Annotated in this window: 38 protein-coding genes and 1 riboswitch; of the genes, 34 read left to right on the top strand and 4 right to left on the bottom strand. The window is 38.0% G+C overall.

The features are described from left to right. Positions 1–134: 134 nt before the first annotated feature. The 5 genes from ACK4HO_RS09390 to ACK4HO_RS09370 all read left to right on the top strand — a co-directional run bounded on the left by ACK4HO_RS09390 (position 135) and on the right by ACK4HO_RS09370 (position 9,182). A complete protein-coding gene (locus ACK4HO_RS09390) occupies positions 135–2,687 on the top strand; it encodes a sodium-translocating pyrophosphatase (RefSeq protein WP_409665183.1) in 2,553 nt (850 codons plus the stop codon). A 93-nt stretch (positions 2,688–2,780) separates the two neighbouring features. Further along, positions 2,781–5,045, top strand: coding sequence for a beta-N-acetylhexosaminidase (locus ACK4HO_RS09385; RefSeq protein ID WP_409665181.1), 2,265 nt, complete (start codon positions 2,781–2,783; stop codon positions 5,043–5,045). Positions 5,046–5,047: 2 nt separating this feature from the next. Next, positions 5,048–6,040 carry an isoaspartyl peptidase/L-asparaginase family protein gene (locus tag ACK4HO_RS09380; RefSeq protein WP_409665179.1) on the top strand — a complete coding sequence of 331 codons (993 nt, stop codon included), beginning with the start codon at positions 5,048–5,050 and terminating at the stop codon, positions 6,038–6,040. Next, positions 6,040–6,708 carry a copper homeostasis protein CutC gene (locus tag ACK4HO_RS09375; RefSeq protein ID WP_409665177.1) on the top strand — a complete coding sequence of 223 codons (669 nt, stop codon included), beginning with the start codon at positions 6,040–6,042 and terminating at the stop codon, positions 6,706–6,708. The genes ACK4HO_RS09380 and ACK4HO_RS09375 overlap by 1 nt, the downstream gene beginning before the upstream one ends. Next, positions 6,705–9,182, top strand: a complete 2,478-nt coding sequence (locus tag ACK4HO_RS09370) for a beta-mannosidase (protein WP_409665176.1) — start codon at positions 6,705–6,707, stop codon at positions 9,180–9,182. Before ACK4HO_RS09375 ends, ACK4HO_RS09370 begins: the two co-directional genes overlap by 4 nt. Before the next feature lie 105 nt (positions 9,183–9,287). On the opposite strand, the gene ACK4HO_RS09365 is transcribed toward ACK4HO_RS09370, so the two are convergent. Together ACK4HO_RS09365 and ACK4HO_RS09360 are read right to left on the bottom strand one after the other, a co-directional pair. After that, positions 9,288–9,902, bottom strand: a complete 615-nt coding sequence (locus tag ACK4HO_RS09365) for a deoxynucleoside kinase (RefSeq protein WP_409665174.1) — start codon at positions 9,900–9,902, stop codon at positions 9,288–9,290. Beyond that, a complete protein-coding gene (locus tag ACK4HO_RS09360; protein ID WP_409665172.1) occupies positions 9,902–10,696 on the bottom strand; it encodes a hypothetical protein in 795 nt (264 codons plus the stop codon). Before ACK4HO_RS09360 ends, ACK4HO_RS09365 begins: the two co-directional genes overlap by 1 nt. 118 nt (positions 10,697–10,814) lie before the next feature. Here ACK4HO_RS09360 and ACK4HO_RS09355 point away from each other — a divergent pair, with 118 nt between their 5' ends. The 3 genes from ACK4HO_RS09355 to ACK4HO_RS09345 all read left to right on the top strand — a co-directional run bounded on the left by ACK4HO_RS09355 (position 10,815) and on the right by ACK4HO_RS09345 (position 16,975). Next, entirely contained in the window at positions 10,815–11,711 is an 897-nt protein-coding gene (locus ACK4HO_RS09355) for a GLPGLI family protein (protein ID WP_409665170.1), read from the top strand. Between the two features lie 30 nt (positions 11,712–11,741). Then, complete coding sequence (locus ACK4HO_RS09350; RefSeq protein WP_409665168.1) at positions 11,742–14,492, top strand: carboxypeptidase-like regulatory domain-containing protein; 2,751 nt, start codon at positions 11,742–11,744, stop codon at positions 14,490–14,492. 146 nt (positions 14,493–14,638) lie between these two features. Beyond that, a complete protein-coding gene (locus ACK4HO_RS09345; RefSeq protein ID WP_409665166.1) occupies positions 14,639–16,975 on the top strand; it encodes a hypothetical protein in 2,337 nt (778 codons plus the stop codon). A 72-nt stretch (positions 16,976–17,047) separates the two neighbouring features. On the opposite strand, the gene metK is transcribed toward ACK4HO_RS09345, so the two are convergent. Beyond that, on the bottom strand, positions 17,048–18,298 hold the full coding sequence (gene metK, locus ACK4HO_RS09340) for a methionine adenosyltransferase (RefSeq protein ID WP_187659553.1): 1,251 nt from the start codon (positions 18,296–18,298) through the stop codon (positions 17,048–17,050). Positions 18,299–18,991: 693 nt separating this feature from the next. Between metK and ACK4HO_RS09335 the strand changes: the two genes are divergently transcribed. From ACK4HO_RS09335 to ACK4HO_RS09295, 9 genes are all read left to right on the top strand, one after another. Beyond that, positions 18,992–20,284 carry an O-acetylhomoserine aminocarboxypropyltransferase/cysteine synthase family protein gene (locus ACK4HO_RS09335; RefSeq protein ID WP_409665164.1) on the top strand — a complete coding sequence of 431 codons (1,293 nt, stop codon included), beginning with the start codon at positions 18,992–18,994 and terminating at the stop codon, positions 20,282–20,284. Between the two features lies 1 nt (position 20,285). Beyond that, positions 20,286–20,747 carry an OsmC family protein gene (locus tag ACK4HO_RS09330; RefSeq protein ID WP_409665162.1) on the top strand — a complete coding sequence of 154 codons (462 nt, stop codon included), beginning with the start codon at positions 20,286–20,288 and terminating at the stop codon, positions 20,745–20,747. Positions 20,748–20,836: 89 nt separating this feature from the next. Further along, positions 20,837–21,838, top strand: a complete 1,002-nt coding sequence (locus ACK4HO_RS09325; RefSeq protein WP_409665160.1) for an alpha/beta fold hydrolase — start codon at positions 20,837–20,839, stop codon at positions 21,836–21,838. After that, positions 21,825–22,925, top strand: a complete 1,101-nt coding sequence (locus tag ACK4HO_RS09320; protein WP_409665158.1) for an aspartate kinase — start codon at positions 21,825–21,827, stop codon at positions 22,923–22,925. Before ACK4HO_RS09325 ends, ACK4HO_RS09320 begins: the two co-directional genes overlap by 14 nt. 136 nt (positions 22,926–23,061) lie before the next feature. Further along, a riboswitch (SAM riboswitch) is annotated at positions 23,062–23,166 on the top strand. A 179-nt stretch (positions 23,167–23,345) separates the two neighbouring features. Beyond that, the gene (locus tag ACK4HO_RS09315) at positions 23,346–24,338 is read left to right on the top strand and encodes a homocysteine S-methyltransferase family protein (protein ID WP_409665156.1); all 993 of its coding nucleotides are present in this window, start codon (positions 23,346–23,348) and stop codon (positions 24,336–24,338) included. 75 nt (positions 24,339–24,413) lie between these two features. After that, positions 24,414–27,086 (top strand): methionine synthase, encoded by a 2,673-nt coding sequence (gene metH, locus ACK4HO_RS09310; RefSeq protein ID WP_409665154.1) that lies wholly within the window; start codon positions 24,414–24,416, stop codon positions 27,084–27,086. 70 nt (positions 27,087–27,156) lie between these two features. Beyond that, complete coding sequence (gene metF, locus ACK4HO_RS09305; RefSeq protein WP_409665152.1) at positions 27,157–28,113, top strand: methylenetetrahydrofolate reductase [NAD(P)H]; 957 nt, start codon at positions 27,157–27,159, stop codon at positions 28,111–28,113. Positions 28,114–28,323: 210 nt separating this feature from the next. Continuing rightward, positions 28,324–29,412 carry an acyloxyacyl hydrolase gene (locus tag ACK4HO_RS09300; protein ID WP_409665150.1) on the top strand — a complete coding sequence of 363 codons (1,089 nt, stop codon included), beginning with the start codon at positions 28,324–28,326 and terminating at the stop codon, positions 29,410–29,412. Positions 29,413–29,423: 11 nt separating this feature from the next. Continuing rightward, on the top strand, positions 29,424–30,173 hold the full coding sequence (locus ACK4HO_RS09295; protein ID WP_409665149.1) for a head GIN domain-containing protein: 750 nt from the start codon (positions 29,424–29,426) through the stop codon (positions 30,171–30,173). A gap of 32 nt (positions 30,174–30,205) precedes the next feature. On the opposite strand, the gene gldA is transcribed toward ACK4HO_RS09295, so the two are convergent. Beyond that, entirely contained in the window at positions 30,206–31,105 is a 900-nt protein-coding gene (gene gldA / locus ACK4HO_RS09290; RefSeq protein WP_409665147.1) for a gliding motility-associated ABC transporter ATP-binding subunit GldA, read from the bottom strand. Between the two features lie 127 nt (positions 31,106–31,232). Here gldA and ACK4HO_RS09285 point away from each other — a divergent pair, with 127 nt between their 5' ends. The 17 genes from ACK4HO_RS09285 to ACK4HO_RS09205 all read left to right on the top strand — a co-directional run. Further along, positions 31,233–32,165 (top strand): M20/M25/M40 family metallo-hydrolase, encoded by a 933-nt coding sequence (locus ACK4HO_RS09285; RefSeq protein WP_409665145.1) that lies wholly within the window; start codon positions 31,233–31,235, stop codon positions 32,163–32,165. A gap of 233 nt (positions 32,166–32,398) precedes the next feature. Then, a complete protein-coding gene (locus ACK4HO_RS09280; RefSeq protein WP_409665143.1) occupies positions 32,399–33,226 on the top strand; it encodes a prephenate dehydratase in 828 nt (275 codons plus the stop codon). Continuing rightward, a complete protein-coding gene (locus ACK4HO_RS09275) occupies positions 33,223–34,365 on the top strand; it encodes a pyridoxal phosphate-dependent aminotransferase (RefSeq protein WP_409665141.1) in 1,143 nt (380 codons plus the stop codon). Before ACK4HO_RS09280 ends, ACK4HO_RS09275 begins: the two co-directional genes overlap by 4 nt. A gap of 36 nt (positions 34,366–34,401) precedes the next feature. After that, complete coding sequence (locus ACK4HO_RS09270) at positions 34,402–35,484, top strand: chorismate mutase (RefSeq protein ID WP_409665139.1); 1,083 nt, start codon at positions 34,402–34,404, stop codon at positions 35,482–35,484. A gap of 104 nt (positions 35,485–35,588) precedes the next feature. Continuing rightward, positions 35,589–37,244: a hypothetical protein gene (locus ACK4HO_RS09265; RefSeq protein WP_409665137.1), complete on the top strand. Its 1,656-nt coding sequence runs from the start codon at positions 35,589–35,591 to the stop codon at positions 37,242–37,244. A 103-nt stretch (positions 37,245–37,347) separates the two neighbouring features. After that, a complete protein-coding gene (gene rsgA, locus ACK4HO_RS09260; RefSeq protein ID WP_409665135.1) occupies positions 37,348–38,325 on the top strand; it encodes a ribosome small subunit-dependent GTPase A in 978 nt (325 codons plus the stop codon). Between the two features lie 22 nt (positions 38,326–38,347). Beyond that, entirely contained in the window at positions 38,348–38,800 is a 453-nt protein-coding gene (gene dtd / locus ACK4HO_RS09255) for a D-aminoacyl-tRNA deacylase (protein ID WP_409665134.1), read from the top strand. A 50-nt stretch (positions 38,801–38,850) separates the two neighbouring features. Beyond that, a complete protein-coding gene (locus ACK4HO_RS09250; protein ID WP_409665133.1) occupies positions 38,851–40,758 on the top strand; it encodes a DUF3857 domain-containing protein in 1,908 nt (635 codons plus the stop codon). 5 nt (positions 40,759–40,763) lie between these two features. Beyond that, entirely contained in the window at positions 40,764–42,764 is a 2,001-nt protein-coding gene (locus ACK4HO_RS09245) for a DUF3857 domain-containing protein (protein WP_409665131.1), read from the top strand. A gap of 52 nt (positions 42,765–42,816) precedes the next feature. Further along, a complete protein-coding gene (locus ACK4HO_RS09240) occupies positions 42,817–44,757 on the top strand; it encodes a DUF3858 domain-containing protein (RefSeq protein WP_409665129.1) in 1,941 nt (646 codons plus the stop codon). A gap of 1 nt (position 44,758) precedes the next feature. Continuing rightward, positions 44,759–45,085 carry a nucleotide pyrophosphohydrolase gene (locus tag ACK4HO_RS09235; protein WP_409665127.1) on the top strand — a complete coding sequence of 109 codons (327 nt, stop codon included), beginning with the start codon at positions 44,759–44,761 and terminating at the stop codon, positions 45,083–45,085. Positions 45,086–45,163: 78 nt separating this feature from the next. Further along, positions 45,164–46,393: a 3-phosphoshikimate 1-carboxyvinyltransferase gene (locus tag ACK4HO_RS09230; RefSeq protein ID WP_409665125.1), complete on the top strand. Its 1,230-nt coding sequence runs from the start codon at positions 45,164–45,166 to the stop codon at positions 46,391–46,393. Positions 46,394–46,602: 209 nt separating this feature from the next. Beyond that, positions 46,603–47,652, top strand: coding sequence for a tRNA preQ1(34) S-adenosylmethionine ribosyltransferase-isomerase QueA (queA, locus tag ACK4HO_RS09225; RefSeq protein WP_409665124.1), 1,050 nt, complete (start codon positions 46,603–46,605; stop codon positions 47,650–47,652). Positions 47,653–47,889: 237 nt separating this feature from the next. After that, on the top strand, positions 47,890–49,167 hold the full coding sequence (gene kynU / locus ACK4HO_RS09220) for a kynureninase (RefSeq protein ID WP_409665122.1): 1,278 nt from the start codon (positions 47,890–47,892) through the stop codon (positions 49,165–49,167). A 119-nt stretch (positions 49,168–49,286) separates the two neighbouring features. Further along, positions 49,287–50,162 (top strand): carbon-nitrogen hydrolase, encoded by an 876-nt coding sequence (locus ACK4HO_RS09215; RefSeq protein WP_409665121.1) that lies wholly within the window; start codon positions 49,287–49,289, stop codon positions 50,160–50,162. Further along, on the top strand, positions 50,149–51,249 hold the full coding sequence (locus ACK4HO_RS09210) for an agmatine/peptidylarginine deiminase (RefSeq protein WP_409665119.1): 1,101 nt from the start codon (positions 50,149–50,151) through the stop codon (positions 51,247–51,249). Before ACK4HO_RS09215 ends, ACK4HO_RS09210 begins: the two co-directional genes overlap by 14 nt. Before the next feature lie 102 nt (positions 51,250–51,351). Continuing rightward, the coding region (locus ACK4HO_RS09205; RefSeq protein ID WP_409665117.1) for a penicillin acylase family protein at positions 51,352–52,840 on the top strand (1,489 nt) is incomplete at its 3' end.

Below are 52,840 nucleotides of genomic sequence, written 5' to 3'. Positions count from 1 at the left end.
TTTTTTGGTTTAGTAAGCAATAATTTACTTTAAATACATGTATACCAATTGAACTAATATTCACCAATTATATTGTTTTTATTTGTTAAAGTTTTGTTACTTTTGCGACCGATAAAATTTATAATAGAATATTTATGGAATCATACATGATTTATGTGCCGATAGTGATGGCATTGATTGGATTGCTTTTTATGGCAATTAAAAGAAGTTGGGTTTTAAAACAAGACGCCGGTGATGGTAAGATGAAAGAGATTTCAGATTACATCTACGAAGGTGCTTTGGCTTTCTTAAAAGCGGAATACAGATTACTAGCCATCTTTGTTGTATTGGCGAGTGCGGTATTGGCCGGAATTTCTTTTGTTGTTCCTACAACACACATATTAATTGTAGTAGCTTTTATTTTCGGAGCTTTCTTTTCTGCTTTGGCCGGAAACATGGGGATGAAAATTGCTACGAAAACTAACGTTAGAACCACACAAGCAGCTCGTAGCAGTTTGCCACAAGCCTTGAAGGTTTCTTTCGGTGGTGGAACTGTAATGGGATTAGGAGTGGCTGGTTTAGCCGTTTTAGGGTTAACAGGTTTCTTTATTATTTTCTTCAATTACTTCATGAAAGGTGCTTGGACTACTACAGAAGACATGACTATCGTTTTAGAAACGTTAGCTGGTTTCTCTTTAGGAGCTGAGTCTATCGCTTTGTTTGCTCGTGTTGGTGGTGGTATTTATACTAAAGCTGCTGACGTTGGTGCCGACTTAGTAGGTAAAGTTGAAGCAGGAATCCCTGAAGATGATCCAAGAAACCCTGCTACTATTGCAGATAACGTTGGTGACAACGTTGGTGACGTTGCCGGAATGGGTGCCGATTTATTTGGTTCTTATGTAGCTACAGTTTTAGCGGCTATGGTTTTAGGGAATTACGTAATTAAAGATATGGGCGGAAAAATCGATGACGCTTTCGGTGGTATCGGTCCAATTTTATTGCCAATGGCAATTGCCGGTTTCGGAATCTTATTCTCTATCATCGGAACGATGTTAGTAAAAATATCAAGTGATGACGCTAAAGAAAAACAAGTGCAAGGTGCATTAAACGTTGGAAACTGGGTTTCTATTGTTTTAACCGCTATTTCATGTTTCTTCTTAGTACAATATATGTTGCCTGAAGTAATGACTATGGAATTCTTCGGTGAAGGCGCACAACAAATTTCTTCAATGAGAGTATTCTACGCAACTATCGTTGGATTAGTTGTTGGTGGAGTTATCTCTTCGGTTACTGAATACTATACAGGTTTAGGTACAAAACCAGTTTTGGCTATTGTACAAAAATCTTCTACAGGTGCGGGAACTAACGTAATCGCCGGTTTAGCTACGGGTATGATTTCTACTTTCCCAACGGTATTATTATTCGCTGGTGCTATCTGGGCTTCCTATGCTTTTGCAGGTTTCTATGGTGTGGCTTTAGCAGCTTCTGCGATGATGGCTACAACGGCTATGCAGTTAGCAATCGATGCTTTCGGACCAATCTCTGACAACGCCGGTGGTATAGCTGAAATGAGTGAATTACCAAAAGAAGTTCGTACTCGTACAGACATCTTGGATTCAGTGGGTAACACTACTGCTGCAACCGGAAAAGGTTTCGCTATCGCTTCTGCTGCGTTGACTTCATTGGCTTTATTTGCTGCGTATGTAACTTTCACAGGAATTGATGGTATCAACATCTTCAAAGCACCTGTATTAGCCATGTTATTCGTTGGAGGTATGATTCCGGTTGTGTTCTCTGCTTTGGCAATGAATTCTGTTGGAAAAGCGGCAATGGACATGGTTTACGAAGTACGTCGTCAGTTCAAAGAAATTCCGGGTATCATGGAAGGCACAGGAAAACCTGAATATGGTAAATGTGTTGAGATTTCTACAAAAGCTGCTTTAAGAGAAATGATGTTGCCGGGTGTTTTAACTATCGGTTTCCCAATTGCAATCGTACTATTAGGTAAATTAGTTTACGCTGATAACAACCAATTAATCGCTGAAATGTTAGGTGGTTATATGGCTGGAGTTACTGTCTCTGGTGTACTTTGGGCTGTGTTCCAAAACAACGCTGGTGGTGCTTGGGATAATGCTAAAAAATCTTTCGAAGCGGGTGTTGAAATCAACGGCGAAATGACATACAAAGGTTCTGATGCGCACAAAGCAGCCGTAACCGGAGATACTGTTGGTGATCCATTTAAAGACACTTCAGGGCCATCGATGAACATCTTAATCAAATTGACTTGTTTGATTGGATTGGTAATCGCTCCAATTTTAGGAGGTCATGAAGCTGGTGCTGCAGACAATAAAGCCATGAATTGCAATATGGAAATGAAAGGAATGGCAGGCAAATGCGATATGAGCAAATGCAAAGACATGACCAAAGAAGAATGTGCTAAAATGTGCGATTCTTTAGGTTGTACGCCTGAGCAAAAAGAAGCTTGTTTATCACATTACGGTGCTGACGGTAAATTCATCGCCGGTAAAATGGACTGTTGTGCAAAACCTGAAGTGGCTACTGCTACTAAAGACGTAAGAGTTGAAATTACCAACACAAACGGAAAAGCAAAAGCAACGGTAACTACTACAGTAGGCGGAACAGCTACTACTCAAACTTTTGAAGGTACAGAAGCCGAAGTAAAAGCTAAAGTGGACGCTTTGAAATAATCGCAAGATTTTAATATAATAAAGATGCCTCGCAATTGCGGGGCATTTTTTTTTGTCTTTTTTGTGTAAATTAGCCAATGCAAACACAACCCTATGACTTCCAAATTCGCTTACTTTTTATTGCTGTTTTTCAATGTTGCCTTTTCGCAAAATACCTTGCCTTTAATCCCGCAACCCGAATCGATTGAAATTCGAAATGGGCATTTTGTTTTAAATAAAGAAACAGTAATTCAAGCTAATGAAAATTCATTTGAAGCGCATTATCTTCAACAAAATATAAAAGAAAAAACAGGTTTGGATTTAAGAATAAATCCAAATTATAGTAAGAATAGAATACAACTTTTATTAAGTATACCAGATACCATTAATTTTGACAGAAGTCGATATTCATTATATATTTCGAAAAATGAAGTAGGTATTTCTGCTTCTTCCATTCAAGCACAATTCTACGGAATCCAAACACTTCTGCAATTGATTCCTTCCGAAAAAAAGAATGAAATCAAAGTGCCTTGTTTAGAGATAAACGATTATCCTAAATACAAATGGAGAGGCATGCATCTCGATTGCGCCCGACATTTCTTTTCCGTAGATTTTGTCAAAAAGTATATCGATTACCTGGCGATGTACAAGTTCAATACATTTCATTGGCACTTAACCGATGACCAAGGTTGGCGTATCGAAATCAAACAATATCCTAAACTAACAGAAGTCGGAGCCTGGCGAAACGGTTCCATGATTGGCCATTACAACGAACAAAAGTATGATGACAAACGCTACGGCGGATTTTACACCCAAGACCAAATCAAAGAAGTGGTAGCTTATGCTAAACAACGTCACATTACCGTCGTTCCCGAAATCGAAATGCCCGGGCATGCCGTAGCCGCTTTAGCCGCTTATCCTCAATATTCTTGTACTGGCGGACCATTTGAAGTCGAAAAACAATGGGGCGTTTTAGAAGATGTCTTCTGTCCGAAAGACGAAACATTTACCTTCTTGCAAAATATTTTAGCCGAAGTTATAGCCTTATTTCCTTCAGAATATATTCACATTGGCGGTGATGAATGTCCGAAAACGCGCTGGAAAAACTGTCCGCATTGTCAAGCTTTAATAAAGGATAAAGGATTGAAAGACGAACACGAACTTCAAAGTTATTTCATTCAAAGAATCGAAAAGTTTGTCAACTCCAACGGCCGAAAAATTATCGGTTGGGACGAAATCCTCGAAGGTGGTTTGGCGCCCAATGCAGCCGTAATGAGTTGGCGTGGCACCGAAGGCGGAATCGCAGCAGCAAAACAAAAACATTTCGTCGTAATGACTCCCGGTTCGCATTGCTATTTCGACCATTACCAAGGCAATCCAAAAAATGAACCGTTGGCCATTGGCGGTTACACTCCATTGGAAAAGGTGTATGCGTTCAATCCCATTCCAAAAGAACTATCCAACGAAGAATCTAAATACATTTTAGGTGCGCAAGCTAATGTTTGGACTGAATATATCGACACACCAGAACAAGTGGAATACATGATTTTCCCACGAATGTTGGCGCTTTCCGAAGTGCTTTGGGGAACCTCCAACCCGGAAAAGTACACCGATTTTGAAAAGCGAATGATTCAGCAATTCTCGGTTTTACACAAAAAAGGCATCAATTACAGTAAAGCAATTTTTGAAATTACAGCAGAAGTGATGCCCAAACCCGGCGACAATGGCGTGTTGTACTTGTTGAAAACCAATCAACAACCTAACGGAATTCATTATACAACCGATGGAACTAATCCAACAGCGCAATCAAAGGTTTACAACCAACCGCTGGAAATCACTAAATCACAAACGATTAAAGCGGTTTATTTTGAAAATGAACATCCCAAAAGCAATATTGCCGAACAATCATTCTTTATTCACAAAGCCACAAGCCAATTGGTTTCGCTTCAAAATCAACCCAACGGGAATTATGCCAAAGGCGGCGGATTTACTTTGGTGGATGGTATTCAAGGCGACAAGGCTAAATTTGGGCAAAATTGGTTAGGCTTCTCAGGAACCGATTTAAACGCGACCATCAATTTAGGCAATAAACAAAAAATCAGTCGCCTAGGCATCGGACTATTGAGCAGTCCTTCATCATGGATTTATTTCCCCAAAAAAGTAACATTCTGGGTTTCAGAGGACATGATGCAATTTGAAGCAGTGGGGACTTTTTCCGCTGAAGAAATTCAAAAAAGCAAAGGTCAAATCACCTTAGATTGCAATAAAAACATCCAATTTGTAAAAGTCACAGTCGAAAATTTCGGCATTATTCCTGACGGTCAACCCGGCGCCGGAAACAAAGCGTGGCTTTTTGCAGATGAAATAACCGTAGAATAGCTATGTCAAATCGCAGAAATTTTCTCAAAACCGCTGCAGCAGGTTCAGTAGCTTTAGCTTTGCAATCGTTTACTTCCAAAGAAGATAATTCGGCCAAACCAAAAGGTAAAATCAATAAGCCCATTGTGCTTTCCACCTGGAATTTCGGCCTACAAGCCAATGGCGCTGCGTGGGAAATTCTAAAGAAAAACGGACGCGCTCTCGATGCGGTTGAAGCCGGAGTGAAAATTCCGGAAGGTGATCCAAAAGAAAGAAGCGTTGGCTACGGCGGAAGACCTGACCGTGACGGAAGAGTAACACTCGACGCTTGTATCATGGACGAATTTTCTAATATCGGTTCGGTAGCCGCTTTGGAACATATCAAACATCCAATTTCTGTCGCAAGAATGGTAATGGAAAAAACACCACACGTAATGTTGGTTGGCGATGGCGCTCTGCAATTTGCTTTATCACAAGGGTTCAAAAAAGAAAATCTTTTGGTAGAAGATTCCAAAAAAGAATGGAAGGAATGGCTCAAAACCAGTCAGTACAAACCGATAGCCAATATCGAAAACCACGACACCATTGGCATGATTGCTTTGGATGCTCAAGGAAATCTCTCCGGCGCTTGTACGACTAGCGGGATGGCTTTTAAAATGCACGGTAGAGTAGGCGATTCACCTATCATCGGAGCCGGTTTGTATGTCGATAACGAAATCGGAGCTGCCACAGCCACCGGTCATGGAGAAGAAGTCATCCGAATTGCCGGTTGTCATTTGGTTGTAGAATTAATGCGTCAAGGAAAATCGCCGCAGCATGCTTGTGAAGAAGCGGTTTCACGTATTGTAAAGTTGACCAAAAACAGAAACAAAAACCTTAAAGATATCCAAGTAGGTTTTATCGCTTTGGATAAAGAAGGAAACTACGGAGCGTATTGTATCCAAGGTGGATTCAATTATGCGGTAAATGATGCTTCCGGAAATAAATTAATTGATGCAGATTACTTTTTAAAATAATGGCCCAACTCGAAATCGCTTGTTTCAACTTAGAATCGGCTCTTATCGCCCAAGAAAATGGCGCCGATAGAGTTGAACTTTGTGCCGCAATTGAAGTTGGTGGTACAACTCCTGATTTTGAAACCGTCATGCAAGTAAGAGAAAATTTAACCCTCGATTTGTATGTAATGATTCGACCGCGTGGTGGCAATTTTGTTTATTCTGAAGAAGAGTTTCAGCAAATGCAAAAGTATATTTTAGCCTTAAAAGAATTGAATGTTAACGGCTTTGTTTTCGGGATTTTGAAGGAAGACAAGAGTATCAATTTGGCACAAAATAAAGCTTTAGTCGATTTGGCTAAACCATTGCCATGCACGTTTCACCGTGCTTTTGATGAAGTTGAAAACGCTTTTGAGTCATTGGAACAAATCATCAATTGCGGATTCAAAACGATACTAACTTCGGGTCAAGCCCAAAATGTAATGGAAGGCATGAACCGTTTAACCGAATTGGTTTCCAAAGCCAATAACCGAATCATAATCATGCCCGGCGGCGGTTTGCGCTCAACCAATATTGAAGTCATCCAACAAAATACTAAAGCGGTTTTTTATCATTCTTCGGCGATAACTGACGGTAATGAAACTGCAAATCCAAATGAAATTCAAGCTTTAAAATCCAAACTCAAATGAGAAAATTGTGGTTGACACTTGTAATCGTTTTTTTATGGCCAATGGTTCTTTGGGCACAAAATAAAGAACGCAATTTAAGTTTAGAATCATGGACTTTCAGAAAAGTAACCGAAACTAATTGGCTTCCCGCCAAAATACCCGGAACGGTGCACACCGATTTGTTGGCGAACCAATTAATTCCCGATCCTTTTTTTGGTTCCAATGAAAAGCAATTGCAATGGATAGAAAACGAAGATTGGCAGTATCAAACGACTTTTACCATTTCAAAAGAAGAACTGAATCATCAAAACTGCATGCTGCAATTTAACGGTTTAGATACTTTTGCGGAAGTGACTTTAAACGGAACTAAAATTCTTTCCGCCAACAATATGTTCCGAACATGGAAAGTTGAGGTGAAAAAACTATTGAAGATTGGCCAAAACAAACTCGAAATCAAATTTGAATCTGCCGTTAAAAAAGGAAAAGAAGCCGCCAAGAAGCTAACATACACTTTACCCGGAGACGAAAAAATATTCACCCGAAAAGCGCAGTATCATTTTGGTTGGGATTGGGGACCAAGATTTGTTACCGCCGGAATTTATAAGAAAGTAGCGCTGCATTTTTGGGATAATGCAACAATAACTAACCTCAAAACCAATCAGGATTTAACCAATCAGGATGAAGCAAAAGTTCAGTTTGCTATCGAAATAAACAGCACCAATACTTCTCAATACCAATTAAAAATCAACGATAAATCAGATTTAATCCAACTCCAAGAAGGCAAAAATAACTTGTCGTTTACCTACGAAATTGCAAATCCAAAATTGTGGTGGCCCAACGGCTTAGGTGAACCACATTTGTATCCGTTTGAAATTAGCTTAACAAAGGGTAATCAAACCATTGATAGTAAAAAGCTAAACATTGGGTTGCGAACCATTGAATTGGTTCAGGAAAATGATACAATTGGCAAGAGTTTTTATTTCAAAGTGAATGGTTTTCCGGTGTTTATGAAAGGTGCCAATGTCATTCCGCCCGATAGTTTTTTGCCCAGAGCAACGGATTCTGTTTATAAATCGATTGTCAAAAATGCGGTTGACGCCAATATGAATATGCTCCGAGTTTGGGGCGGCGGCGTTTATGTCGATGATGCTTTTTACGAAGAATGCGACAAAAACGGAATCTTAGTTTGGCAGGATTTTATGTTTGCCTGCGCTATGTATCCCGGTGATGAAGCGTTTTTAGAGAATGTAAAACAAGAAGTAATCGATAACGTCACTCGTTTGCAAAACCATCCGAGTTTGGGACTTTGGTGTGGGAATAATGAAAATGATGAAGGCTGGCACAATTGGGGTTGGCAAAAACAATACAATTATTCGGAAGCAGATTCGACTAAAATTTGGAACGATTACCAAAAGCTGTTTCACGAACTGATTCCGCAAACGTTAGACAGTTTATTACCCAAAAATGAAAATCGCTATTGGCCGTCATCGCCATCTATAGGTTGGGGTAGAAAAGAGAGTTTGCTCAGCGGTGATGCCCATTATTGGGGCGTTTGGTGGGGAAATGAACCTTTTGAAATGTACCAAAAAAAGGTTGGACGATTCATGAGCGAATACGGTTTTCAAAGCATGCCCGATATCAAAACGTTTCAGGCTTTCGCCAAAAGTGACGAACTGAACTTCGATTCGGAAACGGTAAAAAACCACCAAAAACATCCAACGGGTTATAAAACCATCAACGATTATATGGCGCGAGATTATCAAGTGCCAACGAATTTTGAAGACTATATTTACGTTTCACAATTACTTCAAGCTGAAGGCATGAAAATGGCTATTGAAGCGCATCGAACCGACCGAAAATGTATGGGAACATTATTTTGGCAAGCCAATGATTGTTGGCCCGTGACTTCCTGGAGTTCGGTAGATTATTATGGAAGATGGAAAGCTTTTCAATACCAGGCGAAGCGGAGTTTTGAGGATGTAATGATTTCGATTAAAGAAGAAGAAAACAGCTATAAAGCTTATATTGTCAATGATAATTTGAATCAGTTTAAAGGTCAGTTTAATGTAGTTTTGCTTGATTTTAATGGCAAAACACTTTGGTTTGCAGAAACTACCGGGGTTATTCCGGGAAGCTCAAATTTGGTTCATTTTGAAATTTCTAAAGATGATTTAGGGCTTTTTGATTTGAAAAAAACAGTACTTTCTGTTTCGTTTAAGTCTGAAAATAAATCAGCGAGTTCTCTTTTCTATTTTGTAAAGCCTAAAGATTTACAATTGAGAAATCCCAATATCCAAATTACAAAGCTTGATGAACTGACTTATGAAATCTTTTCTGATGTTTTGGCCAAAAATGTGTATTTGTCAGCAGCCGAAGAAGTGTTTTTCAGTGACAATTATTTTGACATTTTGCCGGGACCGAAAGTGCAAATCAAATTGTCTAAACCCGTGAAAGAGGTTCGTGTAAAATCGCTTTTTGAAGTTATGAAAAACTAATTTTGCAAAAGACAAAACCCATTTAGCCCCGACAGGAGTGACACCGTGTAAAACGTATGGCGGGAATATGGATGGCAAAAATGCCTGAGAATTTCGCTCCTTATTTTAAAACAATCCGTTTATTTCAGCATTAATTCGGTTGATGATGTTGCCTAAATCCTCCGGATTATTTACGAAATCAATATTGTCTACATCAATAATTAACAACTTCCCTTTGTCGTAAGTCGTAATCCAAGCTTCGTAGCGTTCGTTCAATCGGCTTAAATAGTCAATAGAAATGGTATTCTCGTAGTCGCGACCGCGTTTGTGGATTTGGGAAACCAAATTAGGAATAGAGCTTCTCAAATAAATCAACAAATCCGGAGCACCAACCAAACCTTCCATCAATTCAAAAAGCGAAGTGTAATTTTGGAAATCACGGTTGGTCATTAAACCCATCGCATGTAAATTGGGTGCAAAAATATGCGCATCTTCATAAATCGTACGATCCTGAATAATGTTTTTGCCACTTTCGCGAATTTGTAACACTTGACGAAAACGCGAATTCAAGAAATAAATTTGCAAGTTGAATGACCAACGTTCCATTTGGTGATAGAAATCATCCAAATACGGATTGTCAACCACGTCTTCAAAATGAGGTTCCCATTTAAAATGTTTGGCTAATGAACGCGTTAGTGTGGTCTTTCCTGCTCCTATATTTCCTGCTACTGCTATGTGCATTATGGTAGTTTTATTTTAAAATTTTTAATTTGTTGGTTGGTAAAAATAGCTAAAATTTGGTCTTTGTAATAAAAATTTTGGAACGATTTCTCAACAATTTCGATTTCGAAAACCGTTTTGGATTGATTGTTCAAGCAGTAAAGAGTGTTGTCTCTTGAAAATAGCAATTTTTCATGGTCAACGATTTGGATTTTTTCAAATGGCGGAATATTGGCTAACAAGGTCACCTTGCCGAATATATCAATAGAATACCAGTTGTTGATTTCGTCAATCCAATAAAAATTATTAAAATCGGATTGGATGTACTTGATGTTTTCAGCTATGGGATTACCAACGGTTTTGGAAGTGTTTTTCAAGTAATCAAACAGCATGATTTGCTGGGTTAAAGCATTGTAAATCCAGAATTGATTCTGTGAAGCCATGCCGATTTTTGAGGCAAAAATGGTATTGTCAATTTCAAAAAGATTCAGCTTTTGGATTTCGTTTAATTGATTATCGAGTAAGATTATCGTATTAAAATCTTCATAGAAAACCAATATTTTTAACGGATTTACATAGTCAACCGAAGTGATTTTGCCCAAAGCTACATTTTTGTATTCCCAAGTTTGCGCTTCATTTTGCTTGATAAAAACATTGTTTTTGATGAAATAGTTGTTCCCCAATCCATCAAAACCTACATAAATTTTGTCTTCTAAAGCTTGAGCGTTTAGTTCAGTGGTTTTCAATTTCGGATTTTGACCAAAACCTGAGGTGAAAACGAGTAGGATAATAAAAGAAAGGGCACTTTTCATCATAGTGCTAATTTACAGTAAACCTTACTAATTACCATAAGTCTAACTCAATATTTTAACAAAACATTGGTAACACTTTACGTTTACTTTCGTCATATTTGCTATAACAAAACCAAAAACAATGAAAAAAATTGTATTCGCTTCGTTTTTTGTCTTCTCTTATTTAGTAACTCATGCCCAAAAAGACTTTCAAGGCATGGCCGTTTACGAATCAAAAACCAGTACATCCGATTTCAAATCTCGTTTCGAAGGCAATAAAGAAATAACACCCGAAATGCAGAAAATGATTGAAGAGCGCATGAAAAAGATGTTTGAAAAGACATTTTTTCTAAACTTTGATAAATCAGCCTCCATTTATAAAGAAGAAGAAAAGCTTGACGCTCCGGGTCAAGGCCAAGGCGGTTTCAGAATGATGAGCTCTATGATGGGCGGCGGCGGAACTTACTACAAAAATGTAAAAGACAAGACCTATAAAGTGGATAAAGAATTTATGGGAAAAGAGTTTTTAGTTAAAGATTCTTTGGTCAATTACAACTGGCAAATGACCGGTGAAACCAGAGTGATTGGCGGATACAATTGTTTCAAAGCCACTGCGGTTATTCCGGCGAGCAAGACTGATTTTAGAAACTTCCGACCTAAAAAAGAAGAAGAAAAAAAGGATGACAAAGCTAAAGAGGAAACCAAAGATGGTACCAAAACCAGTTTTATGGACCAAATAGAATTGCCTAAAGAAATCACGATCACCGCTTGGTACACGCCGGAAATTCCGGTAAGTCAAGGTCCGGAAGGTTATTGGGGTTTACCCGGATTGATATTGGAAGTTAATGACGGCAAAACGACGATTCTTTGTTCCAAAATTGTTTTAAATCCAAAAGATAAAGCAGAAATAAAAGCACCAAGTAATGGTAAAGAAGTTTCTCAAAAAGAATACGACGAAATTGTAGTCAAAAAAATGGAAGAAATGCAGGAAATGAATAATGGTCGCGGCGGCGGTTTCCAAATGAGAATGTCCAGATAATATTCAAAAATCCAATTTCAAAAAGACTTCATGAAAAAACTTTCGCTACTATTTTTTTTGGTGACAACCCTAGCCACTGCGCAAACCATCCGATTCGAAGGAATCATACAAGACAATACCAAAGCGCCACTAGAAATGGCCAATATCATGGCGATGAACCAAGGCACCAAAGCTATGGACGCTTATGCCATCACCAACGATAAAGGAAAATTTGTTTTAAACCTGAAACCGAATACCACTTACCTGATTAAGTTGAGTTACCTCGGTATGAAAAATAAAGAGATAACCGTTACGACTTTAACAGAAAATATCACCCAAAACATCACCATGGAAAGTGGAGGTATCGAATTAGATGGAGTCGAAATCGTACGCGAAATGCCGGTTTCCATAAAAGGCGACACCATAGTTTACAATGCCGATTCGTTCAAAACCGGTACCGAAAGAAAACTGGAAGATATTCTTAAAAAATTACCCGGAGTTGAAGTCAATGCCGATGGTGAAGTAGAAGTAGAAGGCAAAAAAGTAACCAAATTAATGGTCGAAGGCAAAGATTTTTTTGATGGCGATACCAAGTTGGGTGTAAAAAACATTCCAGCCGATGCCATTGATAAAGTACAGGTTTTGAGAAACTACAACGAAAATTCCATTCTAAAAGGTGTGGAAAACAACCAAGATAACGTAGCGATGAACATCAAATTGAAATCCGGAAAGAAGAACTTCTGGTTTGGTGATGTCACAGCAGCCGGTGGTTTTCGTCCCGAATCAAAATTTGACCGCTACAATATCAATCCGAAATTGTTTTATTACAGTCCGAAATACAGTGTCAATATCATCACCAACTTTAATAATATAGGCGAATTACCACTGACCATTCAGGATTATTTCAAATTCACCGGCGGTTTTAGAAGTATGATGGCCAAAGGCGGTTCGAGTTTCAACGTGTCTTCGAATGATTTAGGAATTTCACTCCTTAGAAACAATCGAGCCAAAGAAATTGAAACCGATTTCGGGGCAACCAATTTCTCGTACAATCCCACCAAATCTTGGACGATAAGCGGATTCGCCATACTGTCTTCTTCGATAACCGATTTGGAAACCGTATCGTCAACTAATTTCTTAGACCCAACGTCTACAGAAGTGGCCTCCACTGAAAACAGAGCTGAAATAGCGCATCAGAAAAGTAATTTAGGTTTGTTCAAACTAAGCTCAAGTTATAAACCGAATGCCAACTTCCAGTTTGATTATGATATTTTGGCCAAATTTTCCAAACAAGAGGAGAACAATTCCTTGTTGAGAGAAACCATCGATGAAGATGATAATTCAACTATAGAAGATATTTTTACCGGCAAAAAGCAAGATCCGGTTACCGTAAATCAGAACTTAAGTTTTTATTATACTGCGGCAGAAAAACACGTTTTTGCTTTTGAAAGCCAGCATTTGTACCAAGATGAAAATCCTTTTTACAACGCCAATTTACAATCTGATCCGTTTACGTCAGTCTTGCCACCGAGCAATATTTTGGGGTATGACACCGCACAAAACAGAACCGATTTAAACCAAAATCGTTTTGTGAAAACCAACAAATTAGACAGTAAGCTCGATTATTATTACATGCTAACGCCAAAAAGCAATATCAATGTGACTTTGGGGAATACCTATTCTAATCAAAGTTTCAACTCGAGCATGTACCAAGTTTTAGACAACGGAAACGTAAATAATTTAAACAATACAACTAATACTAATGATGTCAATTACCGCTTTAATGACGCATTTTTGGGATTGCATTACAAAGTATTGACCGGTAAATTTACGTTTACACCCGGAGTAAGTTTCCACACTTATGCTTTGAACAATGAGCAATTGGGTACGAGTTACAAGCAAAACTTCACTCGAATTTTGCCTGATTTCTTAGCGTTGTACCAAATTAAAAAAGCAGAAACGCTAACCTATAATTTTTCGTTTACCAATAATTTCACCGACATCAATCGCCAAGCTGAAGGTTTTGTCTTGAATAATTACAGTAGTTTGTCAAGCGGAAACAGGACTTTAGAAAATGCTGTTCAACAATCGCACTCTTTGCGTTATTTTAAATACAACATGTTCAATTTTGAAAATATTTCGGCCGCAGTAAGTTACAATCGTACCGTGGATGCCATTAAAACCAGAGCGTTCTTTGACAATGTAAACCAAGTGTCTTCGCCTTTTAACTCTGCGTTTGCCGATGAGACATTGTCGTTCTTCGGAAGTTATGGTCGCTCTTTCTATAAATACTATAAGGCTTCTTTGAATGTTAATTTAAATTGGAGTAAATTCAATAACATTCAAATTGACAGAGCCACATTCCAAGATATTTTGATAACAAATGAAAGTTTTACCCAAACGTACAATCTAAGAGCATCCACTAATTTTAAAAACTTACCGAATATCGAATTAGGTTACAGTTATACCATCAATGATTATCCGAATGATACTTTTTTCACGGATAGACCAACAGTAAAATTGGATTATTTCTTCCTGAAAAGCTTCTCTTTTGTGAGTGAATATGAGTTTTATCACTATTACAACGAAGACAAATCGGTTGAAAATGAATACGATTTTCTTTCGGCGAGTTTGATTTATCAAAAGACCAAAGACAGCAAATGGGAGTATAAAATTTCGGCGACCAATTTACTCAATACAACGTCTTTGAACGACGACAACTTCTCGCAATTTTCTACACGAACTTCGCAATACAGAGTACAACCGCGTTATGTGATGCTAACGTTGAAATACAATTTATAAGCCTTTTACAACTAGGTTTTTAAGCAAGCTTCCGCTATTTTTTGGTGGAAGTTTTTTTTTAGATAATATTTTCAGCAATTGCTCGTTAGTTGTGTGAAATATATTATTTTTAAAAAGTATTACAGTAGCCAATAAAAGCATCATTCATGAAAAAATTTTCTATTTTATTCTTTTTCTCAGTCATTATATTCGGTTATGCCCAAACGCCAATACTTGAGCCGGGCATTTATAAGTCAACCACAAAAGGACAGAAAATTATGTTGAAAATCCTTGATGACAACCAATTTGAAATGGCTGTCTTGTTTGGAAAGTACACGGTTCAAAACGATACCATTACGTTTAAAAATTCGGAATCCAATGAGTCGGGTTTTAAGATTAAAATCAACAAGGATGCGCCTTTTTCGAGTACGTTTAAATTAAAATTTGACAACCAAAATTTAATTTACGCCGGTTACAACATTTACATTGGAACCCAAAAAGACGACCATACTATTGTTGAATACAAGCCACTCAATGACTATTTTCGTAAAAGTGGTTTAAATGACATGTCCAGAAAAAAAGAAGTCAAAATAGATGTTGAAAAGACAAAATATTTATACTTCGTTGAAAACGACAGAAAACGCGGCGCTGTAGTAACCAAATTTCAAATTGACCCAAGTGTGAATGAAATCGAAGTGCAATACGACTATAATCTGTTTCACACTATTGAGTTAAAAGGAATTGTAGACAAAGAAACCAAAAAACTGTCGGTAAGAGAAGGACGCAGAATGAATCCGGCTTTTGATTTTGAGAAAGAAGGAACAACAATAACGTCGGCAAATGAAATCAATCCCATCGATATTGTTAACGAAAAAGATTGGTTGAAAAATAACGGTTTTGAAAATGAAGATGAATTTGACAGCAGTTATTTGGAAAGACGCCAAACCAACACCTATAATTTCAAACTTCCGGTTTTAAAAACCTATACCGAAGCCCTGAAAAGTCTTGAAAAAACACCCGAAAAGTTTTTGGTGATTTCCTTCGACAACCGTAAAAACAGTAAAACAGAATTCACTGAGTTTGTGACCCAAAAAGAGCAAAGATTATCACGTTTTATGCGAACAAAGTATAACGCAGAAAAAGACAATTTTAATTATTACTTGGCTACCGAAAAAGACCAATCGCTACTGCAAAACTTCAAGATTAAAGACAAAACAGCTTTGGTTTTTGTCGATGCCAATGGGGATTTGCTATACCATACACCGGGTACTTTAGATGATAATGCGAGCTTGTTTGAAATGTATTATTCGGTTTATGACGAAGTCAAAAGAGCCAATGCCCATGTGAAATTGGACAAATTGGTGAAAAGCAAAAAAACCACGTTGGCCGAATTCAAAAAGTCATTTGCCGAAATCATCAAAACCAAAAAGAATTTTAATGAGTTTGCTGAAGGTGTTGTAGATACTGTCGCGGTTGAAGAAATTGATACTGCCGCTGCCGTAGTAGAAGAAGAATATTATGAGGAGACTGTAGCCGATACCACTGCAGTTGAAGCAGTTGTGGATGGAATGGATGATTACCTTCATGTTGACAATCCCGAAAATTTGTACAACATAATAACTCCAAAAGAAATTCTAGCCGAGAAGTGGCAACTAATTGTAGATTTCTACACCCGAAAAGAAACTTACGATGAAGAATTTGGGTTGCTTTGTAAAAGAGAATTGCTCAATACAGGATTTCTTTATAAATTATACGGACAACCCAAGTCAATCACCAACACCGATTTTATGATGTTGAATTACTTATTCAAACATTATAAAGAGTTACAAAAAAGGGAAGAAAGCCCAACTGAAAATGAAGAAAGTTATATTTATGGCTTTAGAAATAACAATGCCAACAGAAGTATAGACTCAGTTTTAAGCTCGTTCTTCCAGAATCCTAATTCAGAGTCCATTCCGGTTTCAAAAGCACACCAATTAAAACTGGTGGAGTATTATAAAACTTTTTTGAAAATTTCAGGATTCAATCAAAGCGACTTTAAAAATTATTTGACCAATGTCAAAGAAGCTTATCCTAACGATTACTCCTTGTATTTCAAAGAATACGCCGAATATTTCCAAACAATAGAATCTAAAAACACCAGTTTGTTTGAAACTTTAGACGAAATCTATACCGCTCAAAAAAGCCATCACCGCTCTTGGCTAGGATTTAAAGAAGAGTTTTGTGATTTGGCCAATACCGTGGCTTGGGAAGTGGTAGAGTACAATAATAAGGATGTGAGTATTATTCAAAATGCCATCAAATGGAGTGAAGCCAGTGTAAAAGTCTTTAAAACGGAACACCGATATTTAGACACTTTGGCCCAATTGTATTACAGGAACAACCAAAAAGAACAAGCCTTACTCACCGAGCAAAAAGCGATTGACAATGTGCCGGTTGATGACAAATCCACTTTAAATGAATACAAAGAAGTTTTAGAGCGAATGCAAAACGGAACTTACTAAAAACAAAAACCCCAACTTATCGAGTTGGGGTTTTTCTTTGCGAACTTCGCGTATAACTTTGCGCCTTTGCGGTTAAATCCCGAAAGCCGTTTTCACTTTGTCAACATAATCCAATTTCTCCCAAGTAAACAACTCTACTGTTACTGTTTTTGGAGCGCCATTCGGCAATTGGAAAGTTTTAGTAACCGTTTCCGGTGTTCTTCCCATGTGACCGTAAGCTGCTGTTTCGCTGTAAATTGGGTTTCTCAATTTCAAACGTTGCTCAATAAAGTACGGACGCATATCAAATACGTTTTCAACTATTTTACTAATTTCTCCGTCTGTCAAATTCACTTTTGAAGTGCCGTAAGTTACTACGTTGATTGAAGTTGGTTTTGCTACTCCAATCGCATAAGAAACTTGAACTAGAACTTCATCACACAATCCTGCAGCCACTAAGTTTTTAGCAATGTGACGCGTCGCATAAGCCGCAGAACGGTCTACTTTTGAAGGATCTTTTCCTGAGAATGCACCACCACCGTGAGCGCCTTTTCCACCATAAGTATCAACGATAATTTTTCTTCCTGTCAAGCCTGTATCACCGTGTGGTCCGCCAATAACGAATTTTCCGGTTGGGTTGATGTGGTAAGTAATATTGTCATTGAATAAATGAGCGTATTGTGGGTATTTTGCTTTAATTCTCGGAATCAAAATCGAAATCAAATCGCTTTTAATTTTAGCCAACATTTCTGCTTCCGGACCGAAATCATCGTGTTGTGTTGAAATTACAATCGCGTCAATTCTAACCGGTTTGTTGTCATCAGAATACTCTAAAGTCACTTGCGATTTAGCGTCAGGACGAAGGTATTTGATTTCGTTATTTTCTCTTCTTAAGTTAGCCAATTCGATTAACAAAGCATGAGACAGATCCAAAGCCAATGGCATATAGTTTTCAGTCTCATTTGTTGCGTAACCAAACATCATTCCTTGGTCACCGGCACCTTGCTCTTCTTTACTAGCTCTGTCTACACCTTGGTTAATATCAGCAGATTGTTCGTGAATGGCCGAAAGAATACCACAAGAATCGGCATCAAACATATACTCACTTTTAGTATATCCGATTTTTTTGATTACTTCTCTTGCAATTTGTTGAACGTCAAGATAAGTGCTTGATTTTACTTCACCAGCCAAAATTACCTGACCTGTAGTAACAAGCGTTTCACAAGCCACTTTTGATTCAGCATCAAATGCTAAAAAGTTGTCGATTAACGCATCACTAATTTGGTCTGCAACTTTGTCCGGATGTCCTTCACTAACCGACTCCGACGTAAATAAATAAGCCATAACTATATTTTAGTTTATATTAATTTTTAGTGAAAAAAGAGAAGATTGCTACGAAAGCTAAAGGAGAGTTTCTGCTTTAGCATTTTTTTACGAGGTTGCAATCAGTTCAAATTTTTCCTCTCATTTTTAGATTGCAAATGTATAAAGACTATTTAGAATACAAAAAACTATTTTGCTTTTTTTATTTTTTTTATGATTATTTCAAAATTCTAAATACGTAGTATTTAAATATATATAAACAAACTCCAAATGTTAAATTTTCAAATTTTGTTTGGTCAATTGAAAAAACATTCAGAAGTTTGCCCCAACAAAAAGAAACAAAAATGAAATTTATTATTTGCAATATGTGTCGCATGATGTGGAAAAATTCCGCAGAGGACGCTATTGCATAATTTTAAATTTTTAAAATATATACAATTAAACCTCTGCCAACCGCAGGGGTTTTTTTATTTAAACAAATCCAGAAAAATAATTTAAAGTAATGATCGCAACAGGAAAAAATATGATAATGAACAACCGTATGATGCACATGATGATGTGTTGTTGTATCGACATACCCTATTACCAAAAGCGGAAGACTTAATCGAAGTTTCAATACTTGTTCTTAAAGTCCTTTTGGTAAGCCATCCAAAAGGACTTTTTTTATTCCCAAAAATTAATAATCTAAATATCTAACAATTAAATTTCAAAATCATGAGCACAAAAAAATTCGCAACAAACGCCTTACACGCAGGACACGACGTTACTAAAAACGCAGGAACCAGAGCGGTTCCGATTTACCAAACGACTTCGTATGTATTCAACAATTCTGACCACGCAGCCAATCTTTTTGGTCTAGCCGAAGCCGGATTCATCTACACTCGATTAAACAATCCGACCAACGACATTTTGGAACAACGCTTAGCCGCACTCGAAGGCGGAATCGGAGCCGTAGTTACCGCTTCTGGAACTGCAGCAATTGCTACGAGTTTATTGGTTTTGCTAAAAGCGGGTGACCATATCGTTGCCTCCAACAGTCTTTACGGCGGAACTTACAACTTGTTGAACGTAACTTTACCAAGATTAGGCATCACAACGACTTTCGTTGATCCGTCAAACCCTGAAAACTTTACAAAAGCCGCCCAAGAAAATACCAGAGCGTTTTTCGCTGAAAGTTTGGGTAACCCAAAATTAGATGTACTCGATTTGAAAGCGATTTCGGTTGCAGCCAAAGGGTTTAAAGTACCTTTCATTGTGGACAATACAGTCGCTACGCCCTATTTGTTAAACCCAATTCAGTTCGGAGCTGACATTGTCATTCACTCGTTAACCAAATACATTACCGGAAACGGAACTTCACTTGGAGGCGTTATCATCGATGCTGGAAACTTTGACTGGAGCAACGGGAAATTCCCTGAATTCACCGAACCATCAGCTGGTTACCACGGTTTGAAATACTATGAAGCTTTGGGCGCAGCGTCATTCATAGCCAAAGTAAGAATCGAAGGATTGCGCGATTTCGGAGCATCTTTAAGTCCATTTAACGCGTTCCAAACGATTCAAGGCTTGGAAACTTTGGAAATCAGAATCAAAAAACACAGCGAAAATGCTTTGGCCTTAGCCCAATGGTTGCAAACCCAAGAAGAAGTAGCATGGGTAAATTATCCTGGATTAGAAACTTCTAAATACAAAGCTCTAGCCGATGAATATTTACCGGAAGGCAAAAGTGGCATCGTAACTTTCGGTCTGAAAGGCGGATTTGAAGCAGCCAAGAAAGTAGCTGATGAAACCAAATTGTTCTCGTTACTAGCCAATATTGGAGACACTAAATCCTTAATCATCCATCCGGCAAGCACGACGCACCAACAATTATCTGATGCCGAACAAGAGTCTACCGGAGTAACCAAAGACTTAATCCGTTTGTCTGTTGGTTTAGAAAATATCGACGACTTGAAAGCCGATTTGAAAGAAGCCTTTGTAAAAATTAAAACCCCACAAACCGTATAACATGAGCACAAAAACCGTAAACGTACTAGGCTATGCCAAAAACAGTAACCAATTCGTAGTCAAAGCCCAAAACTTCGACATCAGAATTAGTAAAAATGATCAATTTTCTGAACTGGAAGGACCGAGTCCGATAGAATACATTTTGGCCGGTTATGCCGGTTGCATCAATGCTGTCGTGAAATTGGTAGCCAAAGAACAAGGTATCGATTTAAAATCACTTCAAGTAGAAATCTCCGGAACCTTAAGTTTAGACAAATACCAAGGAAAAATCAGCGATGAAAGAGCCGGATTTAAATCGATAGAAGTAACAGTAAAACCAACATCTGATGCGACTTTGGACCAATTGAAAGATTGGTTAATTACCGTAGAAAACCGTTGCCCGGTTCAGGACAATTTGATCAATCCAACGCCGGTTTCAGTCGTTTTGGTTAAAGAATATGAACCTACAGAAACGATACTGTAAAGAAAAAACCATTGGTTTGGTTTGTTTGTTAAGACTGTCTTCAAAGTTGAGGTTGAAGGCAGTCTTTTAAAAAACTTTAAAAAAATAACATGAAAAAGTTGGAAAAAATAGATTTGTTCAATTTTAGTTTGGAAAACGGAAAACAACGACCTTACCTTCCGTTATTTTATCAAACTTTTGGTCAAGCCATAGGCACTTCGCCAGTTGTTGTAGTCAATCACGCTTTAACCGGAAACTCCAATGTTACGGGAGAAAATGGATGGTGGAACGATTTAATAGGCGAAGAAAAAGTTATCGACACCAATCATTTTACGGTAATTGCTTTCAATATTCCAGGAAATGGCTATGATGACAACTTCGGCAATTTGATTTCCACTTATAAAGATTTTACTATTCGGGATGTTGCCAGAATTTTTTGGGAAGGTTTAGATTTCCTAAAAGCAGAACAAGTTTTTGCGGTTATCGGAGGAAGTTTAGGCGGAGCAGTAGCCTGGGAAATGGCAGTTTTAAAACCGAATGCCGTTCAAAATCTAATCCCAATAGCCACCGATTGGAAAGCCACCGATTGGGTCATCGCCAATGTCTTAATCCAAGACCAAGTATTGAACAATTCTGATGATCCCATTGCAGACGCGAGATTACACGCCATGTTGTTGTACCGAACACCTCAATCCATTAACCAACGTTTTCAAAGAAGCAAATTCAATGATTCTTCAGTGTTTCAAATCGAGAATTGGTTGGCTAATCACGGCGTAAAACTCAAAAACCGCTTTCGGTTATCAGCTTACAAATTGATGAACCATTTGCTCAAAACCAATGATATCACTCGAGACAGAAATGATTTTTTGGCTGTAGCCAAAGATATTCAAGGCAAAATTCACGTGGTTGCAGTAGACACAGATTACTTTTTTATTCCGGATGAAAATCGGGAAACTGTTGAAAACTTAAAACCGATAAAAGACAATGTCTTCTATCACGAAATAAAATCAATACACGGACACGACGCTTTTTTAATTGAATTCGAACAATTAGCCCAAATTTTATCACCCATTTTTAACAAACAAAAACAAGAAACATATGTCAACGCTTAGAATCAATATAGTCCTTTTCGGTATCGGAAATGTCGGTAGCACTTTGGTCAACCAAGTCATCGAAAGTCAAAAATTCTTTCTCGAAAAAAGAAACATCGATTTGAGATTTCCCATCATCACCAATTCCACTTTAGCCTTCTTCGAAAAAGACGGACTCAAAAACCAATGGGAAGCCAATTTCGCCCAATCCGCCATTCCGTTCAGAATCGAAGACATCATCGAATATGTTCAAGAACAACAGTTGGAAAACCTGATAGCTGTTGATGCAACTGCCAGTCAAGACATCATCAAAAATTACATTCCGTTAATCCAAAACGGTTTCAATATCGTCGCCGCCAATAAAAAAGCCAATACGTTACACTTCGATTTCTACAAAGAACTGAGAAGAAATCTAAAGAAACACGACAAAACCTTTTTATACGAAACCAATGTCGGCGCAGGTTTACCAGTCGTTCAAACGATAAACGATTTACACTTTTCGGGTGAAGAAATCACTAAAATCCGTGGCGTATTCTCAGGTTCGCTAAGCTATATCTTCAACCGTTTTTCTGCGGAAGAATTGCCGTTTTCTAAAATTTTACTCGACGCCGAGAAAAAAGGCTTTACCGAACCCGATTCCCGAGACGACTTATCCGGACACGATGTAGCCAGAAAATTATTGATTCTCGCCCGTGAAATCGAACAAGAATTTGAGTTTACCGATATCAAAATCGAATCCCTTTTGCTTCCCAATCTAAATGAAAAAAGCGCCAAATCTGAGTATGCAATCAACAAACAATTGTTTGACAAACCCTTTCAAATTGCCAAAATCACCCAAGCCGACAGTCATGTGCTGCGCTATGTAGGCAAATTAGATGTCAAGAACAAGCAATTAGAAGTTAAACTGGTTTCGGTTCCCAAAAGTTCTCCATTGGGCCAACTCAAAGGCGCCGACAACCTAATCGAAATTTACACTAAATCTTATGGCGAAATCCCAATCGTCATTCAAGGCGCCGGTGCCGGAAAACAAGTCACGGCTCGTGGCGTTTTGACCGACATTCTCAATGTTGCTGAGAAAATTAAAATCAAAGAAGCGATTTGGTTATAAACCGATTCAAATATAACTAGCCAACCATTCACCCCAAAAACCTACAGCGCGAAAACGTTGTAGGTTTTTATTTTTCCAAAACCCTTGCAAATGTGAATTCTGTGTCATTACTTTGCAACGTTCATAAACTTATTGTTCGTTATCACGAAAGCTGGAGGGAATAGACCCGTTGAAAGCTTAGCAACCCTTTGCCAAAAGAAGGTGCTACATTCTATCTCGATTTATCGAGAGCAGATAACCCCGAGAATTCTTCTCACTTTCACGATAACATATAATTTTTTTAGGAGCGAAAGGCTTGCGCTTTTTTGCAGTCCATATTCCCGCTTTTTGCACTGCATGGCAGTCGCGTCAATCGGGGCTAATTAGTAATCTTTGTGTATCTCTGGGTTTCTTCGTGAAACTTCGTGAAATTTAAAAAATATGTCAAAAATACAACAAGCCATCAAAGAAAGAATCCTTGTCCTTGACGGCGCCATGGGAACCATGCTGCAACGCAATAACTTCTCCGAAGAAGACTTCCGAGGCGAGCGTTTCAAAGATTTTCCACATCCGCTAAAAGGCAACAATGATTTGCTTTCCATCACCCAACCCGAAGCGGTAAAACAGGTTCATCGCTTGTATTTCGAAGCCGGTGCTGATATTGTTGAAACTAATACATTTTCAGGAACCACCATCGGGATGGCCGATTACCACTTAGAAGATTTGGTTTACGAACTCAATTACCAATCCGCCAAAATAGCGAGAGAAGTAGCAGACGAGTTTACTGATAGACCACGTTTCGTAGCGGGATCAATCGGACCAACAAACAGAACGGCTTCAATGTCTCCGGATGTAAATGATCCCGGATTCAGAGCCGTAACTTTTGACGATTTGCGCATCGCCTACAAACAACAAGTAGAAGCTTTAATCGACGGCGGTTGTGATGTGCTTTTGGTGGAAACTATTTTCGACACGCTAAACGCCAAAGCGGCTTTATTCGCCATCGAAGAAGTAAAAGAAGAGCGCAATTTAGATATTCCGGTTATGGTTTCAGGAACAATTACCGATGCGTCAGGAAGAACTTTATCAGGACAAACGGTAGAAGCGTTTTTGATTTCAATCGCGCATATTCCTTTATTGAGTATAGGATTTAATTGTGCCCTCGGCGCTGACCAATTAAAACCTTATTTAAAAAGATTAGCACACAATACGACTTTAAATATTTCCGCACATCCTAACGCAGGCTTACCCAATGCTTTCGGCCAATATGACCAAACGCCAGCGGAGATGCAAGCACTGATTAAAGAATATTTACAAGACAATTTAGTCAACATCATAGGCGGCTGTTGCGGTACGACCCCGGAACACATCAAAGCCATCGCCGAAGTTGCTAAAGAATTTCAAGCACGAAATGTTCTCATCCATGCTAATTAAAATCTGTGAAAATCAGTGTAATCCGTGGCTAAAAAACTTTGTGTCTTTGCGCCTTAGCGAGAAAATATAATAAAAATGTCAGAAACAAAATATTTAAAATTATCCGGTTTAGAACCGCTAATCGTTACACCGGAAAGTAATTTCATCAACGTAGGCGAACGAACTAACGTAACCGGTTCACGTAAATTCCTTCGTTTAATTAAAGAGGAAAATTACAACGAGGCTCTTTCGGTTGCTCGCGACCAAGTAGAAGGCGGTGCGCAAATCATCGACGTCAATATGGACGAAGGAATGCTCGATGGGGTTTACGCTATGACCAAATTCCTAAACCTAATTGCCGCCGAACCTGATATTGCTCGAGTTCCGGTGATGATTGACAGCTCCAAATGGGAAATCATCGAAGCCGGTTTGAAAGTCGTGCAAGGAAAAGGTGTCGTAAATTCTATTTCACTAAAGGAAGGAAAAGATGCTTTCATCCATCATGCCAAATTGATTAAAAGATACGGCGCAGCAGTAATCGTAATGGCTTTCGACGAAGATGGTCAAGCTGATAACTATGAAAGAAGAATAGAAATCTGTAAACGCTCGTATGATATTTTAGTCAATGAGGTTCATTTTCCTGCAGAAGACATCATCTTCGACCCGAATATTTTCCCCGTAGCTACGGGAATGGAAGAACACAAACTAAACGCTTTAGATTTCTTCAGAGCGACCAAATGGATACGTGAAAACTTGCCTTATGCCGGCGTTTCCGGTGGTGTGAGTAACGTTTCGTTTTCGTTTCGAGGAAATGACAAAGTGCGTGAAGCGATGCACTCGGCTTTTTTATATCATGCCATAAAAAACGGGATGACAATGGGAATTGTAAATCCGGAAATGCTCGAGATTTATGATGAAATTGACCCAATTTTATTAGAACATGTAGAAGATGTTTTATTAAACAGAAGAGAAGATGCCACGGAAAGATTATTGGATCTAGCCGAAAGTTTCAAAGGCGATTTCAAAGCCAATGAAAAAGCCATTCAAGAATGGAGAAACGCTTCAGTACAAGAAAGATTAACCCATTCGTTAGTCAAAGGAATAGACGAATTTATAGAAATAGATGTCGAAGAAGCACGCCAATTAGCCGAAAAACCCATCGAAGTAATCGAAGTCAATTTGATGGCAGGAATGAATGTAGTAGGTGATTTATTCGGAAGCGGAAAAATGTTCTTGCCTCAAGTAGTAAAATCAGCGCGTGTGATGAAAAAAGCCGTGGCTTATTTGTTGCCTTACATAGAAGCGTCCAAAGACGGAAAATCTTCCTCGGCAGGAAAAGTCTTGATGGCAACGGTAAAAGGCGATGTACATGACATTGGTAAAAATATAGTAGCGGTAGTTCTAGGTTGCAACAACTTCGAAATTATCGATTTAGGCGTAATGGTGCCGCCGGAAAAAATCATTGAAGCTGCCGTTCGCGAGAATGTTGACATCATTGGGTTGAGCGGATTGATTACACCTTCGCTGGATGAAATGGTGTATTTGGCCAAAGAAATGGACAAACTCAACATCAAAATTCCGGTAATGATTGGTGGTGCAACGACTTCGAGAGCGCATACCGCTGTAAAAATAGCACCGGAATATAAGGAAACCGTAGTGCATGTAAACGATGCGTCACGTGCGGTAACCGTAGCGAGTAATTTGTTGCAAGCGGAAACTAAAGTAGCATATGCCAAAACCGTTCGTGCTGAATATGACAAACTCCGAGAAGGTTATTTGAACCGAAGCCGAGATAAAAATTACCATTCGATTGAAGATGCACGTAAGAACAAATTGCAATTGGATTGGGATAATTTCAGTCCGGTAAAACCGAATTTTATCGGAACAAAAACCATTGAAGTGGAATTGTCGCAACTTGTTGATTTTATTGATTGGACGCCTTTTTTCAGTTCGTGGGAATTGTTTGGAAAATATCCGGCGATTTTGACCGATGAGGTTGTAGGTGAACAAGCCACAGCTTTATTTGCCGATGCCCAAAAAATGTTAAACCAAATCGTTTCTGAAAAGTGGTTGACTGCCAAAGGAATCCTTGGAATATATCCTGCGAACCAAGTGAATGATGACGATATTCAGGTTTTGGATGAAAGCGGAAAAGAATTGGTGAAGTTCCTGACTTTACGCCAACAATCTCAAAAAACTGCCGGCGCACCAAACATCGCATTAGCCGATTTCGTAGCCCCAAAAGACAACGGAATACAAGATTATATAGGGTGTTTTTGTGTGACAACCGGATTTGGTGTAGACGAAAAAGCTGCCGAATTTGAAAAACAATTAGACGATTACAACTCGATTTTAGTGAAAGCACTTGGTGACCGATTGGCCGAAGCTTTCGCGGAATATTTACACTTAAAAGTGCGAAAAGAAATTTGGGGTTACGCTTCAGATGAAAGTTTATCAAACCAAGATTTGATTGACGAAGAGTACAAAGGCATCCGTCCGGCGCCGGGTTATCCTGCTTGTCCTGACCATTTGGAGAAACCAACAATTTGGAAACTTCTAAACGTGGAACAAGAAATAGGTGTGAAACTGACTGAAAGTATGGCGATGTGGCCGGCGTCTTCGGTTTCGGGCTATTATTTTGCGAATCCGGAAAGCAAGTATTTCGGACTCGGAAAAATAAAAGAAGACCAAGTTATAGATTACGCCAAAAGAAGAGGAATTAGTACAGAAGTTGCCACTAAGTGGTTAAGCCCAAATATTGCAGATTAAAAAGTTCTAGGTTGTAAGTTCTAGGTTAGAAACTTACAACATACAACTCACAACATACAACCAAAAAATTATGAAAGTAACCCAACATATCCAAAACGCCAACGGTAAACCGTTATTCTCTTTCGAGATTTTACCGCCATTGAAAGGGCAAAACATCCAGTCGATTTTTGACAGTATTGATCCGTTGATGGAGTTCAATCCGCCGTTTATTGATGTGACTTACCATCGTGAGGAATACGAATACAAAGAACTGCCAAGCGGTTTGTTGCAAAAGAAAGTGGTCAAAAAACGCCCGGGAACGGTTGGAATTTGTGCCGGAATTCAGAACAAATACAATGTCGATGCGATTCCGCATATATTGTGTGGTGGTTTCACCAAAGAAGACACCGAGAACTTGTTGATTGACTTGGATTTTCTCGGAATCGATAACGTTGTCGCACTTCGCGGCGATGCTTTGAAAACCGAAACCTATTTTCATCCTGAGAAAGACGGAAATATGTATGCTACCGAGTTGGTAACCCAAATCAGCAATTTGAACAACGGGATTTATTTGGATGAAGATTTGAAAAATTCGGCGCAGACTAATTTCTGTATTGGTGTTGCGGGTTATCCTGAGAAACACATGGAAGCGCCGAGTTTGGACAGCGATATCCATTTCTTAAAACAAAAAATCAAAAACGGAGCGGAATACATTATTACGCAAATGTTTTTTGACAATAAAAAATTCTTTGATTTTGTGGACAAATGTCGCGCTGCCGGAATCACAGTTCCTATTATTCCGGGTTTGAAACCGATTGCGACTAAGAAGCAATTGAATTTGATTCCGCACCGATTCAGTTTAGAATTGCCAGATGATTTAATCATGGCAGTGGTAAAGGCGAAAGACAACGATGAGGTAAAAGAAATTGGAATTGAATGGTGTACACAGCAAAGTAAGGAACTTGTTGCTGCCGGAATTCCGGTGTTGCATTACTATTCTATGGGGAAAGCAGAGAATATTAAGGCGATAGCGAAACAGGTTTTTTAAACTGATTTTACAAAAGACCAATCCTATTTAGCCCCGATTGCAGTGGAAATAAAAAACCTTCAATTGAAGGTTTTTTTATTGTAACGAAAAGCGGGAATCTAGCCAACAAAAATGTCCAAGCCATTCGCTCCAGATTTCTCCTTTGTCGAAATGACAATTAGGTATTCTATTAATTATATTCCATTATATTTGTGCGTTTTAAATTTTAGGATGAAGAAGATTTACCTGTTTTTATTATTGTTTGCCATTTCGGGTTTTGCTCAAAATGCTAATCCTTTTGCTATTGAAGCGGCTGTTTTAAGGGGAAATATTTTACCACATACGGAAGATATGTACCATTTGGTCAACGGTCATCCGAAAGGTTTTATGGTGTCGTTGGTCAATAGAACGGATGGTTCTAAAGAGTGGCATCGCGCTTACAATTACCCCGATTATGGCGGATATTTTTTGTATCAGGATTTTAAAAGTGAGGCTTTAGGACAAAATTACGCCGTTGGCGCTTTGTACAATTTTTACTTTTGGAAAAGACGTTTGCAACTGAAATTATCCCAAGGAATTGCCTACACCACCAATCCGTATGACAAAGTCGAGAACAGCAGGAACAAGGCATTTGGGAGTAAATTCATGGGCAATACCAATATTGGTTTGGCCTATGACCATCAAAATTTGTTTAAAAACATAGGATTTCAAGCCGGACTTTTATTCACGCATTATTCCAACGGCAGGGTGAAATCGCCTAATAGCGGCATTAATACTTATGTGCTGAATCTTGGGGTAAGTTATAATTTTGCTGATGATTTGAAACGTGAAGTCGATACTACAACGGTTCAGAAAAGTTATAAAGAACCGATACATTATAATTTTGTTCTCCGAACTGGAATTAACGAAAATCCGATTATCAGAAGTGGGCAATTTCCTTTTTACCACATTGGTTTTTATGCCGATAAACGTTTGAATCGAAAGTCGGCTTTGCAGTTGGGTGCCGAATTGTTTTTGACCAATTCTATTCAGGAGTATATCAAATATTATTCGGTAGCTTATCCGGAGGACAATATTGATGCCAATACGGATTACAAAAGAATCGGAATTTTTATTGGGCACGAGTTGCTGATTAATCGCATTTCGCTCGAAGCCCAAATAGGATATTATGCTTACCAACCGTTTAAAAAGGACATTCCGATTTATGATAGGGTTGGGATAAAATATTATTTCACCAAGAAAATCTTTGGCGGATTTACTATCAAAACGCATTTGTTTTTGGCTGAAGCTTTAGAATTTGGCATTGGTTACCGATTATAAAAAGTAGCATCATGAAAAAAATTTCCTTATTGATTGTATTGTTTTGGATACTCAACGCTTGTGAAAAACCAAGTGATTGTGTAGAAAGTACGGGCACTATCATTACCAAAGAAGTGGAAGTGCAAGCTTTCAAAAAAATCAAAGTATATCGAGGCATTGAAGTGGTTATCACACAAGGTTTGGAGCACAAAGTGGAAATTGTAGCCGGAGAGAATTTTATTGGTAATGTACAAGTGATTCAAAACGGAGACCAACTGATTTTTAAAGACGACAGTAGCTGCAATTGGGTTCGTTCTTATGGTACGATTAAGATTTTGGTAACCACGCCAACCTTGGAAGAAGTCTATTCAAAAACCGATAGAAACATCAGCTCGAATGGGGTTTTGACTTTTCCTGTTTTGAGGTTAAAGGCTTTTGATAAAGATGGTGATGGAGAAAGTGGTGCCGGAACGGGAGATTTTCATATCGCCGTTAACAATGGCCAGTTAGTGATAGAAAACAACAATGTATCACGATACTATATTTCAGGACAGACAGAAGAAGGCCTTTTTAATTTCTATTTTGGCGATGGAAGAATTGAAGCCGAGAATTTAATTGCGCAAAATATAAAAGTGTTTCACCGCGGTTCCAATGATATGGTGGTAAATCCAATTCAAAGCATTACAGGAACGATGAACAGCACCGGAAATATTATCTTAAAAAACGTTCCGCCAATTGTTGATGTTGCCGAATTGTACCAAGGGAATGTGATTTATCCTTAATTTGCTGAACACTAGCAACTGAACACTGAACACTATTTCTTAGTCTTCTCCCTAAAAATCTGCTCCAAATTCTTATTTTTCAAGCTGATTTGAAGTGTTTTCAATCCGTTGTCATGAGCAAAGTCGAATACTTTCGGGCGCATGTCTTCTTCGGTGTTGAAGGTTAGTAACCAAAGGTTATCACCACTATTTTTGTAGGTTTTGATGTTGGCTAAATTGGCCAATAAAGCTGCGTCAATGGCTTTGTCAAATTCGACTTCGATGATTTGCTCTTTTTCTTCAGAAACCAGTTTGTCCAGTTTTTTATCGGTTACTATTTTGCCATGGTCAATGATGATTACGCGGTCGCAAATGGCTTCTACTTCTTGCATGATGTGCGTGGAAAGAAAAACCGTTTTGTCTTTCCCTACATTCTTTATCACATTTCTGATTTCAACTAATTGGTTTGGGTCTAATCCGGTGGTTGGTTCATCCAAAATCAAAACATCGGGATTGTGTAAAAGCGCTGTCGCTAAACCTACACGCTGGCGGAAACCTTTAGACAATTGTCCGATTTTTTTATGACTTTCCGGCGTTAAACCGGTCAATTCAATTACTTCTTCGATACGCGATTTGGCGACTTTATACACATCAGCATTGAAAGCTAAATATTCGCGAACGTATAAATCCAAGTATAACGGATTGTGTTCGGGTAAATACCCAACGGATTTTTGCACCAAGATTTGTGCTTCGTTTACATCATTGCCGTTTACCGCAGCCGTACCTTCATCGGCGTTGATATAAGTCGTTAAGATTTTCATCAAGGTTGATTTTCCGGCACCATTCGGACCCAAAAAACCTACGATTTCTCCTTTTTTAATGGAAAACGAAACATTATCTAATGCTTTTTGGGCACCGTAACTTTTGGAAATATTTTGAACTTCTATCGACATAAACGTAATATTTGGAGCAAATGTAAAGAGAAAAAAAACAGCAACTAATTTTTTTTGATGAGATTAACTTTCTTTTTCAAACCAAATTTAGATTCCTATATTTACCATTCTAATAAATTTAAAATCGATGAAAAAGTATCTTTTAGTCCTTCTTGCGTGTGGATTTTTGGGTCAAGCCCAAAATAAACCGGTTATCTCCAAAGCGGAAGTAGTCCGAATTGAAACCGAATTGGCTTCAGACAAAATGCAAGGCAGAAAAGTTTTTACCGCCGGAATCGACTCGGCCTCTGTTTTTATAGAGAAGGAATTTGCTAAAATTGGACTCGATTATTACGAAGGATTAACCAGTTACAAGCAAGAGTTTAAAGCCAGAGGCAGAGTAGCTAACAATGTAATTGGCGTATTAAAAGGCAAATCAAAACCGGAGGAATTTGTGGTTTTTTCGGCACATTATGATCATTTAGGAACCACAAGTGGTGGCAATGATACTATTTATAATGGTGCCAATGATGATGCTTCGGGAACAACAGCGGTGATTGCTTTGGCACAATATTTTAAAGAATTGAATCAAAACGAACGCACGATTATATTTGTAGCTTTCACTGCGGAAGAAGTTGGTGGATATGGTGCTGGCTATTTTTCCAAAAACATCAATCCCGATAAAGTAGTGGCGATGTTTAATATTGAAATGATAGGAACAGAAAGTAAGTGGAACAAAAACTCCGCTTACATTACCGGATTTGATAAATCAGATTTCGGGACCATTTTGCAAAAGAATTTGAAAGGCACGAATTTTAATTTCTACGAAGATCCATATCCTACAGAACAACTTTTTTACCGTTCGGATAATGCGAGGTTAGCAGCGGTTGGCGTTCCGGCGCATACGATTTCGACCTCAAAGATGGATTCCGAAACCAATTACCATCAATTAAGCGATGAGGTTTCGACTTTGGATTTAGACAACATGACCGAAATCATCAAAGCGATTGCGCTCAGTTCGGAAACTATTGTCAACGGAAAAGATACACCAACACGAATTGAAAAACTAAAACGCAATTAATTTTACGAAAACGATTCCGCAACTTTTTTTACCAAGTCTTGTAAAACCTACACTTTAATTTTTTACTTTAGCCAAAGAACAAAACACAAAATGGTACAAAACGCTACATATTATAACAATTCTTTTTATTTCTTCTGGAAAAGAAACGGGATTGTCGTGTAGTTATATCAATTAAATTCAATTAACTAAAAATACAATCCCGATGCAAATCGGGATTTTTTTTTTTTGACTCTATGGAAACAAAAATCGCTATTCAAGGTATTAAAGGCTCTTTTCACCACCAAGTCGCGCAGGAATATTTTCAGCAGGTAAATGATTTAGATGAATGCATGTCGTTTGATGATTTGGTGAAAAGTTTGGTGAACAATTGTTCGCAGAAAGGCGTGATGGCGTTGGAGAATTCTATCGCCGGTTCGATTATTCCGAATTACGCCTTAATTGACCGAAACAATCTGCACATTATTGGCGAGCATTATCTCGACATTCACATGAATTTAATGGTGTTAAAAGGCCAAAAAATTGAAGACATCAAAGAAGTGCATTCGCATCCGATTGCGTTGTTGCAATGTGCCGTTTTCTTTAGCCAATATCCGCACATCAAATTGGTTGAAAGTGGCGATACTGCCGAAACTGCGCGCCGAATTCAAGAACAAAAACTCACCGGAATAGGCGCTGTTGCCGCTCCAATAGCCGCTAAGTTGTATGATTTAGAAATATTGGCTGCCGGCATTCACACCGTGCAAAGTAACAAAACTCGATTTGTGATTGTAAAAACCACTAATAAAGAATTCCCGAAAGAGGAAATCAATAAAGCCTCAATTAAATTTGAATTGGATGACACTCCGGGAAGTTTGGCCACGGTTTTAAATGTAATGAACAACTGCAAACTGAACCTAACCAAAATCCAATCGATGCCAATTATAGAAACGCCTTTTCAGTATTCTTTTTTTGTGGATGTGATTTTTGAAAAGTACAAACATTACGAAAAAGCCAAAAATATTTTAGCCCTAATGACCACGCATTTCAAAGTGTTGGGTGAATACAAAAGAGGAACACCATGATAACAACCGCCAACCGATTAAACAGCGTTCAAGAATATTACTTCTCCAGAAAATTACGGGAAGTACGCCAACTCATAGCCGAAGGAAAACCGGTAATCAACATGGGCATAGGTAGTCCCGATTTGGCGCCCGACAAAACCGTCATGGAAGCCATGAGCCAAGCCATGTATGACGACAAAGCCCACGAATACCAAAGTTATCAAGGCTTGCCCGAATTGCGAAAAGGCATGGCCGATTTTTATGCGAATCAGTTTGGGGTGAATTTGGATTTCAATAAGGAGATTTTACCGTTAATGGGTTCCAAAGAAGGAATCATGCACATTTCACTGGCTTTTTTAAACGAAGGCGATGAGGTTTTGATTCCCAATCCGGGATATCCGACTTATGCTTCGGTAACCGAATTGGTCCAAGCCAAAGCATTGAATTACGATTTAATAGCCGCCAACGATTGGCAACCCGATTTTGAAAAATTAGAGCAAAAAGATTTGTCTAAAGTCAAGCTCATGTGGGTTTCATATCCGCACATGCCAACGGGAGCGAATGGCACAAGTGCGTTATTTGAAAAACTGATTGCCTTTGGAAAAAAACACCATATTTTAATCGTCAATGATAATCCGTATAGTTTTGTGTTGAATGATAATCCGATTTCGATTTTGCAGATTGACGGTGCCAAAGACATCGCTTTAGAATTGAATTCCTTATCCAAGACCTACAATATGGCGGGTTGGCGTGTGGGAATGGTTATGGGAAATTCAAAACTGATTGATGCGGTGTTGAAAGTCAAAAGCAACATGGACAGCGGGATGTTTTACGGGATTCAGAAAGGTGCGATTGAAGCTTTGAAATTGGGCAAAGATTGGTTTGGCAAGCAAAACGAAATTTACACCAAACGCCGAAATCTAATCTTCCAATTGGCTGAAAAGCTGGATTGTACTTTCGATAAAAATAGTGTCGGTTTGTTTGTTTGGGCCAAATTGCCCGAAGGTATTTCAGCCGAAGCCTTCATCGATAAGGTTTTAATCGAGAAACATATTTTCATCACACCCGGAATTATTTTTGGTAGCAATGGCGAAGGCTATATCCGATTTTCGCTTTGCGTTACCGAAGAAAAAATTGAAGAAGCAATTGCCCGATTTTAAACTAAAAGAAATTAATTTTACAAAAGATAAAACGCTATGAATATTACAGCAGACAACAGAAAGTGGTTAGATGATTTCAAATTGAATCATCCCTTGGTAATTGCCGGTCCATGTAGTGCGGAAACCGAAGAACAAGTGTTGAAGATTGCCCACGAATTGAAAGATTCTGACGTGTCCATCTATCGTGCGGGAATTTGGAAACCCAGAACGCGTCCGGGAGGATTTGAAGGTGTTGGAGCCATCGGTTTAAAATGGTTACAAAAAGCCAAAGCGGAAACTGGTTTGTTAATGGCGACCGAAGTGGCCAATGCAGCTCATGTAAAATTGGCCTTGGAACACGATATCGATGTGCTTTGGATTGGAGCAAGAACAACCGTAAACCCTTTTGCCGTTCAGGAAATCGCCGATGCTTTGGAAGGAACTGATAAAATTGTTTTGGTGAAAAATCCGGTGAACCCTGATCTGGCGCTATGGATTGGCGGTGTGGAAAGATTGTACAACGCAGGCATCAAAAAACTGGGCGTTATCCACAGAGGTTTTTCGACTTATGACAAAACCAAATACAGAAATATCCCCGAATGGCAATTGGCTATCGAATTACAAAGCCGTTTTCCCGATATGCCTTTGATTTGTGACCCGTCGCATATTACCGGAAGACGCGATATGATTCAGGAAGTGTCGCAGCAAGCTTTGGATTTGAATTATGATGGCTTAATAATAGAAACCCATATCGATCCTGATAATGCTTGGAGCGATGCGGCCCAACAAGTAACACCTAAGGTTTTAAAACAAATTTTTGAAGATTTGAGAATCCGTAAAGTAACTGATGATGCCGATGATTACAACAATCGTTTGGCCAGATTCCGTATCGATATTGATGAATATGACGGAAAATTACTGGAGATTTTAGGCAAAAGAATGAAAGTCGCCGACAAAATCGGAGCGTTAAAAAAAGAAAAAAACGTGGCGGTTTTGCAGAATAAACGTTGGAACGAAATCTTAGGAAAAATGATTTTAGACGGAGAAGAAAAAGGCTTGAGTGAGGAGTTTATCTTAAAGATTTTCAAGGCAATTCACCAAGAAAGTATTACACATCAGGAGAAAGTCATTAATAATTAATTTGCCTTCGTTAAGTTAAAAAGAAAGCCTGTCAGCATTTTGGCCGGTTTTTTTTGTATCATTGCGCCACAATAAAAACAATCTCTAATTTTAAAACAACCAAAATGAAACAAACCTTTTTAGGTTTTGTCTTTTTTGTTTGCAGTTGCATAAGCTTGAATGCACAAAACAAAATTGACAAAATCAACATGACTTACGGTGAAGAATTGCCGGAAGACAAACAAAAAATCGTAAAGATTATTGGGGAAAGCGGTAATAAAATTTACGCCCTCGGATTCAAAGAAAAGGATGATTATTTCCTGAAAATATTTGAATCAAAAACCATGAAAATCATTTCGTCTAATCCTATTGTCATTCCACAAATCAGCGATAAAGAGGTTGACTTTGAAGATATTTTTTTATTAAACGGGAAGCTTTTCGCCATAGGAAGTGTTTACAACAAAAAAGAAAAAATTTTCAATCTTATCGGAACTGAAATTTCAGAAAAAGGGGTTTTGAGCAAAACAACCGTGACCTTATTCAATTCTGAAGTGGCTAAAAAGTCAGAGCGTGGCGGATTTTATTTTAAACAATCTCCTGATGAAGGTGCGTTATTAATCATGCATACGTCTCGTTTTCCAAAAGAAGACGCCATTAAGTATGAAGTTAAATTGTTTGACGACAAATTAGCCACTCTTTTCAGCAGTGAGGAGAAAGTGAAATTTGACGACAGCAAGAAAGATTATGAGTTTACTATCTCTGATTTTGAATTGAATTTTCAAGATGACGTGTTCTTAGTAATCAATGAAAGCTACCGTGATTCTAAAAAGAAAGAGCAAGTGGAAAAATTCCAAATCCACGCTTTCAAAAAAGCCAACAACTATGTAAAAGAAGTAGTAGATATCAATATCAAAGGCAAAGAAATCATCAACTGTAAGATGATGTCAACCAACAAAAATACACTTCAATTGGTTGGATTTTACTCTAGTGTTCGCGACAACGGAAAAGCCAATAAGGAATTAAAAGGCGTTTATAATGCGACTATTAATTTGGCCACGAATGTAAATGACAACTTAAAATTCAATGAGTTTGATTATGCTACCAAAGTAAAATTATTGGGTGAAAGAAGAGCCAAAAAAGGAAAAGACTTAAAACCTTTATATAGCATCACAACCTTAATTGAAAAGAATGACGGCGGTATCATCGTCTTGTCTGAATTACAGTTTGTTTATGTTGGACAAAGCTCAGGTATCGGACCATTGGCTTTTACTCCGGTAACTTATACTAAAAACGAAATTATCGTTACTTGTCTTAAACCGGATGGTTCATTAGATTGGAGTAATGTATTACCAAAAGAACAATCGGCTACGGTAACGACTATGTCGTTTGCCTTTGGAGCTATTGGTGGTAATGGAAACTTTTCAGTAGGTATGGCCTTGGCTATTCCTTTGGCACAAATGGGTAAAGGACCTGAATATTTAGGAGCCATTCCGATATATAAAGATGGTGTTTTGAATTTGCTTTTCAATGATAATGTTAAAAATAAAGGCGTTACCGATATTGAAGAAATCAAATCATTAGGCAATTACAACAATGCAGTTCCATCACTTTTCATCTTTGATGCTAAAGGACAAATCACCAGAAAAGATCCGGAAGAAGTAATTAAGAACGAATTGGTTTTGCGTCCGGGTATTTATTACCGCAAAAATCAAAATGAGTTTATCATTTATTCCTCGAGAAGAAAATTAGACAAACTGGGACGTATGATTCTAGAGGACTAAAACCTAAAGGCTGTGATTTTTTCACAGCCTTTTTATTTGAAACAAACTTTAAACTCATTACAGTTTCATTTTTTTTACCTTTGTTGAATCCTAAATTCAAAAAATGACCGGACTCGTTTATAAATCTACCGGAAGTTGGTACACCGTCAAAGCCGAAGATAATACATTCTATGAATGTCGTATCAAAGGAAAGTTCCGTATGAAAGGCATTAAAAGCACCAACCCAATAGCCGTAGGCGATATAGTCGATTTTGAATTGGATGATACTTCAGATGACATCACGGGTACAATCAATACCATTCACGACCGCAAGAATTATATCGTTCGTAAATCGGTGAATTTGTCTAAGCAAACGCATATCATTGCTTCTAATATTGATGTTGTTTTCCTTTTGATTACTATAAATAATCCGCCAACGACTACCAGTTTTATCGATAGGTTTTTGGTTACTGCCGAAGCTTACGGGATTGAAGCGGTTTTGGTCTTTAACAAGATTGATACTTTTGATGATGCCATGCGAGACGAGCAGATGTACTTGCAATATATTTATTCTGAAATTGGATACAAATGTTTGAAAGTTTCTGCGGTTGAGAAAAAAGGTATTGCCGAATTGAAAACCTTAATGACCGGAAAAGTGAGTATGTTTTCGGGACATTCGGGTGTTGGAAAATCAACTTTGGTCAATGCTTTGGAACCTACTTTGAATTTAAAAACCAAACACATTTCGGAACAAAGCAAACAAGGACAACATACGACGACTTTTGCCGAAATGTATGATTTGTCTTTTGATGCTAAAATTATAGATACTCCCGGAATCAAAGGATTTGGAATAGTAGATATGGAACCTTCGGAAATCAGCGATTATTTCCCTGAGTTTTTTAGGTTGAAAGACCAATGCAAATTCAATAACTGTTTGCACAAAGAAGAACCGCATTGCGCTGTAAAACAAGCTCTGGAAGACAATAAAATTGCTTGGTCACGTTACAATAGTTACCTCAAAATTCTCGAAGGTGACGATGAACATTACCGTTCGGATATTTACAACGATGACCGAGTTGCTAGCGATGAAACCCGAAAGTAGTGTTCAGTAATTTTTAATTGAAATGAAAGCAGTAATCCAAAGAGTTTCACAAGCCTCAGTAACTATTGAAAGTCAAAAAGTAGCCGATATTCAGCAAGGGTTATTGGTCTTGGTAGGTTTTGAAGATTCAGATAATCAAGAAGATATTAATTGGTTAACCGTTAAAATAGCTAATCTCAGAATTTTTGCCGATGACAATCACATAATGAATCTTTCTTTAAAAGAGACTAACGGCGAGATGATCATCGTAAGTCAGTTTACCCTTCATGCCTTAACCAAAAAAGGCAATCGCCCATCTTACATCAAGGCTTCTAAGCCGGATGTTGCGATACCATTATACAACAGTTTTGTCGCCCAAATGGAAACCGAATTGGGGAAAAAAGTCCAAACCGGACAATTTGGCGCCGATATGAAAGTATCTTTATTAAATGACGGTCCGGTGACTTTAATCATCGACACAAAAATTAAGGAATAAGATTATAAATAAAATCATAATTTTTTTATATTTGGTAAAATTTAGTACAAATGAAACTAAGCGTTTTACCTTTTTTCTTGCTTTTCTTTTCTTTTACCGTACAAGCCCAAAAGTTAGAGTATGCGACCATGCTTATTCCCGACAGTTTAAAGCAAAATGCCAATGCTGTCATTCGCCTGAACGAGGTTAATATTTCTATTCCTTCTCAAAAAGAAATGGTAATAAAATCTAAAATAGTCACTACGGTTTTAAATGAATTGGGTTTGAGGAGTTTGGATTTATCTGAGAACTATGATAAGAGTCAAAAAATACTAAAAATAGAGGCGGTTGTCTTTGATGCTTTTGGCAAAGAGCTAAAAACAATCAAACGCAAAGATTTTAAAGACCAAAGTACTACTGACGGAGGAACTGTTTTTTCTGACAGCAGAATGCTTTATGCTGATTATGTTCCTGTAAGTTATCCGTTTACGGTGGAATTTGTTTCGGAAATTGAGACCAATAATACTGTTTTTATTCCCTCTTGGAGTCCTATCCAAGGGTATTTAGTGAGTACTCAGGCTTCGATATTAACAATCTCTTATTTGCCTGATTTAAAACTCAATGCAAAGGAATTAAATTTTTCATCAAAGTTTCAAATAGAAAAGACACAAACGGATAAAGGAATAACTTATTCGGCCAAAAATTTAACGGCGAAAAAGTACGAAGAATTGTCCCCTGATTTCGAATATTTATTTCCCAAAGTTATGTTTGGTTTAACCAGCTTTAGTCTGGAAGGCGTAAATGGTCATGCCAATTCATGGAGTGAAATGGGAAAATGGTTTTATGAAGAAATATTGTCCGGAACTGCAGATTTGCCTATTGAAACCAAAGAAAAAATAAAGGCGTTGGTTGGTAATGAAAGTGATCCGATGAAAAAAGCGGCAATCGTCTACAAGTATGTTCAAGAGAAAACAAGATATGTAAGCATTCAAGAAGGTATCGGAGGTTGGAAACCAATGCAGGCGAAAGACGTCGATAAACTGGGCTACGGCGATTGTAAAGCACTAACAAATTACACTAAAACATTATTGGATGAGGTAGGCGTAAAGTCATATTATGCAAGGTTATACGGCGACACCAGCAAAAGAGATATTCATACCGACATCGTTTCTTTCCAAAGCAATCACGTCATTTTAGCCATCCCCGATAAATCAAATTATGTTTGGCTCGAATGCACCAGTCAAACTAATCCATTTGGGTTTCAAGGAGATTTTACAGACGATAGAAATGCTTTTATAATCAAACCCGAAGGCGGTGAAATTGTAAAAACCAAAACATACACAGAAACCGAAAGTTTGAGAACGATAAAAGGCGCATATTCTGTGAATCAAGAAGGCAAATTGACCGGAAAAATTAAAATGATTTCTCAAGGTATACAATACGATCATTCTTTTGGTAAAGAGCGAATGAGTAAGGAAGATCAGACCAGAAGTTACAAAGATGAGTTTGCCAATATCAACAACTTGTCTATCAAAAAAATGCAACTGACTAACGACAAAAATAAGATTGAGTTTACGGAAGAATTAGAAATGGAAGCGGAAAGTTATGCCCAAAACTCTGCCGGAAAGCTGATGTTTGCACTCAATGCCTTTGACCAAAACAGTTATGTGCCTAAGAAATACAAAACCCGTGAATTTCCCTTTGAAGTCATCAGAGGCTATACCGATGAGGATGAAATTGAGATTAGCATTCCGGAAGGCTATATTTTTGAAGCAAAACCCAATAATGCCGAACTCAAAACCGAATTTGGGGAATATAAAATAGAGTTTGTCTCATTGAATCCCAAAACAATAATTTGCAAACGAAAACTGGTAATCAAAAAAGGATTCTACGAAAGTGCCAAATACGAAAGTTACAGAAAGTTCAGAGAAGCCATAGCCAAATTAGATAATTCAAAAACTGTCATTTCAAAATCCTAACCACCATGAAAAAAATCATTATCCTTATTTTATTGACTTCTTTCACCTCTTTTGCCCAAAAACGTGAATTGGGTAAAGTAACCGTAGAAGAATTAAGCGAAAAAGTTTGTCCAATTGATTCCTCAGCACCAGCAGCAGTATTATTTGATATAGGCGAGGTTAGATTTGAATATTTAGACGGAAGAGGTTTTGTAATGAAAACCAGAGTCAGAGCCAAGATTAAAATATATAAAAAAGAAGGATACGATTGGGCCAACAAAGCTGTTCGCTACTATATTGGCGGAAATACTAAAGAGCGTTTAAATTTTAAAGACGCAGTAACCTACAATTTAGTAGAGGGAAAAATTGAAAAAACAAAGCTAAAGAGTGACGGTGAGTTTGATGAGAAAATCAACAAATTTTGGGGCAGAAAAAAGATTGCGATGCCTAATGTTAAAGAAGGATCAATAGTGGAGTTTGAATATACCTTAGAGTCAGAAAGTATAGGCGTACTCGAGGATTGGGAATTTCAAAGCAGTATTCCGGTTTTATACAGTCAATTCAAAACAGTGATTCCGGAATATTATGTTTACAAACCTTTAATGCGAGGGTTTTTAGCGCCAAAGTATGAAACCAGTAGTACTACCAAAATAATAAACACTACCAGCAAAGAAAGATCGGAAGGAAATGTTACGACTACGGGCTTTTCCAATGAACAATTCAGCTACGCGGAAACGACCTCTGTTTATACAATAGAAAACGTTCCTGCTTTAAAAGATGAATCATTTGTCAATAATATTAAAAACTACACCTGTAGTATTGAACACGAATTAAATTCTATTCAATATCCCAATCAACCTATCAAGAATTTGTCTTCAGATTGGGAAAATGTAGTGAAGGCAATTTATGAAAATGACAGCTTTGGTCCCGAATTAAATAAAACAGGTTATTTTGAGGAAGATTTAAAGGCAGTTTTAGCCGGAACAACATCGCCAGAAGAAAAGATAGCCGCCATTTTTAATTTTGTCAAATCAAGAATGAATTGGAATGATTATCATGGTTATAGTTGTGACGTTGGCGTTAGAAAAGCCTATCAGGATAAAGTGGGCAACGCAGCAGAAATCAATTTAATGATGACTTCCATGTTTCGTTTTGCCGGTTTCGAAGCCAATCCGGTTTTACTGAGTACTCGCGGCAACGGGATTTCGCTTTTCCCTTCCAGAACGGCATTTGATTATGTTATTTCAGGGGTTGAACTCAACGGAAAAGTGATTTTGTTTGATGCTACCAATAAGTATGCTTTACCAAATATTTTGCCTATTCGCGATTTAAATTGGTTCGGTCGATTAATACGAAAAGATGGTTCTTCAATTCAAATCGGTTTGATGCCACAATTTAATTCAAAAGAAGTGGTCAACATCATGGGTCAAATCAATGCAGAAGGACAAGTTAAGGGAAAAGTCAGAAGCCAATATTTTGATTATAATGCCTTTTCCTATAGAGACAGAAACAGCGGCATCAATAACGAAAGTATAGTAGAGCGAATAGAAAAGCGAAATCAAGGACTTGAGGTTTCCGATTATGATATGCAAAATAGAACAGATTTATCCAAGCCAATTGTAGAAAATTACGCTTTCTCAACTGAGAAGAACATCGAAATTATTGGAGATAAAATGTATATTTCGCCTTTTTTGTTTTTTACATTAGAGGAAAATCCATTCAAACAAGAAACCAGAGAATATCCGGTTGATTTTGTATTCCCTAACCAAGACAAATACTTAATTAGTTTAACTGTACCCGAAGGCTATGTAGTAGAAACATTGCCACAACCCAAAGCAGTAGGCTTGCCGGACGATTTAGCAAACTTCAAATACAATGTTTCCAATAACGGAACGCAATTGCAATTGATTTATTCGCTAGATATCAATTCTGCTATCATTACACCGGAATACTATGAGGCTTTAAAAAGTTTTTTCAAAGAAGTAGTCAACAAACAAACGGAGAAAATAGTTCTCAAAAAAGCGTAGCATGATTGGTAGAATCTTTTGCTTATTTTTTATTCTTGTAGGCCTTAATTCAATGGCTCAAAAAGCTGTTTTGGGCAAAGTGAAGAAAGAAGAGTTAGCAGAAAAACTCTATGACAAAGATACTGCTGCTGCTGCAGTTGTGATTTTTAAAAAGGCGAAAACTACCTTTACTTATTATGAAGAAAACGGATTTGTTTCGGCAACTGATTTTGAAATAAAAATAAAAATTTATAAAAAAGAAGGTTTCGAATGGGGCAATTTTGACATTCCGTATTATGTTGGCTACGAAAATCTTAATGATGAATTTGTTGATATTCTTAGTGCTTACACCTATAATTTAGAAGGTGATGAAATCGTTAAAGAGAAAGTAGTCAATCAAAGTAAATTTAAAAAGGTAATCAACGAGTTTTGGGCCAAAAGAACCATTACTTTTCCCAATGTAAAAGAAGGTTCTATTATCGAATTAAAATACCGCTTGAAATCTGAAAACATCTCTGTTTTACCGGATTTCCAATTCCAGTACAATATCCCCGTAGATTATGCCGAGTATATATCTGAAATTCCCGAGTTTTACCTTTATAAAGGAATGGTTAGAGGATTTGTCAAACCGGAAATCACCTATGATATAGAACCTACTTCTCAGTCATTTAACAGTAAGGTTGATAAAACAAACGTGGGCAAAGTGATGAGGTTTAATCAAATCGTTACTAAATACACCGCTAAAGATATACCTGCTTTAAAAGATGAAGAATACGTAAATTCAATCAATAATTACTACGGAAAGATAGAGCATGAACTAGAAGTGATAAGATACCCGGAACAAGAACCCAAACAAATATCAACAACCTGGGAAAATGTTGCCAAATCAATTTACGAAGACGAACGATTTGGGAAAGAATTAAAAGAGACCGCTTATTTTATGGATGATTTAAGGCTTTTAATCAAAAAAGATTTCACCACCAAAGACAGAATAAACGCCGTTTTTACCTTTGTTAAAAATAAAATGAATTGGGACGAGAAATACGGATACTATACCAAAAAAGGGGTAGCAAAAGCGTATCAGGAAAAAGTAGGGAATGCAGCCGAAATCAATTTCATCTTGTTGTCAATGCTCAAAATGGCCGGTGTAGAAGCCTATCCGGTGCTAATCAGCACCAGAGAGAATGGATTGGCTTATTTTCCTAATAAATCTATTTTTAATTGCGTAATTGTCAATGCTTTTGACGACCAAGAAAGTCTACTGTTAGACGCTACGGATAAAAATTCAGCCATTAATATATTACCCGTTCGCGACTTAAATTGGAAAGGCAGAGTCATCAAAGAAGACGGTTCTTCCTCAGAAATTGATTTGATGCCCAAATTGAATTCTAAAGAAATAATCAATATTATTGCGCAAATTAATCCGGAAGGACAAGCAGAAGGAAAAATCAGACACCAATATTTTGATTACAATGCCTATCTTTACAGAGACCAATATAATGGATTGGCCGAAGAAAGTCTGGTAGACAGGTTAGAAAAAAAATACAGCGAAATTGAAGTGGCCAATTATGAAGTTCAAAATAATTTTGAATTCACCAAACCCATAATTGAAAACTATAATTTTACCACGAATAACAGCGTTGAAGTTATCGGAGATAAAATGTATGTTTCCCCGTTTTTGTTTTTCGCCCTCACTGTGAATCCTTTTAAGCAAGAGGTTAGAGAATATCCGGTTGATTTTGTATATCCTCACCAAGACAAATACAACGTCTCTTTAACCATCCCTGAAGGATACACTTTGGAAACCTTGCCTAAACCTAAATCGGTAAGTATGCCTGATGGATTAGCCAATTTCAAGTACAATATCTCGAGTAACGAAAAGACAATACAACTGAGTTATACCATTGACATCAATAATGCTGTTATAGAACCGGAATACTATGAAGCTTTAAAAAGTTTCTTCAAAGAATTAGTCAACAAACAAACCGAGAAAATAGTTTTAAAGAAAATGTAAGATGGATATTAAAAACGCCCAACAAGAAGTAGACAATTGGATCAAAAACCATGGTGTGCGCTATTTTAACGAGTTGACCAATATGGCCCAACTCACCGAAGAAGTAGGCGAAGTAGCCCGAATTATAGCCCGTCGTTACGGAGAACAATCTGAAAAAGAAAGCGATAAAAACAAAGACCTTGGCGAAGAACTAGCCGATGTGGTTTTTGTGGTTTTGTGCCTAGCCAACCAAACCGGCATCGATTTACAAGCTGCGTTTGATAAAAAAATGGACTTAAAAACCAATCGCGACCACGACCGCCATCACAATAACGAAAAGTTGAAATAAGTTGGGAGTCAGAAGTTGGAAGTCGGGAGTTTCTCTGTGTATATTTGTGCTTCTCTGCTTAACTCTGTAAAATTGCAAATGAATTTACTTTTAAAATCATCCAACATCCAAAATCCAACTTCCATCAAAATAACCGGAAGCAAATCGGAAACCAATCGCTTGTTGTTATTGCAAGCTTTGTATCCGAATTTGGTGTTGGAAAACACTTCCAATTCCGATGATTCAGAAGTAATGTTAAATGCATTGGCCTCAAGCGATGAGATAATCGATATCCATCACGCCGGAACTGCCATGCGATTTCTTACTGCTTATTTTGCCATACAAGAAAATCGGGAAGTAATTCTAACAGGTTCAACCCGAATGAAAGAACGCCCGATTCAAATTTTAGTCGAAGCACTAAAACAACTCGGAGCCGATATCACTTACGAAGAAAATGAAGGTTTTCCACCTATCAGAATTAAAGGAAAAAAACTAACGCAAAGCAAAGTTTCCCTTCCGGCCAATGTTAGTAGCCAATACATTTCAGCATTGTTACTCATCGCGCCCAAATTAGAAAACGGATTAGAATTAACCCTGGAAGGCGAGATCACTTCTGTTCCTTATATCAAAATGACCTTGGCTTTGCTCAATGAAATAGGAGTAGAAACTTCATTTGTCGGAAATAAAATCACAGTCAAAAACTTATCCCTTTTCCCTCATCCCTTATCCCTAACTGTAGAATCCGACTGGTCATCTGCATCCTATTTTTACGCCATTACAGCTTTATCCCCAATCGGAACCAAAATCACTTTATCGAGCTACAAACAAAACAGTTTACAAGGCGACAGCGCTTTGGAAGAAATCTATAAAACTTTCGGAGTCGAAACCATTTTTGAAAGCAATAGTATTCTTTTACGCAAAACTCATAACCTACAACCTACAACCTACAACTTACAACTTAACAATTCTCCCGATATCGCCCAAACCATAGCCGTAACTTGCTTCGGATTAGGCATTGGTTGTCATTTAACCGGTTTGCACACGCTAAAAATCAAAGAAACCGACCGACTCGTAGCCTTAAAAGTTGAACTAACAAAACTCGGAGCCAATATTTCCGTAACCAATGACAGTCTGACTTTGGAACCATCATCAACGATTAACGAAAATATTGCCATCAAAACCTACCAAGACCACCGAATGGCCATGGCTTTCGCACCATTGGCACTAAAAGTTCCCATCATTATCGAAGAAGCCGAAGTCGTTTCAAAATCCTATCCAACTTTTTGGGAAGATTTAAAAAGCATCGGATTTCAAATAGAAAGTATCTGAGAAACTGAGTGTCTGAGTAACTAAGTTTGACAAATTGTGTGTTGAAAATCACTCAGCAACTCAGCAACTCAGGCACTCAGCAACTTAATTAAAAAAATAAACCCCAAAACACTTGACAACGCCTATCTCACAGTAGTATATTTGCAGGCGTTTATATTTAAGTTTTTTACAACCTTAAACTTTTCGCTTAAACTTTTAAACATTCTTAGATGAAATTATCTCACTTTCAATTCAATTTACCCACCGAATTACTTGCTGAATTTCCTGTAGAAAACCGCGACGAATCAAGATTGATGGTCGTTAACCGAAAAACCAAAACCATTGAACACAAATTATTCAAAGATGTCATCAATTATTTCGATGATGGAGATGTGATGATTTTGAACAATACCAAAGTTTTTCCGGCGCGTATGTACGGTAACAAAGAAAAAACCGGCGCGCGTATCGAAGTTTTCTTATTAAGAGAACTCAATGCAGAACAACGCCTTTGGGATGTGTTGGTAGATCCGGCACGTAAAATCAGAATTGGAAACAAATTGTATTTTGGTGAAGATGATTCATTAGTCGCTGAGGTTATCGACAACACCACTTCACGTGGTAGAACTTTGCGTTTCCTTTACGACGGTTCGTACACCGAATTCAGAAAAAAACTAACCGAACTGGGAGAAACCCCAATTCCAAAATACATCAACCGCGAAGTAACCGAAGAAGATGCCGAGCGTTACCAAACGATTTATGCTAAAGAAGAAGGCGCAGTAGCCGCACCAACTGCCGGTTTACACTTCTCCAAACACTTACTGAAAAGATTGGAAATCAAAGGCGTTGACTTTGCAGAAATAACTTTACACGTAGGATTAGGTACTTTCAATCCGGTAGAAGTAGAAGACTTATCAAAACACAAAATGGACTCCGAAGAACTAATCATCACCCAAGAAGCTTGTGATATAGTGAATTCGGCCAAAGAAAAAAAACGCAGAATATGCTGTGTTGGAACTACGTCAATGCGCGCCATCGAAAGCTCAGTTTCCTCAGCAAGAACCTTGAATCCGTATACGGGCTGGACCAACAAATTCATTTTTCCACCGTACGATTTTAGCATAGCCGATTGTATGATTACCAATTTCCATACGCCAAAATCAACTTTGTTAATGATGATTTCAGCTTTCTGTGGTCACGATTTAATGAAAAAAGCCTATGAAGAAGCCATCAAAGAAAAATACCGCTTCTATTCTTACGGTGACGCGATGTTAATCATCTAAAACTATAATCCTAACAGTAATGTTGGGATTTTTTTTGGGAGCCAATCGTTCGGGCCTTTTTTTAAACCCTATTCCTGCTGTCCGCGCTACACGGTAGCTTGCTCCCATCAGGGCTAGAGACAATCTATGGGTCAAAAAACTCAGTCACTCAGTCACTCAGCTACTCAGTCACTTTATCACCCAGTTGCTTTGTCACATTACTACTTTTCAATACTTTTACACCTCAAACTAAACACTATGACTTTTCAAAATACCCGCGAATTTGCTCAACAACTCGATTCGCAAGACGACTTAAAACACTATCGAGACGAATTTATTTTCCCACAGCACAATGGCAAAAACGTGGTTTACTTCACCGGAAATTCCTTAGGGTTACAACCCAAACGCACCAAAAAATATGTAGAAGACGTAATGAACGATTGGGGCAATTTAGCCGTGGAAGGTCATTTCTACGCCGAAAAACCTTGGTGGGATTACCACGAAAGATTTGCCAATCCGTTAAGTGGAATAGTAGGCGCCAAACCTTCAGAAATCACGGTAATGAACACCTTGACCGTAAATCTACACTTGTTGATGGTCTCTTTTTACAACCCAACCGCTAAGAGATATAAAATCATTTGCGAAGAAAAAGCTTTTCCTTCCGACCAATACATGTTCCAAAGCCAAGTCAATTTTCACGGCTATAAAACAGAAGATGCCATAGTAGAAATCAAACGAAGAGAAGGCGAACACAACATTCGCTTAGAAGATATTTTAGCCAAAATTAGTGAAGTAGGTGATGAGTTGGCTTTAGTATTAATTGGTGGCGTAAATTATTATACCGGACAAGTTTTCGATATGAAAACCATCACCGAAGCCGGACACAAAGCCGGCGCCATCGTCGGATTCGATTTGGCACACGCTGCCGGAAATATCGAATTAAAATTACACGAATGGAACGTAGATTTCGCCGCTTGGTGCAGTTATAAATACATGAATTCCGGACCGGGAAATGCTTCAGGCTGTTTCGTACACGAAAAACACCACCACGCCGATTTACCGCGTTTTGCCGGTTGGTGGGGACACAACAAAGAGCGTCGTTTCAAAATGGAACCTCAGTTTGAACCCGTTCATGGCGCCGACGGTTGGCAAATAAGTAATCTGCCGATACTGTCATTAGCACCATATTTGGCTTCCGTAGAAATGTTTGCCGAAGTTGGCATGGAAAAACTCATCAAAAAGCGAAACCAATTGACCGCTTACTTAGAATTTATCCTTCACGAAATTGATAAAGATATTGACGGCACCGAATTTGAAATCATTACGCCAAGTAACCAAGAAGAACGCGCTTGTCAACTTTCGGTTTTTCTTCACGGTCAAGGCAGAAGTTTGTTCGATTATTTAATGAAAAACGGCGTAATCACCGATTGGCGCGAACCCAATGTAATCCGTTTAGCGCCGGCACCATTTTATTGTTCTTATGAGGATATGTATGATTTCGGACAGATTTTAAAACAAGGTATTTTAGCGAAATAAAAATAGGATTTTGTGTAAACAACTCGTTGATTAACAGATTGTTTTTTGATCATAAGCAGTTTTAAAAAATAGTTTCAAAAATTTACCATAAACACTAACTTTGCAGAAAATAAAATAAAATGACAAACGTACAAATTGGATTAGTGCAAATGTCCTGCTCAAAAGATGTAGCAGCCAATGTAGATAAAGCCAAAAGAGAAATAAGAAATGCTGCTTCAAAAGGCGCACAAATTGTTTGTCTGCAAGAACTTTTCACCTCATTATATTTTTGTGATGTGGAAGATTATGATAATTTTCAATTAGCCGAAGCCATTCCCGGACCAACAACCCATATTATGTGTGAATTGGCTAAAGAATTAGGCGTGGTCATTATCGCTTCTTTATTTGAAAAAAGAGCCGAAGGACTTTACCACAATACAACGGCAGTTATTGACGCCGACGGAACTTACTTAGGCAAATACCGAAAAATGCATATTCCGGATGATCCGGCTTTTTATGAAAAGTTCTATTTCACTCCAGGCGATTTAGGATACAAAGTTTTTCAAACTAAGTTTGCTAAAATTGGCGTATTAATTTGTTGGGACCAATGGTACCCGGAAGCGTCAAGAATAACCGCTTTAATGGGTGCAGAAATTTTATTTTATCCAACTGCCATCGGTTGGGCAACTTCTCAAGATGAAGAAACCAACCAAGACCAATACAATGCTTGGCAAACCATTCAACGTTCTCATGCAGTAGCCAATGGCGTACCTGTGGTGAGTGTCAATCGTGTTGGTTTTGAACAAGATGGTGCCATGAAATTCTGGGGCGGAAGTTTCGTAGCTAACGCTCAAGGCAAATTACTTTATTTAGCTTCTCATGAAAACGAAGAAACTACAGTGACCAATCTTGACCTGAAAGAATCCAATTATTTTCGCATGCATTGGCCTTTCTTAAGAGACAGAAGAATCGACAGTTACCAGCCAATCACTAAAAGATTTATTGACGAAGATTGATTATTCTATCATGCAAACACCTAAAGAATTAGGATTTTATTTTCCGGCAGAATTTGCGCCTCAACGAGCATTGTGGCTTTCTTGGCCACACAAAGAAGAATCTTGGCCGGGAAAAATCAATACCATATACCATCCCTATTGCGAGTTTATTTTGCAAGTGGCCGACCATCAAAAGGTTTGCATTAATGTAAAAGATGAAAGCATGAAAGCTTTTGCATTGGCACAACTAAAAAATGCTGTTTATGCTCAAAAAGTAACCAACTTAGAATATTTACTAAGCCAAATTACTTTTTATTTCAATCCAACGAATGATGCTTGGTGTCGTGATCACGGACCTGCTTTTTTGTTAAATCATAATTCTAAAGAGAAAGCTATAGTAGATTGGGGTTACAACGCTTGGGGTGATAAATATCCTCCTTACGATTTAGATGATGTAATTCCAACACTAATTGGGAAACAACTGGTATTGCAGGTTTTTAATCCCGGAATTGTTATGGAAGGCGGAAGTGTTGAATTCAACGGCAGAGGAACATTGTTAACTTCCAAAGCTTGTTTGTTAAACCAAAACAGAAATCCTCATTTAAGCCAATCTCAAATAGAAAAGTACCTGATGGATTATTATGGTGTCGAACATATTCTTTGGGTCAATGACGGTATAATCGGTGACGATACCGACGGACATATTGATGACATCACCCGATTTGTCAATGAAGACACTGTTGTAACGGTTATCGAGGAAAATAAAAACGACGAAAACCACTTGATATTAAAAGAAAATTTGGAATTGCTACAAAAAATGCGATTGGAAAATGGCAAACAATTAAACATTGTTGAGCTGCCAATGCCAAAAACAGTAATTTATGAAGACCAAATTTTGCCGGCTTCTTACGCCAATTTTTATATAGCCAATGAAAAAGTAATTGTCCCAACATTCAGAGATGATAAAAACGACGTTAAGGCTTTAGACATACTCCAAGATTGTTTTAAATCACGAAAAGTAGTTGGGATAGATTCAACCGATATTATTTGGGGATTAGGCAGTTTCCATTGTTTAAGCCAACAAGAACCGGAAGTTGTGTTTGCATAAAACAATTTTCAATGACAATAAACCCTTTCAGGAAACTGAAAGGGTTTTGTTTTTAATACTCAAATCCGAAATCCTTATATTTGTTATTCAATCACTATCTCCATGAAACTCGTTAAGAAAATCCTGCTTGTCATTTTATTACTTATTGTTCTAATCCTTATTGTCGGCGCAAGCTATTTGCAATACAGCAAACCCGATTATGAAGGCGAATTGACGATGCAAAATATTAGCAAAGAAACCACAGTTTACTTCGACGATTATGGCGTGCCGCACATTTATGCCGACAACCAAAAAGATGCTTTGACGACTTTGGGATATGTTCACGCGCAAGACCGACTTTGGCAAATGGAACTCATGCGACGCATCGGTCCGGGAAGACTTTCAGAAATTTTTGGTGGAGCAGCTTTAAAAACAGATAAGTTCTTTGCCGGAATTGGCATCGATGAAAATTCTGCTAAGGCAGTAGCGCAGTTGGATAAAGATTCGCAAACGTATATTTTGGCGCAAGCCTATCTCGACGGAATCAATCAATATGTCGCCGAAGGAAAAACGCCAATCGAAATCAAATTACTCGGAATTGAACAAGAAAAATTCACCCTAAAAGATGTTTACAATATTTTCGGATTCATGTCGTTCAGTTTTGCCATGGCACAAAAAACCGATCCGTTGCTAACCGACATTCGCGACCGATTTGGCATGGAATATTTAAAAGATTTCGGAATCCAAGGTGAATTGGGAACCCAACAATTGCAATCGTTTCAAGGGAAATACAAAGAATACAGCGAAATCTCAAAAGCAGTAGCGAGTTTGCTCGAAACTTCTCCGGTGCCCGCTTTTATAGGCAGTAACAGTTGGGTAATTGGTGGCGAAAAAACCAAAAACGGTAAAGTCATTTTGGCCAATGACCCACACATCATGTATTCGCAACCCGGAACTTGGTACGAAGCCCACATCGTTTGCCCTGATTATGAAATTTATGGGTATTACATCGCCGGAACACCGTTTCCGCTTTTGGGACACAATCGAGACTATGCTTATGGCTTAACCATGTTTGAAAATGACGATGTTGATTTCTTTCAAGAAGAAGAAAATCCGAATAATCCAAAACAATACAAAACGCCTGAAGGATTTAAAAATTACACCTACCAACAAAAAACCATCAAAGTCAAAGACAGTACCGATGTCAAACTTAATGTCAAAACCAGCAGTCACGGACCGATAATCACTGGCTTGCTTGACGGATTGAAAACCGATAAGTCTGTGGCGATGCATTGGATTTTTACCCAACAAAAAAACCAAATTCTTGATGCCGTTTATGAATTGTCTCATGCTAAAAACTTAGAGAGTTTTCATAAAAGTATCGAGTTGATTCACGCACCGGGTTTAAATATTATGTACGGTGATGCCAAGGGCAATATCGCTTGGATTACTTCGGGGAAATTGTATAAATTACCTAAGAGTGTCAATGCTAATTTTATCCTCAACGGAGCCAATGGTATCGATGATAAGAAAGAATGGTTTCCTTTTGCTAAAAATCCGCAGGCAATAAATCCACCATGGCATTATGTGTACAGTTCTAATAACCAACCAA

This window comes from Flavobacterium sp. (assembly GCF_046296355.1).
Lineage (GTDB): Bacteria > Bacteroidota > Bacteroidia > Flavobacteriales > Flavobacteriaceae > Flavobacterium.
This window is presented reverse-complemented; position numbering and strand designations above follow the sequence as displayed.

Excerpts from the sequence above, each read along its gene's own strand:
- ACK4HO_RS09390 (WP_409665183.1), top strand. The coding sequence starts at position 135 with ATGGAATCATACATGATTTATGTGCCGATAGTGATGGCATTGATTGGA.
- ACK4HO_RS09385 (WP_409665181.1), top strand. The coding sequence starts at position 2,781 with ATGACTTCCAAATTCGCTTACTTTTTATTGCTGTTTTTCAATGTTGCC.
- ACK4HO_RS09380 (WP_409665179.1), top strand. The coding sequence starts at position 5,048 with ATGTCAAATCGCAGAAATTTTCTCAAAACCGCTGCAGCAGGTTCAGTA.
- ACK4HO_RS09375 (WP_409665177.1), top strand. The coding sequence starts at position 6,040 with ATGGCCCAACTCGAAATCGCTTGTTTCAACTTAGAATCGGCTCTTATC.
- ACK4HO_RS09370 (WP_409665176.1), top strand. The coding sequence starts at position 6,705 with ATGAGAAAATTGTGGTTGACACTTGTAATCGTTTTTTTATGGCCAATG.
- ACK4HO_RS09365 (WP_409665174.1), bottom strand. The coding sequence starts at position 9,902 with ATGCACATAGCAGTAGCAGGAAATATAGGAGCAGGAAAGACCACACTA.
- ACK4HO_RS09360 (WP_409665172.1), bottom strand. The coding sequence starts at position 10,696 with ATGATGAAAAGTGCCCTTTCTTTTATTATCCTACTCGTTTTCACCTCA.
- ACK4HO_RS09355 (WP_409665170.1), top strand. The coding sequence starts at position 10,815 with ATGAAAAAAATTGTATTCGCTTCGTTTTTTGTCTTCTCTTATTTAGTA.
- ACK4HO_RS09350 (WP_409665168.1), top strand. The coding sequence starts at position 11,742 with ATGAAAAAACTTTCGCTACTATTTTTTTTGGTGACAACCCTAGCCACT.
- ACK4HO_RS09345 (WP_409665166.1), top strand. The coding sequence starts at position 14,639 with ATGAAAAAATTTTCTATTTTATTCTTTTTCTCAGTCATTATATTCGGT.
- metK (WP_187659553.1), bottom strand. The coding sequence starts at position 18,298 with ATGGCTTATTTATTTACGTCGGAGTCGGTTAGTGAAGGACATCCGGAC.
- ACK4HO_RS09335 (WP_409665164.1), top strand. The coding sequence starts at position 18,992 with ATGAGCACAAAAAAATTCGCAACAAACGCCTTACACGCAGGACACGAC.
- ACK4HO_RS09330 (WP_409665162.1), top strand. The coding sequence starts at position 20,286 with ATGAGCACAAAAACCGTAAACGTACTAGGCTATGCCAAAAACAGTAAC.
- ACK4HO_RS09325 (WP_409665160.1), top strand. The coding sequence starts at position 20,837 with ATGAAAAAGTTGGAAAAAATAGATTTGTTCAATTTTAGTTTGGAAAAC.
- ACK4HO_RS09320 (WP_409665158.1), top strand. The coding sequence starts at position 21,825 with ATGTCAACGCTTAGAATCAATATAGTCCTTTTCGGTATCGGAAATGTC.
- ACK4HO_RS09315 (WP_409665156.1), top strand. The coding sequence starts at position 23,346 with ATGTCAAAAATACAACAAGCCATCAAAGAAAGAATCCTTGTCCTTGAC.
- metH (WP_409665154.1), top strand. The coding sequence starts at position 24,414 with ATGTCAGAAACAAAATATTTAAAATTATCCGGTTTAGAACCGCTAATC.
- metF (WP_409665152.1), top strand. The coding sequence starts at position 27,157 with ATGAAAGTAACCCAACATATCCAAAACGCCAACGGTAAACCGTTATTC.
- ACK4HO_RS09300 (WP_409665150.1), top strand. The coding sequence starts at position 28,324 with ATGAAGAAGATTTACCTGTTTTTATTATTGTTTGCCATTTCGGGTTTT.
- ACK4HO_RS09295 (WP_409665149.1), top strand. The coding sequence starts at position 29,424 with ATGAAAAAAATTTCCTTATTGATTGTATTGTTTTGGATACTCAACGCT.
- gldA (WP_409665147.1), bottom strand. The coding sequence starts at position 31,105 with ATGTCGATAGAAGTTCAAAATATTTCCAAAAGTTACGGTGCCCAAAAA.
- ACK4HO_RS09285 (WP_409665145.1), top strand. The coding sequence starts at position 31,233 with ATGAAAAAGTATCTTTTAGTCCTTCTTGCGTGTGGATTTTTGGGTCAA.
- ACK4HO_RS09280 (WP_409665143.1), top strand. The coding sequence starts at position 32,399 with ATGGAAACAAAAATCGCTATTCAAGGTATTAAAGGCTCTTTTCACCAC.
- ACK4HO_RS09275 (WP_409665141.1), top strand. The coding sequence starts at position 33,223 with ATGATAACAACCGCCAACCGATTAAACAGCGTTCAAGAATATTACTTC.
- ACK4HO_RS09270 (WP_409665139.1), top strand. The coding sequence starts at position 34,402 with ATGAATATTACAGCAGACAACAGAAAGTGGTTAGATGATTTCAAATTG.
- ACK4HO_RS09265 (WP_409665137.1), top strand. The coding sequence starts at position 35,589 with ATGAAACAAACCTTTTTAGGTTTTGTCTTTTTTGTTTGCAGTTGCATA.
- rsgA (WP_409665135.1), top strand. The coding sequence starts at position 37,348 with ATGACCGGACTCGTTTATAAATCTACCGGAAGTTGGTACACCGTCAAA.
- dtd (WP_409665134.1), top strand. The coding sequence starts at position 38,348 with ATGAAAGCAGTAATCCAAAGAGTTTCACAAGCCTCAGTAACTATTGAA.
- ACK4HO_RS09250 (WP_409665133.1), top strand. The coding sequence starts at position 38,851 with ATGAAACTAAGCGTTTTACCTTTTTTCTTGCTTTTCTTTTCTTTTACC.
- ACK4HO_RS09245 (WP_409665131.1), top strand. The coding sequence starts at position 40,764 with ATGAAAAAAATCATTATCCTTATTTTATTGACTTCTTTCACCTCTTTT.
- ACK4HO_RS09240 (WP_409665129.1), top strand. The coding sequence starts at position 42,817 with ATGGCTCAAAAAGCTGTTTTGGGCAAAGTGAAGAAAGAAGAGTTAGCA.
- ACK4HO_RS09235 (WP_409665127.1), top strand. The coding sequence starts at position 44,759 with ATGGATATTAAAAACGCCCAACAAGAAGTAGACAATTGGATCAAAAAC.
- ACK4HO_RS09230 (WP_409665125.1), top strand. The coding sequence starts at position 45,164 with ATGAATTTACTTTTAAAATCATCCAACATCCAAAATCCAACTTCCATC.
- queA (WP_409665124.1), top strand. The coding sequence starts at position 46,603 with ATGAAATTATCTCACTTTCAATTCAATTTACCCACCGAATTACTTGCT.
- kynU (WP_409665122.1), top strand. The coding sequence starts at position 47,890 with ATGACTTTTCAAAATACCCGCGAATTTGCTCAACAACTCGATTCGCAA.
- ACK4HO_RS09215 (WP_409665121.1), top strand. The coding sequence starts at position 49,287 with ATGACAAACGTACAAATTGGATTAGTGCAAATGTCCTGCTCAAAAGAT.